At 64.4% G+C, this 57439-nt stretch carries 52 protein-coding genes and 1 riboswitch (1 of these 53 cut by a window edge); of the genes, 21 read left to right on the top strand and 31 right to left on the bottom strand.

The window, feature by feature from the left end:
• From OEZ49_RS19900 to OEZ49_RS19885, 4 genes are all read left to right on the top strand, one after another.
• On the top strand, positions 1 to 1118 hold the 3' portion of the coding sequence (locus OEZ49_RS19900) for a flavin monoamine oxidase family protein (protein ID WP_263389927.1). The gene continues 109 nt to the left of window position 1, outside the view; only the last 1118 of its 1227 coding nucleotides appear in the window; the start codon falls outside the window, past its left edge; its stop codon occupies positions 1116 to 1118.
• A gap of 152 nt (positions 1119 to 1270) precedes the next feature.
• The gene (locus OEZ49_RS19895) at positions 1271 to 2185 is read left to right on the top strand and encodes a glycosyltransferase family 2 protein (protein ID WP_263389926.1); all 915 of its coding nucleotides are present in this window, start codon (positions 1271 to 1273) and stop codon (positions 2183 to 2185) included.
• Between the two features lie 38 nt (positions 2186 to 2223).
• A complete protein-coding gene (locus OEZ49_RS19890) occupies positions 2224 to 2703 on the top strand; it encodes a DUF2244 domain-containing protein (protein WP_263389925.1) in 480 nt (159 codons plus the stop codon).
• A gap of 190 nt (positions 2704 to 2893) precedes the next feature.
• The gene (locus OEZ49_RS19885) at positions 2894 to 3646 is read left to right on the top strand and encodes a prephenate dehydrogenase (RefSeq protein WP_263389924.1); all 753 of its coding nucleotides are present in this window, start codon (positions 2894 to 2896) and stop codon (positions 3644 to 3646) included.
• Between the two features lie 48 nt (positions 3647 to 3694).
• Here the strand turns inward: OEZ49_RS19885 and OEZ49_RS19880 are convergent, their stop codons facing one another.
• Positions 3695 to 4174, bottom strand: coding sequence for a GatB/YqeY domain-containing protein (locus OEZ49_RS19880; protein ID WP_263389923.1), 480 nt, complete (start codon positions 4172 to 4174; stop codon positions 3695 to 3697).
• A gap of 188 nt (positions 4175 to 4362) precedes the next feature.
• On the opposite strand from OEZ49_RS19880, the gene carA reads away from it, so the two are divergent.
• Together carA and OEZ49_RS19870 are read left to right on the top strand one after the other, a co-directional pair.
• Positions 4363 to 5529, top strand: a complete 1167-nt coding sequence (gene carA, locus OEZ49_RS19875) for a glutamine-hydrolyzing carbamoyl-phosphate synthase small subunit (RefSeq protein ID WP_263389922.1) — start codon at positions 4363 to 4365, stop codon at positions 5527 to 5529.
• 101 nt (positions 5530 to 5630) lie between these two features.
• On the top strand, positions 5631 to 7520 hold the full coding sequence (locus tag OEZ49_RS19870; protein WP_317853189.1) for a glycosyltransferase family 2 protein: 1890 nt from the start codon (positions 5631 to 5633) through the stop codon (positions 7518 to 7520).
• A 90-nt stretch (positions 7521 to 7610) separates the two neighbouring features.
• On the opposite strand, the gene OEZ49_RS19865 is transcribed toward OEZ49_RS19870, so the two are convergent.
• A complete protein-coding gene (locus tag OEZ49_RS19865) occupies positions 7611 to 8261 on the bottom strand; it encodes a GntR family transcriptional regulator (RefSeq protein ID WP_263389920.1) in 651 nt (216 codons plus the stop codon).
• Positions 8262 to 8361: 100 nt separating this feature from the next.
• Here OEZ49_RS19865 and OEZ49_RS19860 point away from each other — a divergent pair, with 100 nt between their 5' ends.
• Entirely contained in the window at positions 8362 to 9006 is a 645-nt protein-coding gene (locus tag OEZ49_RS19860; protein ID WP_263389919.1) for a pyrimidine 5'-nucleotidase, read from the top strand.
• A gap of 6 nt (positions 9007 to 9012) precedes the next feature.
• Here the strand turns inward: OEZ49_RS19860 and OEZ49_RS19855 are convergent, their stop codons facing one another.
• A complete protein-coding gene (locus OEZ49_RS19855; RefSeq protein WP_263389918.1) occupies positions 9013 to 10581 on the bottom strand; it encodes a ComEC/Rec2 family competence protein in 1569 nt (522 codons plus the stop codon).
• Positions 10582 to 10780: 199 nt separating this feature from the next.
• Here OEZ49_RS19855 and OEZ49_RS19850 point away from each other — a divergent pair, with 199 nt between their 5' ends.
• Positions 10781 to 11029 carry a hypothetical protein gene (locus tag OEZ49_RS19850; RefSeq protein ID WP_263389917.1) on the top strand — a complete coding sequence of 83 codons (249 nt, stop codon included), beginning with the start codon at positions 10781 to 10783 and terminating at the stop codon, positions 11027 to 11029.
• Positions 11030 to 11105: 76 nt separating this feature from the next.
• Complete coding sequence (locus tag OEZ49_RS19845) at positions 11106 to 12302, top strand: UbiH/UbiF family hydroxylase (RefSeq protein ID WP_263389916.1); 1197 nt, start codon at positions 11106 to 11108, stop codon at positions 12300 to 12302.
• A 54-nt stretch (positions 12303 to 12356) separates the two neighbouring features.
• Here OEZ49_RS19845 and OEZ49_RS19840 read toward each other — a convergent pair whose 3' ends face one another.
• The 5 genes from OEZ49_RS19840 to hutI form a co-directional block, all read right to left on the bottom strand.
• Positions 12357 to 13484 carry an aminotransferase class V-fold PLP-dependent enzyme gene (locus OEZ49_RS19840; RefSeq protein WP_263389915.1) on the bottom strand — a complete coding sequence of 376 codons (1128 nt, stop codon included), beginning with the start codon at positions 13482 to 13484 and terminating at the stop codon, positions 12357 to 12359.
• Between the two features lie 136 nt (positions 13485 to 13620).
• Entirely contained in the window at positions 13621 to 15300 is a 1680-nt protein-coding gene (hutU, locus tag OEZ49_RS19835; protein WP_263389914.1) for a urocanate hydratase, read from the bottom strand.
• On the bottom strand, positions 15297 to 16076 hold the full coding sequence (hutG, locus tag OEZ49_RS19830; RefSeq protein WP_263389913.1) for an N-formylglutamate deformylase: 780 nt from the start codon (positions 16074 to 16076) through the stop codon (positions 15297 to 15299). The genes hutU and hutG overlap by 4 nt, the downstream gene beginning before the upstream one ends.
• Entirely contained in the window at positions 16073 to 17596 is a 1524-nt protein-coding gene (gene hutH / locus OEZ49_RS19825; RefSeq protein ID WP_263389912.1) for a histidine ammonia-lyase, read from the bottom strand. The genes hutG and hutH overlap by 4 nt, the downstream gene beginning before the upstream one ends.
• Positions 17597 to 18799: an imidazolonepropionase gene (gene hutI / locus OEZ49_RS19820; protein WP_263389911.1), complete on the bottom strand. Its 1203-nt coding sequence runs from the start codon at positions 18797 to 18799 to the stop codon at positions 17597 to 17599.
• A 74-nt stretch (positions 18800 to 18873) separates the two neighbouring features.
• Between hutI and OEZ49_RS19815 the strand changes: the two genes are divergently transcribed.
• The 3 genes from OEZ49_RS19815 (at position 18874) to OEZ49_RS19805 (ending at position 23014) form a co-directional block, all read left to right on the top strand.
• Positions 18874 to 20241 (top strand): formimidoylglutamate deiminase, encoded by a 1368-nt coding sequence (locus tag OEZ49_RS19815; RefSeq protein WP_263389910.1) that lies wholly within the window; start codon positions 18874 to 18876, stop codon positions 20239 to 20241.
• A 100-nt stretch (positions 20242 to 20341) separates the two neighbouring features.
• Positions 20342 to 21031 carry a GntR family transcriptional regulator gene (locus OEZ49_RS19810; RefSeq protein ID WP_263389909.1) on the top strand — a complete coding sequence of 230 codons (690 nt, stop codon included), beginning with the start codon at positions 20342 to 20344 and terminating at the stop codon, positions 21029 to 21031.
• Between the two features lie 219 nt (positions 21032 to 21250).
• Positions 21251 to 23014, top strand: a complete 1764-nt coding sequence (locus tag OEZ49_RS19805; RefSeq protein WP_263389908.1) for an adenylate/guanylate cyclase domain-containing protein — start codon at positions 21251 to 21253, stop codon at positions 23012 to 23014.
• A 2-nt stretch (positions 23015 to 23016) separates the two neighbouring features.
• Here the strand turns inward: OEZ49_RS19805 and OEZ49_RS19800 are convergent, their stop codons facing one another.
• Positions 23017 to 23475 (bottom strand): Lrp/AsnC family transcriptional regulator, encoded by a 459-nt coding sequence (locus tag OEZ49_RS19800; protein ID WP_263389907.1) that lies wholly within the window; start codon positions 23473 to 23475, stop codon positions 23017 to 23019.
• Positions 23472 to 23927 (bottom strand): Lrp/AsnC family transcriptional regulator, encoded by a 456-nt coding sequence (locus OEZ49_RS19795; protein WP_164132345.1) that lies wholly within the window; start codon positions 23925 to 23927, stop codon positions 23472 to 23474. The genes OEZ49_RS19800 and OEZ49_RS19795 overlap by 4 nt, the downstream gene beginning before the upstream one ends.
• Positions 23928 to 24058: 131 nt before the next feature.
• Here OEZ49_RS19795 and ilvC point away from each other — a divergent pair, with 131 nt between their 5' ends.
• The 3 genes from ilvC (at position 24059) to OEZ49_RS19780 (ending at position 26763) form a co-directional block, all read left to right on the top strand.
• On the top strand, positions 24059 to 25081 hold the full coding sequence (ilvC, locus tag OEZ49_RS19790) for a ketol-acid reductoisomerase (RefSeq protein WP_263389906.1): 1023 nt from the start codon (positions 24059 to 24061) through the stop codon (positions 25079 to 25081).
• Between the two features lie 117 nt (positions 25082 to 25198).
• Positions 25199 to 25765 carry a hemerythrin domain-containing protein gene (locus tag OEZ49_RS19785; protein WP_263389905.1) on the top strand — a complete coding sequence of 189 codons (567 nt, stop codon included), beginning with the start codon at positions 25199 to 25201 and terminating at the stop codon, positions 25763 to 25765.
• 83 nt (positions 25766 to 25848) lie between these two features.
• A complete protein-coding gene (locus OEZ49_RS19780; RefSeq protein WP_263389904.1) occupies positions 25849 to 26763 on the top strand; it encodes a DMT family transporter in 915 nt (304 codons plus the stop codon).
• Positions 26764 to 26830: 67 nt separating this feature from the next.
• Here the strand turns inward: OEZ49_RS19780 and glmM are convergent, their stop codons facing one another.
• The 11 genes from glmM to OEZ49_RS19725 all read right to left on the bottom strand — a co-directional run bounded on the left by glmM (position 26831) and on the right by OEZ49_RS19725 (position 40996).
• Positions 26831 to 28183: a phosphoglucosamine mutase gene (glmM, locus tag OEZ49_RS19775; RefSeq protein ID WP_263389903.1), complete on the bottom strand. Its 1353-nt coding sequence runs from the start codon at positions 28181 to 28183 to the stop codon at positions 26831 to 26833.
• Positions 28184 to 28222: 39 nt separating this feature from the next.
• On the bottom strand, positions 28223 to 29221 hold the full coding sequence (gene folP, locus OEZ49_RS19770; RefSeq protein ID WP_263389902.1) for a dihydropteroate synthase: 999 nt from the start codon (positions 29219 to 29221) through the stop codon (positions 28223 to 28225).
• A complete protein-coding gene (locus OEZ49_RS19765) occupies positions 29218 to 30138 on the bottom strand; it encodes a dihydroneopterin aldolase (RefSeq protein ID WP_263389901.1) in 921 nt (306 codons plus the stop codon). The genes folP and OEZ49_RS19765 overlap by 4 nt, the downstream gene beginning before the upstream one ends.
• A 100-nt stretch (positions 30139 to 30238) precedes the next feature.
• Positions 30239 to 31615 (bottom strand): multicopper oxidase family protein, encoded by a 1377-nt coding sequence (locus OEZ49_RS19760; protein WP_263389900.1) that lies wholly within the window; start codon positions 31613 to 31615, stop codon positions 30239 to 30241.
• Between the two features lie 94 nt (positions 31616 to 31709).
• Complete coding sequence (locus OEZ49_RS19755; RefSeq protein WP_263389899.1) at positions 31710 to 32348, bottom strand: cell wall hydrolase; 639 nt, start codon at positions 32346 to 32348, stop codon at positions 31710 to 31712.
• A gap of 186 nt (positions 32349 to 32534) precedes the next feature.
• Positions 32535 to 35075, bottom strand: a complete 2541-nt coding sequence (gene ppdK, locus OEZ49_RS19750) for a pyruvate, phosphate dikinase (RefSeq protein ID WP_263389898.1) — start codon at positions 35073 to 35075, stop codon at positions 32535 to 32537.
• Positions 35076 to 35239: 164 nt separating this feature from the next.
• Positions 35240 to 37447, bottom strand: a complete 2208-nt coding sequence (glyS, locus tag OEZ49_RS19745; protein WP_263389897.1) for a glycine--tRNA ligase subunit beta — start codon at positions 37445 to 37447, stop codon at positions 35240 to 35242.
• A 9-nt stretch (positions 37448 to 37456) separates the two neighbouring features.
• On the bottom strand, positions 37457 to 38668 hold the full coding sequence (gene gltS / locus OEZ49_RS19740) for a sodium/glutamate symporter (RefSeq protein WP_263389896.1): 1212 nt from the start codon (positions 38666 to 38668) through the stop codon (positions 37457 to 37459).
• Positions 38669 to 38686: 18 nt separating this feature from the next.
• Complete coding sequence (locus tag OEZ49_RS19735) at positions 38687 to 39211, bottom strand: DUF6446 family protein (RefSeq protein WP_263389895.1); 525 nt, start codon at positions 39209 to 39211, stop codon at positions 38687 to 38689.
• A 138-nt stretch (positions 39212 to 39349) separates the two neighbouring features.
• The gene (locus OEZ49_RS19730) at positions 39350 to 40036 is read right to left on the bottom strand and encodes an FkbM family methyltransferase (protein ID WP_263389894.1); all 687 of its coding nucleotides are present in this window, start codon (positions 40034 to 40036) and stop codon (positions 39350 to 39352) included.
• A 24-nt stretch (positions 40037 to 40060) separates the two neighbouring features.
• Entirely contained in the window at positions 40061 to 40996 is a 936-nt protein-coding gene (locus tag OEZ49_RS19725) for a glycine--tRNA ligase subunit alpha (protein ID WP_263389893.1), read from the bottom strand.
• Between the two features lie 206 nt (positions 40997 to 41202).
• On the opposite strand from OEZ49_RS19725, the gene OEZ49_RS19720 reads away from it, so the two are divergent.
• On the top strand, positions 41203 to 42948 hold the full coding sequence (locus OEZ49_RS19720; protein ID WP_263389892.1) for a serine protease: 1746 nt from the start codon (positions 41203 to 41205) through the stop codon (positions 42946 to 42948).
• 135 nt (positions 42949 to 43083) lie between these two features.
• Here OEZ49_RS19720 and OEZ49_RS19715 read toward each other — a convergent pair whose 3' ends face one another.
• The 3 genes from OEZ49_RS19715 to folE2 form a co-directional block, all read right to left on the bottom strand.
• The gene (locus tag OEZ49_RS19715) at positions 43084 to 44532 is read right to left on the bottom strand and encodes a TrkH family potassium uptake protein (protein WP_263389891.1); all 1449 of its coding nucleotides are present in this window, start codon (positions 44530 to 44532) and stop codon (positions 43084 to 43086) included.
• A gap of 52 nt (positions 44533 to 44584) precedes the next feature.
• Positions 44585 to 45097 (bottom strand): hypothetical protein, encoded by a 513-nt coding sequence (locus tag OEZ49_RS19710; protein ID WP_263389890.1) that lies wholly within the window; start codon positions 45095 to 45097, stop codon positions 44585 to 44587.
• A 283-nt stretch (positions 45098 to 45380) separates the two neighbouring features.
• Positions 45381 to 46484 (bottom strand): GTP cyclohydrolase FolE2, encoded by a 1104-nt coding sequence (gene folE2, locus OEZ49_RS19705; protein ID WP_263389889.1) that lies wholly within the window; start codon positions 46482 to 46484, stop codon positions 45381 to 45383.
• Positions 46485 to 46702: 218 nt separating this feature from the next.
• On the opposite strand from folE2, the gene OEZ49_RS19700 reads away from it, so the two are divergent.
• A complete protein-coding gene (locus OEZ49_RS19700; RefSeq protein ID WP_263389888.1) occupies positions 46703 to 47488 on the top strand; it encodes a HalD/BesD family halogenase in 786 nt (261 codons plus the stop codon).
• Positions 47489 to 47571: 83 nt separating this feature from the next.
• Here OEZ49_RS19700 and metZ read toward each other — a convergent pair whose 3' ends face one another.
• Positions 47572 to 48762 carry an O-succinylhomoserine sulfhydrylase gene (gene metZ, locus OEZ49_RS19695; RefSeq protein ID WP_263389887.1) on the bottom strand — a complete coding sequence of 397 codons (1191 nt, stop codon included), beginning with the start codon at positions 48760 to 48762 and terminating at the stop codon, positions 47572 to 47574.
• A gap of 67 nt (positions 48763 to 48829) precedes the next feature.
• Positions 48830 to 48907: riboswitch (SAM riboswitch) on the bottom strand.
• Positions 48908 to 49046: 139 nt separating this feature from the next.
• On the opposite strand from metZ, the gene OEZ49_RS19690 reads away from it, so the two are divergent.
• Both OEZ49_RS19690 and OEZ49_RS19685 read left to right on the top strand, forming a co-directional pair.
• On the top strand, positions 49047 to 49982 hold the full coding sequence (locus tag OEZ49_RS19690) for a hypothetical protein (protein WP_263389886.1): 936 nt from the start codon (positions 49047 to 49049) through the stop codon (positions 49980 to 49982).
• 28 nt (positions 49983 to 50010) lie between these two features.
• Complete coding sequence (locus OEZ49_RS19685; RefSeq protein ID WP_263389885.1) at positions 50011 to 50709, top strand: glutathione S-transferase N-terminal domain-containing protein; 699 nt, start codon at positions 50011 to 50013, stop codon at positions 50707 to 50709.
• Between the two features lie 96 nt (positions 50710 to 50805).
• On the opposite strand, the gene OEZ49_RS19680 is transcribed toward OEZ49_RS19685, so the two are convergent.
• The 4 genes from OEZ49_RS19680 to OEZ49_RS19665 form a co-directional block, all read right to left on the bottom strand.
• Positions 50806 to 51525, bottom strand: coding sequence for a DUF2726 domain-containing protein (locus OEZ49_RS19680; RefSeq protein WP_263389884.1), 720 nt, complete (start codon positions 51523 to 51525; stop codon positions 50806 to 50808).
• A 91-nt stretch (positions 51526 to 51616) separates the two neighbouring features.
• Positions 51617 to 53500 carry an adenylate/guanylate cyclase domain-containing protein gene (locus tag OEZ49_RS19675; RefSeq protein WP_263389883.1) on the bottom strand — a complete coding sequence of 628 codons (1884 nt, stop codon included), beginning with the start codon at positions 53498 to 53500 and terminating at the stop codon, positions 51617 to 51619.
• Between the two features lie 156 nt (positions 53501 to 53656).
• Positions 53657 to 54187 (bottom strand): peptidoglycan-binding domain-containing protein, encoded by a 531-nt coding sequence (locus OEZ49_RS19670; RefSeq protein ID WP_263389882.1) that lies wholly within the window; start codon positions 54185 to 54187, stop codon positions 53657 to 53659.
• 33 nt (positions 54188 to 54220) lie between these two features.
• A complete protein-coding gene (locus OEZ49_RS19665) occupies positions 54221 to 54682 on the bottom strand; it encodes an OB-fold nucleic acid binding domain-containing protein (RefSeq protein ID WP_263389881.1) in 462 nt (153 codons plus the stop codon).
• 143 nt (positions 54683 to 54825) lie between these two features.
• Between OEZ49_RS19665 and OEZ49_RS19660 the strand changes: the two genes are divergently transcribed.
• On the top strand, positions 54826 to 55149 hold the full coding sequence (locus tag OEZ49_RS19660; RefSeq protein ID WP_263389880.1) for a 2Fe-2S iron-sulfur cluster-binding protein: 324 nt from the start codon (positions 54826 to 54828) through the stop codon (positions 55147 to 55149).
• An 11-nt stretch (positions 55150 to 55160) separates the two neighbouring features.
• Positions 55161 to 56081, top strand: a complete 921-nt coding sequence (locus OEZ49_RS19655; RefSeq protein WP_263389879.1) for an FG-GAP repeat domain-containing protein — start codon at positions 55161 to 55163, stop codon at positions 56079 to 56081.
• Between the two features lie 11 nt (positions 56082 to 56092).
• Here the strand turns inward: OEZ49_RS19655 and OEZ49_RS19650 are convergent, their stop codons facing one another.
• Both OEZ49_RS19650 and OEZ49_RS19645 read right to left on the bottom strand, forming a co-directional pair.
• Positions 56093 to 56707, bottom strand: a complete 615-nt coding sequence (locus tag OEZ49_RS19650) for a LuxR C-terminal-related transcriptional regulator (protein ID WP_263389878.1) — start codon at positions 56705 to 56707, stop codon at positions 56093 to 56095.
• 350 nt (positions 56708 to 57057) lie between these two features.
• Positions 57058 to 57439 (bottom strand): hypothetical protein (locus OEZ49_RS19645; protein ID WP_263389877.1); only part of this gene is annotated, 382 nt, incomplete at its 5' end.

The raw sequence follows: 57439 nt of genomic DNA, 5'->3' as shown, positions 1-57439 counted from the left end.
GGATCGGTGGACGGTCCTGGACACGGAGCGAAGATTTCGGCGTCCCGTTTGACATCGGATGCGCGTGGCTGCACGCAGGCGACCGAAACCCCTTTATGTCAGATGCTGAGCGGCTTGGATGGACAACCCACATGCACAACATGGGTCTGGACCATCTCTACTTCGGATCACGCAAGGCCACCGCCGATGAACTGGCTTCGGTATCCGCCGCCGACGCCCGCGTAGCTCAGGCCTTGGCTGGCGGGGCGGCAGATGACAGGCTGTCTTCGCTGCTTGACCAGGGCGGCGCGATGCGGGCAAGCGCCACCTATGCCGGGCCCATGGATTTCGGCAAGGATGCCGATGAGATTTCGGTCGAGGACTTCAATGCCGCTGCCGATCTTTATCCAGACTACTTCACACGCGAGGGTTTCGGCGCCCTGATCGCGGCCTGGGCTGCCGATGTGCCGGTCAACCTGAATACGGTGGTGACCCGGATCGATTGGTCCGGCCCCGATGTCGAGGTCGAAACGTCGCGCGGAACTGTCCGCGCGCAGGCCGCGATCGTGACCGTTTCGACAGGTGTACTGGCGTTCGAGGATATCCGCTTCACGCCTGCTTTGCCGGTTCGGCATTTCGAGGCGGCGTTCGATCTGCCAATGGGGCTTTTGACCAAGATTCCGGTCGAAATCCACGGCGGCATCCCCGGGATCAACCCGTTCGATGACCTCTTGATCGAACGCCACGCCCGTCACGACCTGTACTTTCTGTGTTTTCCGTTCAACCTGCCCCTAATGGTCGGATTTGTCGGAGGTGACTTCGCATGGGAAATCGAAACTGTGGGCAAGGACGCCGCTGTGGACTTTGTGACAGACCGTTTGGTTGATATTTTCGGGTCAGTGTTCCGCAAACGTGTTGGCCGCAGCCTGATGACCAATTGGGGCGGCGAGCGGCGCACACGGGGGGCGTATGCCTCGGCGCGACCGGGACGTGCCGAAGCGCGGTCGATTCTTGCTGAACCGGTCGGAGAGCGTATCTGGTTCGCCGGCGAAGCACTGGCAGGCGCCCTGATGCAAACAGCGGGTGGCGCGCGCCTTTCGGGCGAATCCGTCGCGCGGGACGTACTGAACACAATTTAACGATACCCGACCTCGGAACTGCGCGATCAGAGCCAAGCGTTGCAAAAATCCAACGTTTTCGGGCTGGCAACTCGGTGGATGCGCCGCCGCGCTGGCCAGACACGCCAATTTATGGCGTCTTTTAATAAAACAAAAACAAACACGAGGCAGTGATGCGGCAAACATGGAGCGTTTTCTCCATGGTGTGCGAACCCGTCGAAATTCTTCGGCGGTTCGTCGAACACAATCTGGCCATGGGGGCCAGCTACGTTCACCTGTTTTTCGACAAGGGGGACGACCAGACATATGACGACTTTGCCAACCAACCCGGCGTGATTGCACAGCGGTGTGACGCTGCCTATTGGGAGGGGTTGAACCGGCGTAGACCTCCCTATGTTGAACGGCGGCAACTGGTAAACGGAAGGGTCGCTTATGAGCGCTGCCTGACCGACTGGCAGGCGCATTTCGACGCCGACGAGCTGGTGCTGACACAAGGCGCGACGCTGGGGGAACTGTTGGCCCGCGTCCCCAGCGGGTTTCAAACCGCGCATCTAGGCACGGTGGAACCGATGCTGGTTCCCCATGGCCACGATGGGCCAGTGCCCTTTCGGCGCTCGGTCCGGCATCTCAAGTTCCGGGCCCGACTACATGTCTATGGCGACGACTTGCAAGTTTTTCGCAATGGGCTGTTCGGGCATTACCAAGGCAAATCCATCCTGCGAGCGGGCCTTCCTGGCTGGAGCCATGGAATCCATTTCCCGCGCCCCTCGGCGCCCGAGATCCACAACGAGATCTTCGAACTGAACGAGGCCCATATCGCCCATATGCATTGCGAGAACCGCGATCTCTGGGTAAAGCGCACGATGGTAAAGATGTGCGACTCCGGCTATAACCTGCGGACGGGAAGCTATGATCTGTTACCTTTGGTAGCACCGGAAACCACCGGCCAAGAGTATCTGGCCGAGGAGGATCTGGTTACGATCTTGAGCGGGTTCTACGACCGGGTCAGCCTACTGTCCGACAGCCTGCGCACCCGGATGGAGGCGTTTGACCTGCTTCAGTACCACGAGGTCGAAAGGCTAGGCTGAGCACTGGACGCCATCCGCGCACGTGATAAATTTCGCCCATGCCCTATGACTGGAAGCAGCGTGCAGACAGCGCGCAGGAACTGCATCTTTGGCCGCATAATTCGCTGCCTCCGCGTGAGGCGGCCGCGTTCATCCTGACGCTCTTCGCCTTTGGTTCGATGCCCCTGATCGCGGTACTCGGGTCCAAGCTTCTGTGGGGGTTGCTGCCGTTTCTGTTGATCTCGGTCGCGGGAGTGTGGCTGGCGATCGAGATGAACTATCGCCAGCGCCGCGTTCTGGAGGTGCTGACGCTCGATCCCGAGCGGGCGCATCTGGTGCGGCACAACCCGCGTGGCCCGGCGCAGGAATGGGACTGCAACCGGTACTGGGCGCGCGCCACGATGCACCCGCAGGGTGGTCCGGTGCCGCATTACGTGACCCTCCAGGGCGCCGGGCGCGAGGTCGAGATCGGCGCCTTCCTGTCCGAGGACGAGCGGATCGCGCTCTACGACGATCTGCAACGGGCACTGGCACAGTGATTGACAGGGTCCCCCCGGACCGCTACTCAGCCCTCATGCAACAGACACGCGCCCTCATCAGCACCGTCTATTATCCGCCGCTTCCATAACGGCGGCTGCAATTCCTGTTCAACCGCCGCGATCCGGCGGTCCGAACATTCCACAGCCCAGACCCCATGACCCGGCATCGCGGCCCCCTTCGGAGCCTACCATGTCCTGTCACCTCACCTTCTCCTCAATCGGCCTTCTGGGCTTTGGTGCCTTTGGGCGGCTGATCGCCGCCCACCTTGCCCCGCATCTGCCCTGCCTGGTTCATGATCCTGCTCTGCCGCAAGGGGCCACCCTGCCGACAGGCGCATCCGCCACCAGCTTTGCGGAAGCTGCCAGTTGCGATCTGGTGATCCTGGCGATGCCGGTCACCGAAATGGCGGCGGCCTGCCGTGCCATCGCACCCCATCTGCGACCCGGCACTGTGGTGGTCGACGTAGGCTCGGTCAAGCTGGCCCCGGCCGCCATCATGCAGGCGCATCTGCCCGAGCATGTGGGACTAGTGGGCACCCATCCGCTGTTCGGCCCGCAGAGCGCGCGAGACGGCATCGTGGGCCGCAAGATCGCCATCTGCCCGATCCGGGGCAAGGTCCACTTGCCGGTGGCGGCCTTTCTGCGCGCGCGACTGGGGTTGCAGGTGATCGTCACCACACCAGAGGCGCATGACCGTGAGGCGGCGACGGTTCAGGGGCTGACGCATCTGATCGCGCAGGCGCTGACCCGGATGGGCCCCTTGCCCAGCCGTATGACCACGGCCAGTTTCGATCTGCTGATGCAGGCGACCGAGATGGTCCGCCACGATCCGCCCGGCGTGTTGGCCGCGATCGAAAGCGCCAACCCCTTTGCCGCGCCGGTGCGGGCGGAGTTCCAGGCTTTGATCGCCGGGCTGGACCGCGCCTATGCCAGACCGGATTGAAAAAGGCCCGCGCAAGCGGGCCTTTCATTTTTAACAAATAGGCGTGGATCAACAGTTGCCGCTGGCGCAGAGCTGGTCCTTGACCATCGGGCCCACCTTGCCGAAATCCATCTGGCCTGTATAGCGTGACTTCAGCTCGCCCATCACCTTGCCCATATCGCGGATCGATCCCGCACCCGTTGCGGTGATCGCCTCGCGCACCGCTTTTTCGACTTCGTTCTCGTCCAGCTGCTTGGGCAGGAATTCCTCGATCACCGAGATTTCCTCGCGCTCGCGCTCGGCCAGGTCAAGGCGGCCGCCTTCCTCGTAGGCGCGGGCGCTTTCCTGACGCTGTTTGGTCATCTTGCCAAGGATCGCCAGCACTTCGGCATCGCCGCAGCACGCCCCATCCTCGCCACCGGCACCGCGCACTGCGATATCGCGGTCCTTGATCGCAGCATTGATCAGGCGCAGCGTTGAGAGGCGGGCGGCTTCCTTGTCCTTCATCGCCTGTTTCAACGCGGTATTCACCCGGGTTCGCATGTCCATATGCTGTTCCCATCCCCATGAGATTGCTCAAGATCCGAAACATAACGAAAGAAAATGCCCGGCACAACAGGAGGTGAAACATGTTAAGTTACTGAAAAATAACAATAGCCCAAAATTTGATCGGGCTTGACCCGGCCCCACAACCCCCTTAGGTATGCGACCGTTTACCCAGACAGGAGAGTCGCGTCATGGCCCAGAACGCCACGTCCAAGCCCACCGCATGCCTGGCGCTCGCCGATGGGACGATATTCTACGGCACAGGCTTTGGCGCCACCGGTCAGACCGTGGCCGAGCTGTGTTTCAACACCGCGATGACGGGATATCAGGAGATCATGACAGACCCCTCTTATGCGGGTCAGATCGTGACATTCACCTTCCCCCATATCGGCAATGTGGGCGTCACCCCCGAGGATGACGAGACCGCCGATCCGGTCGCTGCCGGCATGGTGGTGAAATGGGATCCGACGCAGCCATCGAACTGGCGCGCGGCGGAAGAGCTGAAAGGCTGGCTGGCCCGGCGCGGCCGGATCGCCATCGGCGGCATCGACACCCGCCGCCTGACCCGCGCCATCCGCCAACAGGGCGCGCCACATGTGGCGCTGGCGCATGACCCCGAGGGCAAGTTCGACATCGCGGCGCTGGTCGCCGCCGCACGGTCCTGGCCGGGCCTCGAAGGCATGGATCTGGCCAAGGACGTGACCTGTGCGCAAAGCTATCGCTGGGACGAGATGCGCTGGGCCTGGCCCCAGGGTTACACCCGGCAAGAGACCCCCAAACACAAGGTGGTCGCGCTCGATTTCGGCGCCAAGCGCAACATCCTGCGTTGCCTTGCCTCGACCGGTTGCGACGTCACCGTGCTGCCTGCCACTTCCACCGCTGCCGAGGTGCTGGCCCACGCCCCCGACGGCGTGTTCCTGTCCAACGGTCCGGGCGATCCGGCGGCAACCGGCACCTATGCGGTGCCGATGATCCGCGAGATCCTGGACACCACGGACCTGCCGGTATTCGGCATCTGCCTGGGGCATCAGATGCTGGCCCTGGCGCTGGGCGGACGCACGGTGAAGATGAACCACGGCCATCACGGCGCCAACCACCCGGTCAAGGATCTGGAAACCGGCAAGGTCGAGATCACCTCGATGAACCACGGCTTTGCTGTGGACGCCCAGACTCTGCCCGATGGCGTTATCGAAACCCACCGCTCGCTCTTCGACGGGTCGAACTGCGGCATCCGGATGAGCGAACGGCCGGTATTCTCGGTGCAATATCACCCCGAGGCAAGCCCCGGCCCACAGGACAGTTTCTATCTGTTCGAACGGTTTTCCGACGCGATGGACATGCGCAAGGCAACCGCCTGATCACTAATATGGCGGTTCGCGCCGTTTTGAATGATCTTAACGGTCTATTAACCTGAAACGCGCAACCCTGACACTCGCTTTGGATGTCAGGGTTTTGCAGTGTGAGCGAGCTTCAACTCAGGCTGAGTTCTCCGGTCGCGGCATGGCCCGTTTTCGCCGAGTACCTGCCGCTGGGCCGCTACCTGGTGCGCAGCGGCGTCATCACCCAGGAACAACTGCTTGCGGCGCTGCAATTGCAACTTCGCCTGAACGCCCCCATTGGCGAAATCCTGGTTGCCGAAGGGTGGGCCGAGCCGACCGACATCCTACGCGCCCTGGCTCTGCAAAATGGGGTGCAATGGGCCGATCTGGCGCTGGATCCGCCGCGCCCGGGCTTGTGCGGGTCGAAATCCCATACGTTCTGGCTTCGGCACGGTGCAATTCCTTGGATGCAAATTGGACCGATGGTGATCATTGCCACATCCCGTCCCGACCGGTTCGACGAGATACGCGCCGAGTTGGCCGACCCGGGCGTCCTTTTGATGCCCGCGCTGGCTAGTCACGACCAGATCGAAGCGGCGCTGGCCGAATGTTACTCGGCGACATTGGCAAGGCTGACCGAGTCTCGTGTCGACAGGTTCTACAGTTGCCGTGACTGGCGGCTTGCTACCCGGCTGCCTGCGGTCCTAGCCCTTGCCTTGCTGATCGTGGCCTTCTGTCTGGCGCCATTGCACGGACTAGCACTTCTTTTTCTTGCCGCGGTTGTGTCGCTTCTTCTATTCACCGGTTTGAAAGCGGCGGCACTGGTCGCGCATCTGTTGAACCAGGCCCATCTCACCGCGCCGAGCCGGACAGAGCCCGGCGGGGCTGTACAGAGGGGGCTGCGACTGCCCAAGATCTCGGTGCTTGTGCCCCTCTACAAGGAGCGCGAGATCGCAGGCGCTCTGGTTGCACGGCTAAGCCGGCTGACCTACCCCAAGGCGCTGCTGGACGTGATCCTGGTGCTGGAAGAGAAGGACCAGTTAACGCGCGAAACACTGGCAAACTGCGTTCTGCCGCACTGGATGCGGGTAATCGAGGTGCCGGTCCATTCCGGCCTAACCACCAAGCCGCGTGCGATGAACTATGCGCTGGATTTCTGCCGGGGCGAGATCATCGGTGTCTGGGATGCAGAGGACGCCCCCATGCCCGATCAGCTGGAACATGTCGCCGAACGCTTTGCCAGGGCTCCCCGCGACGTGGTCTGCCTGCAAGGGATACTCGACTATTACAACCCGCGCAGCAGCTGGCGGGCGCGCTGTTTCACCATCGAATATGCCAGCTGGTTCCGCATCATCTTGCCTGGAATCGCCCGACTTGGGCTGGTGGTACCGCTAGGAGGAACCACTCTTTTCTTCCGTCGCGCGGCGCTTGAGCAATTGGGCGGTTGGGACGCGCATAACGTGACCGAGGATGCCGATCTGGGCGTGCGGCTCTGCCGCGCCGGGTACCGGACCGAGCTGATCGACACGGTCACCTATGAAGAGGCGAATTTCCGTTCCTGGCCCTGGGTCAAACAGCGCTCCCGCTGGCTCAAGGGGTTCATGGTAACCTATCTTGTGCATATGCGGTCGCCCCGACGGCTCTGGGCCGATCTGGGTCCGGCACGTTTCCTTGGGGTACAGGCGTTCTTTCTGGGCACCCTGGCGCAATTCCTGCTGGCACCGGTGCTGTGGTCGTTCTGGCTGTTGCTTCTGGGCCTGCCGCACCCGCTGACGGCGGTGCTGACACCTGCAACCCTGACCGCCTGCACCTCCGTGTTCCTGGCGACCGAGATGCTGGCCCTCGTCGCCGGTCTGATCGCCGTGTCCGGACGGGAAAGGCGGTTTCTGGTGCCCTGGGTGATCAGCATGCCGCTCTACTTCCCGCTCGGCGTGGTAGCGGCCTACAAGGCGCTGTACGAAATGATCGTGAAACCGTTCTTCTGGGACAAGACGCAGCATGGCCAGGCGGACGAAGAGGCATCTGGCTGACATGGGCGCGGTATCGCGACCAAGTCGCGACAAGGTTTTGAAAAAACCTTGTGGACAGGATTTCCGCGAAATCCTGTTCAGCACCCAGCCTCAACGTCGTTCGCGGCGACCGGCGTCCAGCTTGAGCCGCGTCATGAAGGCGATCGAGATGTGATCCTTGAGCGCCTCCGCCGCGCCTTCTTCGTTACGGGCGGCGATCGCCTCGACAATACCCTTGTGTTCGCCCTGTGCGATCTGGCCCCGCCCCTCGGCGGCCAGCGAGGTCGTCGCCATCAAGGCCATGGTCCGATGAACAAGGTCAAGCTGCTGCACCAGGTACCGGTTATGCGAGGCGAGGTGGATCTGTTCGTGAAACCGGCGGTTGGCGCGGCTCAGCGCCTGCGGGTCGCCCACCAGCTTGTCATCGGCTTCGACCATGTCGCGCAATACCTCGATCTCTTCGGCGGTGGCGTGGCGCGCAGCCAGCCGCGCGGCCAGCCCCTCCAACTCGCGCCGCACCTGATAAAGCTCGGCCATCTGGTTGTGATCCAGCGAGGCCACGATCATCGACCGCCCGTCGCGTTCCAGCAGCGACTGGGTCTCGAGCCGTTGCAGCGCCTCACGGATGGGTGTGCGTGACACTCCGAACCGCTCCGCCAACTCGCTTTCCACCAGCCGGTCGCCAGGCTTGTAGATGCCGCTATCGATGGCTTCGAGGATCAGGTGATAGGCGTCTTTCTGCGCCGGGCGGCTCTGGCTCATCTGTTTCTTGTCTCCCTGTTCCATCCTGTCTAGCCGCCGCCTGCCCCACGGATCAAGTGCGGGCGTTGAAATGAGGGAGGATCTGGCCTAAGTCCAGGCCATGGTGCGCGATGCTTTCTCTCATGTGACGACCTGGGTGTTCGATCTCGACAACACCCTCTATCCGCCCGCGATGCGGCTCTTCGACCAGATCGAAGTGCGGATGACCGCCTATGTGATGGAGGCGCTCGGCATCACCCGGGCCGAGGCCGACCGCCTGCGCGCGCAGTACTGGCGGCAATACGGCACAACGCTCGCCGGGCTGATGCGCGAACACGGGCTTGACCCCGATCCCTATCTGGTGGCGGTGCATGAGGTGGATATGAGCCACATGACACCCGACCCGGCGCTGGCCGGGCATATCCGCGCGCTTCCCGGCCGCCGCATCGTCTATACCAACGGTTCGGCCCCCTATGCCGAACGGGTGCTGGCCGCGCGCGGGCTGACTGGCCTATTCGATGCCATCTATGGTGTCGAACATGCAGGCTACCGGCCCAAGCCCGAGCGCGCGGCATTCGAAGAGGTGTTCACCCGCGATGGCGTGATCCCCGAGCGCGCCGCCATGTTCGAGGACGACCCCCGCAACCTGAGCGCCCCGCACGAGATGGGGATGCGCACCGTGCATGTGGCCCCCGATCCGCATCCGGCCGACCATATTCATCACCACACCGACGATCTGACCGGCTTTCTCTCCCGGCTGACCTGACGGCGCTCAGTGCCCGTCGCCCAGCACGGGCAGGAACCCGCCGCTTTCGGGGTCGCGTTGCATCTCGTAATAGAACCAGCGCCGGTGCGCGGGCGCTTTTTCCTTACGAAAAGCGATCACCGCGTCGCGCCCGTCGGTGCGCAGGTTGATGGCCCCATAGACGCCCACGTTGCGGCGAAACACTTCGTCCAGCAGTTTGCGCTTGGCCGCACGCATCTCGGTCAGCGCTGCTGCATCCGCCGTCGCACCCTTGGCCAGCTCGGCCTCGATCCGCCCGTTCAGCCGGTCGAGCGCCGGGCGCAGGTCATCGCGCTCGCGCTCGCGGGTCGAGCGCAGGAGTTCAGTGGACAGGATCAACGGCCGCGCCCCGGCGCCGGTCTTACCCAACAGCCCAAGAAGGTCGGGGCGCGGATGCACATGCCCCTCCTCATCGCCCGAGGACACAACATAGGCTGCCGGATGGGCGGCGAACAGAAACTCTTCGGTCACATCGGACGAGCCATGATGGCAGGTCTTCATCAGATCGACGCCGAACCGCTCGGCGGCAGCCGTGATCGCATCGGGCCTGGCGATCGCCTCCAGTTCGGTCTCGGTCGCCGTCAGCGGCGCCGAGACCGGTACGCCGCCATAATGCTGCATCAGAAAGCACTCGGCCGACGTGTTCAGATCGCCGCCGAACAGCACCCGGAACCCGTTGAAATCCAGCCGCAACAACACCGAATGGCCGTTCTTGGTCTTGCCATCATCCATCGACCGCGAGGTCGGCCTGTCGCCAAAGGCGCGCAGGCGCGGCTGTCCCGCGGCATCGGGTTCAACCACAGGCCCCAGCACCTCGATGGTCACCAGCCCGCCGTCAGCAGGGGCAAACCCCGGCAGCCAGGCGCGCCCGTCCTCCTGCACCGCATGGGCGGTGGTCAGCGCGGTGACCGGGCCGATCCGATCCGTTTCCAGCGCGGTCTGCATCAGGCGGGGGTACTGCTTGCCCCCGCGCCGCACGGGATCGGACAACAGCGCCCGCATCTGTGCGTCGGTCTCCACGATATCGGTCAGATAACCGCCTTGTTCGGGCCCCAGCAGATCGTCGCCCACCCGCTCGACCAGCCCGCTGTGATAGACATGCTCGATCCGCAGGCGGCGGTTCTCGAAGATCGGCTGGAAACCGCGATAGTGATCGGCATCCGGGTGGGTGACGATGGCGGCGTGGATCTGGCCCGAATTGTCGAAATCGCGGAACCGCCAGTTGAGAAACCCGTTGGTGTTGCGCCCGATCCCGGCATCGATCACCATCACGCGCGGCGGGTGGTGATGGCCCGGTTCGGTCACGATACAGGCATCGCCCTGGCCGATGTCGAGAAAGATCAGCTCCAGCACCCGCTCCTCCTGCAACTCGGCGCGTTTCATCAGATAGGGTTTCTTGCCATAGCGGACATGGGTCCAGGTGGCATCGAGCGGATCGCGGACATCGATCCAGTCTCCCCAAAGCACCTGTTTCACCTTGCGGCGACTGGTTTTGCCGTTCTTTTCAATATCGCGGTAAAGGTAGCTGACCGGACCGCGCGCATATTTCAGCGTCATAGGAAATCTCCGCCCTCAATACAATTCCCGGATGATAGCACAAAAGCAGAGTCGCCGCGCATCTCTGCTCCGCTCGGCGCGATCAGCGGCACCGCGCCGCAGGGGATGCGGCATCGCGTTGCACTGCGGCAAAAGGTGACCTTTGGACTCAGGTTCCAACACCTATCTGCCCCCTGACAGATATCAAAAAGGACCTAAGATGAGCGCCATCGACCTGCCCCGCGACCTGCCCCTGGGCCAGCGCCTGCTGTTTTCTGTTCCCCTGCTGGGCCGCATCGCCAAAGAAGTGACCTATGGCGACAGCGACAACATCTATTACGCCATCGCCGCCGGGCTCAGCCTGTGGGGCATCGCCATCCTGCTCTTTGGAATCCCCGGCCTCTATATCCCGGCGCTGGCGCTGGTGCCGGTGATCTGGACGCTCTTGATCCTGATTAGCCGCGGCTGAGACCACCGGACAGGATGTCGCTTGGCACCCTGACGCGATCCGGCATAGGGTGCCGCGCAACAGACGGAGCCTGCCCATGCAAGAGAGCTGCGACATCCTGATTTCCGGCGGCGGCATCGCCGGGCTGACTGCGGCGGCGGCCTTTGGCAGCGCCGGGTTCTCGGTGATCTGTGTCGACCCCGCCCCGCCGGTGACCGAACGCGACGTGGACGGATCGGACCTGCGCACCACCGCATTCCTGCAACCGGCGCAAGTGCTGCTGGAAAACTGCGGCCTTTGGACCAGACTGGCCGATCATGCCGCCCCCTTACAGATCATGCGCATCGTCGATGCGGGCGGCGAGGTGCCCGAACCGCGCGTGGTGCGCGATTTCAACGCCGCCGATCTGAGCGACAAGCCCTTTGGCTGGAACCTGCCCAACTGGCTGCTGCGGCGCGAGATGGTGGCACGGCTGGCCGAGCTGCCCAATGTGGATTTCCGCCCCGGCACCGCCACCACCAGCCTGTTCACACGCACCTCCGAGGCCCGCGTGGGGCTGAGCGACGGGTCCCGCGTGACCTGCAGGCTGGTGCTGGCCGCCGACGGGCGCAACTCGCCCATGCGCGAGGCGGCGGGGATCGGGGTGAAGACCACCCGCTACGGGCAAAAGGCGCTGGCCTTTGCCGTCACCCACCCGATTGCGCATCAGAATGTCTCGACCGAGATCCACCGCTCGGGCGGGCCCTTCACGCTGGTACCCCTGCCCGATTGGCAGGGGCAGCCCTCGTCCGCCGTGGTCTGGATGGAGCGGGGGCCGCGCGCATTGGAACTCTTCGAAATGCAACCCGAGACGTTTGAAGCGGCGATGACGGAACGGTCCTGCGGCCTCTTCGGGCCGCTGAAACTGGCCTCGCGCCGGACCATCTGGCCGATCATCAGCCAATCGGCAGAGCGGCTCTCGGGCGAGCGAATCGCGCTGATGGCCGAGGCGGCGCATGTGGTGCCGCCCATCGGCGCCCAGGGGTTGAACATGTCGCTGGGCGACCTGCGCACATTGCTGGAGCTGGCACAGGCCCGGCCCGAAGGTCTGGGCGATGACCAGATGCTGGCCGCCTATCACAAGGCCCGACGCGCCGAGATTGAGCTGCGGGTGAAGGGCATCGACCTGCTCAATCGCGCCTCGATGGTCGAGGCACGCCCCTTGCGGGACGCGCGCGCGATGGGGCTGAATGCGCTCTATTGGCTGGCGCCGATCCGCCGGACCCTGATGCAGATGGGTCTGGGCGTGCGGTGAGCCCCGGGGCGCTGCCCCGGACCCCGGAGTATTTCGACCAGAAAGAAGCCAGAGTCAGAGCATCTGGTCGAGCACGCGTTTCAGCCGGTCAATCGTACCGTCGACATCATAGAGCTTGTCGAGACCGAAGAGACCCAGCCGGAAGGTGCGGAAATCGGCCGGTTCGTCGCATTGCAACGGTACCCCGGCCGCGATCTGCATACCCAGGGCCGCGAATTTTTTGCCGTTCTGGATATCGGGGTCGCTGGTATAGCTCACCACCACGCCCGGGGCGCCGAACCCTTCGGCGGCGACCGAAACGATGCCCTTGCCCTTGAGCAGCGCACGCACCCCGTTGCCCAGCGCCCATTGCGCCTCGCGCAGTTTGTCGAATCCATAATCGCGGGTTTCGGCCATGGTGTCGCGGAAGGCGCGCAGCGCATCGGTGGGCATGGTGGCGTGATAGGCATGCCCACCACCCTCGTAGGCCTTCATGATGTCGCGCCATTTCTTCAGGTCGACGGCGAAACTGTCCGACTGCGTCTCGGCCAGCCGTGCCTCTCCGCGCTCGGACAGCATCACCAGACCGGCGCAGGGCGAGGCGCTCCAGCCCTTTTGCGGCGCCGAGATCAGTACGTCGACGCCGGTCGCCTTCATGTCGACCCAGACGCAGCCCGAGGCGATACAATCGAGCACCATCAGCGCGCCCACCTCATGCGCGGCGGCCGCCATGGCGGTGATGTAATCGTCGGGCAGGATCACCCCGGCGGCGGTTTCCACATGCGGGGCAAAGACCACATCGGGTTTCTGCTCACGGATGGCCGCCACGACATCCTCGATCGGGGCCGGAGCGAAGGGAGCGGTGCTTTCATTACCGCTGCGGCGTGCCTTCATCACCGTTGTTTCGGCGGTCAGGCCGCCGGATTCGATGATCTGGCTCCAGCGGTACGAGAACCAGCCGTTGCGCACCACCAGCACCCGCGCACCCCTGGCGAACTGGCGCGCGACCGCCTCCATCGCAAAAGTGCCACCGCCGGGAATGATAGCTGCGCCATCGGCATTGTAGACCCCGCGCAACATCTCGGAGATGTCACGCACCACCTGCTGAAAACTGGCCGACATATGATTGAGCGAGCGGTCGGTAAAAACGACGGAGAACTCTTCGAGCCCGTTGGGATCGACGGTATCAAGCAGGGCGGGCATGGGCATATCCTTTTGAGGTTTACCCAAAGACTACCCGCCCCGGTCCCAAGGTAAAGGGGCCAATTCACCTTCATTCCGCGGCAAGTACTCCGGGGTGAATTGGCCGCAGGCCAAGAGGGGCAGAGCCCCTCCCCCGTTACAGGATCGCCGGAAGGTCCAGCCCATGTTCGCGGGCACAGTCGCGGGCGATGTCATAGCCCGCATCGGCATGCCGCATGACGCCGGTTGCGGGGTCGTTCCACAACACGTTGCCGATGCGGCGGTCGGCGTCTGCGGTCCCGTCGCAGCAGATCACCATACCGGAATGCTGGGAAAAGCCCATGCCGACGCCGCCGCCATGATGCAGCGACACCCAGGTCGCGCCCGACGCGGTGTTCAACAGCGCATTCAGCAGCGGCCAATCGCTGACCGCGTCCGAGCCGTCTATCATCGCCTCGGTCTCGCGGTTCGGGCTTGCGACCGAGCCGCTGTCCAGATGGTCGCGGCCGATCACGATGGGGGCTTTCAGCTCGCCGTTGCGCACCATCTCGTTAAAGGCAAGCCCCGCCCGGTGCCGGTCGCCGAGACCAATCCAGCAGATCCGCGCCGGCAATCCCTGGAACGCAATCCGTTCCTGCGCCATGTCGAGCCAGCGATGCAGGTGCTCGTTCTCCGGGAACAGCTCCTTCATCTTGGCATCGGTCTTCAGGATATCCTCGGGGTCGCCCGACAGGGCGCACCAGCGGAACGGGCCGATGCCCTTGCAGAACAGCGGGCGGATATAGGCGGGCACAAAACCCGGGAAGGCAAAGGCGTTCTCGAACCCTTCGTCCAGCGCCACCTGGCGGATGTTGTTGCCATAGTCGAGCGTCGGCACGCCCGCGTTCCAGAAGTTCACCATCGCCTCGACATGGGTGCGCATGCTGGCCCGTGCGGCCGCTTCGACCCGTTTCGGGTCGCTCTCGCGGGCCGCGCGCCATTCCGCCATGCTCCAACCCTGCGGCAGATAGCCGTTCAGCGGGTCATGGGCGCTGGTCTGGTCAGTGACGATGTCGGGGCGCATGCCGCCCGCCTGCATCCGGGTATAGATCTCGGGGAAGATATCGGCGGCATTGCCCAAAAGGCCCACCGATTTTGCCTCGCCCGCCTTGGTCCAGCGGTCGATCATCTCAAGCGCCTCGTCCAGTGTCTCGGCCTTCTCATCCAGGTACTTGGTGCGCAGGCGGAAGTCGATCGAATCCGGGTTGCACTCCACGGCCAGACAGCACGCCCCGGCGAACACGGCAGCCAGCGGCTGCGCGCCCCCCATACCGCCAAGCCCCCCGGTCAGGATCCATTTGCCGGTCAGGTCACCGTTGTAATGCTGGCGTCCGGCCTCGGCAAAGGTCTCGTAAGTTCCCTGCACAATGCCTTGGGTTCCAATGTAAATCCACGATCCGGCGGTCATCTGACCGTACATGGCCAGGCCCTTTTTATCCAGCTCGTTGAAATGGTCCCAAGTGGCCCAATGCGGCACCAGGTTCGAGTTTGCGATCAGTACGCGGGGGGCATCCTTGTGGGTGCGAAAGATGCCTACCGGCTTGCCCGACTGCACCAACAGGGTCTGGTCCTCGTCCAATTCGCGCAGGCTGGCGACAATACGGTCGAAATCCTCCCAGGTGCGCGCGGCCCGGCCGATGCCGCCGTATACCACCAGTTCATGCGGGTTTTCGGCCACGTCGGGATGCAGGTTGTTCATCAGCATCCGCATCGGCGCCTCGGTTAGCCAGCTTTTGGCGGTGATCTCGGTACCGGTGGCGGGATAGATGTCGCGGGTATTCTTGCGGGGATCGGTCATGCCGGCCTCCATTCTGTGAGCAGGGTCAGGATCTGGGTGAGATGGGCGCGCAGGCGGTCTGCGCGATCGGGCAGATAGGTCCAGGGCGCGGCCTCGGTCATATAGGTGGATTGCGCCAGTTCCATCTGGATGACGTGTTGCCCTTCGGCCGGGCGACCATAGTGGCGGGTGGTCCAGCCACCCTTGAAGCGACCGTTGAGGATGTGCGTGTAACCCTCTGTATTGGAACAAACTTTCAACACGCCACATTCGATCTCCGCAGCGCAGGTGGTGCCCTCGTTCGTGCCGATGTTGAAGTCGGGCAAGGTGCCCTCGAACAGGAACGGGATATGGCTGCGGATTGAGTGGCAGTCGTAGAGCACCGCAAATCCGTGGATCGCTCGCACCCGCTCCATCTCGGCCGTCAACGCCGCATGATAGGGCGCGTGCCAGGCGTCGCGACGGTGCGCGATCTCGGCGGCGTCGGGTTCCTGCCCCGCGCGCCAGATCGGGTTTCCATCAAAATCGGTCAGCGGGCAGAGCGTGGTGGTGTTCTGACCGGGATAGAGGCTGACCCCGTCAGGGTCGCGGTTCACGTCGATCACATAGCGATGCACGGTAGTGCGCACCGTCGTTGCCGGGACCAGCTCCGCGTAAAGGTCGTGAATGTGCCAATCGGTATCGGCCAGCGCGCGGCCGGTGTCGTTCAGCCGTCCGGCAATTCCGTCGGGCAGATCGGTGCCGGTATGCGGCAGGCCCAGCACCAGCGGGCTGTCGGCGCGGGTAACCTCGATCATGCCGCCACCTCCATCCCAGCCACACGCGCGATATCGCCGTCACGCACCATGGCGGCGGCGGTCTCGATATCGGGCGCCAGATAGCGGTCTTCGGCCAGCGTCGGCACATGGGCGCGCAGATGGGCGATCACCGCCTGCAACCGCTCCGACGTGACCAGCGGCGCGCGGGCCTCGATCCCCTGTGCGGCACACAACAGCTCGACCCCCAGGATCACCGACAGATTGTCGGTCATCCGGCGCAGGCGCAGCGCGCCATGCGCGGCCATGCTGACATGATCTTCCTGGTTGGCCGAGGTCGGGGTCGAATCGGTCACGCAGGGGTTGGCCAGATGCTTGTTTTCGCTCATCAGCGCCGCCGTCGTCACCTCGGCGATCATGAAGCCCGAGTTCAGCCCCGGATCGGGGGTCAGGAACGGCGGCAGATCGTGGCTCAGCGTCGGGTCGACCATCAGCGCCACCCGGCGCTGCGCGATGGCGCCGATCTCGGCCACGGCCAGCGCGATCTGGTCGGCGGCAAAGCCCACGTATTCGGCGTGGAAGTTGCCGCCCGAGACGATCTCGCCCCGCTCAACCAGAACCAGCGGGTTGTCGGTGACCGCGTTGGCCTCGATCTCGAGCGTGCGCGCCGCCATGCGCAGCACATCCAGCGCCGCGCCCACGACCTGAGGCTGGCAGCGAATGCAATAGGGATCCTGTACGCGGGTATCGCCCTCGCGATGGCTCTCGCGGATTTCCGAGCCTTTCATCAGCTTGCGCATCCCGCGCGCCACGTCGATCTGGCCCGCATGGCCGCGCAGGGCGTGGATCTCGGGCACCAGCGGCGCGGTCGAACCCATAATGGCGTCAGTCGAGAGCGCGGCGATGACCATTGACGCCTCGGCCATGCGCCAGGCGTCGAACAGGCCCGCCAGCGCGTTGGCGGTGGAAAACTGGGTGCCGTTGATCAGGCCCAGCCCCTCTTTCGGGCCCAGCACGACCGGGGTCAGCCCGGCCTCGGTCAGCGCCTTTTCCGCGGCCATGCGGCGGCCCTGAAACATCGCCTCTCCGGCGCCGATCATCGCCGCCGTCATATGCGCCAGCGGGGCCAGATCTCCCGAGGCCCCGACCGAGCCCTGCTCGGGCACCACCGGGATCACGCCGCGCTCCAGCATCGCCTCGATCAGCTCGATCACCTGCCAGCGCACGCCCGAGGCGCCCCGGCCCAGCGACAAAAGCTTCAGCACCATCATCAATCGCGTGCGCGATTCGGACAGGGGCTGGCCGACACCACAGCAATGGCTGAGGATCAGGTTGCGTTGCAGGGTGGCGGTATCCTTGGCCGCGATCTTGGTCGAGGCGAGCTTTCCGAAACCGGTGTTGATACCATAGACGGCCGCTTCTCCCGCGGCGGCCTTGGCTACCATGGCGGCGGCGGCATCGACGCCCGCGCGCGCCGTGGGGTCCAGCCGGACGGCCGCGCCGGTACGATAGATGTTGCGGAGCGTGGCCAGGTCGGTGGACCCGGGGCTAAGCGAGATCATTCAGAGCTCTCCGATAAGTCGTTCGTTCAGGGGGTTGAAGCCGATGCGATAGGCCAGCTCGGCCGGTGTCTCGACATCCCAGATGGCAAGATCGGCGCGCAGGCCCGGCGCGATGCGGCCCCGGTCGTCCAGGCCCAATGCGCGGGCGGCGTGACAGGTCACGCCCGCCAGCGCCTCGGCCGGGGTCATTCGGAACAGGGTGCAGCCCATGTTCATGGTCAAGAGCAGCGAGGTCAGCGGCGACGAGCCTGGGTTGCAATCGGTCGCCAGCGCCATCGGCACGCCGTGGGCGCGGAAATGCGCGATGGGCGGCTGTTGCGTTTCCCGGATCGTGTAAAAGGCGCCGGGCAGGATCACCGCGACCGAGCCGCTCGCGGCCAGCGCTTGGGCGTCCTCTTCGGTGGCGTATTCCACGTGATCGACCGACAGCGCGCCATACCGCGCGGCCAGTTGCGTCCCACCCAGATGGCTCAGCTGTTCGGCATGCAGCTTGACCGGCAGGCCCAGTTCGGCAGCAACCCGGAACACGCGCTCGATCTGCGCAGGCGAAAAGGCGATGCCCTCGCAGAACCCGTCCACAGCATCGACCAGCCCTTCGGCATGGGCCGCGCGCAGGGCGGGAATGCAGACCTCGTCGATATAGGCGTCATCGCGCCCCTTGTATTCGGGCGGCGTCGCGTGAGCGCCTAGAAAGGTGGTGCGCACCGTGACCCGCCGCTGCTGGCCCAGCGCGCGGGCGGCGCGCAGCATGGACAGTTCGGTCTCCAGATCCAGCCCGTAGCCCGACTTGATCTCGACGGCCCCTGCCCCTTCGGCAATCAGCGCATCCAGGCGCGGCAACGCTCCGGCTACCAGCGCCTCGGCGCTGGCCGCGCGGGTGGCGCGCACGGTCGAGACGATACCGCCCCCGGCGCGCGCGACCTCTTCATAGGTGGCGCCATTCAGCCGCATCTCGAACTCGGTGGCGCGGTTGCCGCCGAACACCAGATGGGTGTGACAGTCGATCAGCGCCGGCGTCACCAGCCGCCCACCCAGGTCGCGCCGGGGCAAATCCTCGGGCAGCGTCGCGCCTTGCTCCAGCACCTCGGCGATTCGCCCTTCGCGCACCGCCAGCGCCCCGCGCCTCAGGCCGTAACCCGCTGATCCTTCGGTCATTGTCGCCAAATGGGCGTTGATCAGCAGATAATCCAACTTGTCGCCCATCCGCGTCACATCTCCTCTTGCTGGCGGGTAACGTATGTGAGTAATATCATTATGTCTAGACATTAGAGGAAGACATGCAGAGGATTCTCGCGCGCCGCGCCCGCACCGCCGAAGGCTGGCAAGCAGATGTCGCCGTCACGCTCGAAGATGGCCAGATCACCGCCGTTCAAGACGGCCAATCGCACGAGTCCGGCGACGTTCAGGTCGATGTTCTACTGCCTGCCCTGGGCAACCTGCATTCGCACACGTTCCAGCGGGCAATGGCCGGCATGACCGAGCATCGCGCCGCAGGACAGGACAGTTTCTGGACCTGGCGCAGCCTGATGTACCGCTTTGTCGACCAACTGACGCCTGAGGATTACGAGGCGATCGCGGCGCTCACCTTCATGGAGATGATGGAGGCCGGATATGCCGCCGTCGGCGAATTTCACTATGTCCACCACACGCCCGGCGGCACCCCCTACGCGCGCCTGACCGAACTCAGCGACCGGGTCTTTGCCGCGGCAGCCGAAACCGGCATCGGCCTCACCCATCTGCCGGTGCTCTACAGCTGCGGCGGCGCGGGCGAACAGCCGCTCGCAGGCGGCCAGCTCCGCTTTGGCAACGATATCGAACGGTTTGCTACCCTTGTCACCCAGGCCCGGGCGCACGCCGCCCGCGCCCTGCCCTCCGATGCCCGCGTCGGCGTGGCGCCGCACTCGCTGCGCGCGATCTGCCCCGCTGACCTGGCCGAAGCCGTGACCCTGGCCGAGGACAACCCGATCCACATCCATATCGCCGAACAACCCCGCGAGGTCGAGGAGATCAGCACCTGGCTGGGCGCGCGCCCGGTCGACTGGCTCTTGGCCAACGCAGAGGTCGACGCGCAATGGTGCCTGATCCACGCGACCCATATGACCGAGGCCGAAACCGTTGCAATGGCGCGGTCCGGCGCGGTTGCGGGCCTTTGTCCGATCACCGAGGCTAACCTGGGTGACGGCCCGTTCAACGGGCCGCTCTACCTGCAAAACGGTGGCGCCTTCGGGGTCGGATCCGATTCCAACGTCCGCATCGCCCTGGGCGAAGAGCTGCGTACGCTCGAATACTCCCAACGCCTGCATCACCTGCAACGCAACGTGATGATCGCGGGCGAGGGCTCGGTCGGCGCCGCGCTCTACCTTGGCGCGGCCTCAGGTGGGGCGCGGGCACTTGGCCGGAATTCAGGCCGCATCGTGCCCGGTGCGCTGGCCGATCTGGTGGCGATCGACGCCAGCGGCCCGGCGCTCTGCACGCTCGACGGCGACGCGGTGCTTGACGGGCTTTGCTTTTCGGCACCCGACAGGATCGTCACCGACATGTGGTCCGCCGGACGGCACCGGGTCAGGTCTGGCAGACATGTTGAACACGACCAGATCGTCCAGACCTATCAAACCCGGTTACAGGCTCTCCTGTCACGAATATGACACTAGTTAGCGTCAATTCCGCTTTACTCTCGGGCCGAAATCTGGGCAATAACCAACGGAGCTTTTTTCCAGCGAAAGGCTATTGCTGTTGAAGAAACAGATGCGCACCAGTTTTCACGCCGTACGGGACGAGGTGAAACGCCGGATCGAAAGCCGCGTTTGGCCGCAGGGTACCTTGCTGCCGACAGAGGCGGAATTGGCCGAAGAGTTCTGTTGTGCCCGGGCCACGGTCAACCGTGCCCTGCGCGAACTGGCGGATCAGGGTTTTGTCGAGCGTCGCCGCAAAAGCGGCACACGCGTCATGACCGCCCCGATCAAACAGGCGCGGTTCGAGATCGCAATCGTGCGCCACATTGTCGAGGAACAGAATGCCGAATACCGCTATGCTCTGGTCGAGCGCAATGTGACCGAGGCCCCCGCCTGGCTTGCCTCGCAGCTTGGGCTCGAAACCGGCACGCGGGTGCTGCACCTGACGTGCATGCATTACGCCAACAACCGCCCCTTCCAGTTCGAGGAGCGCTGGGTCAACCTCCGCGTCGTGCCTGCCATCGAACAGGCCGACCTGACGAAAATCGGCCCCAACGAATGGCTGCTGAACGCGATCCCCTTCACCGATGCAGAGATTGCCTTTTCCGCAGTGGCCGCCGACAGCAGGCTGGCCGATTTCCTGGCCACCACGCCGGGCACCCCGGTCATGCTGCTGGAACGGACCACCTGGCTCAAGGGCCAGCCGGTGACCTTTGTCCGGATGACCCATCATCCGGGTTACCGGGTTCGCTCGGAGTACTGACCTCTCCTCCCTGCCGTCGCCTGTTTCCGTCGGGGAACAGTGCCGAGCGACACGAGCAACGCCCGCTTGCAGTCGGCAAGTCGCTGCTGGCACGCGTCGCAGAACCGGAGCGTCCGAAACCTTGCCGTTCTCCCCTGTCCGGTATTAACATTTGATGTTTTTCAGGCTTTGCATGACAATAATCGCCAGGGTTTCCAGCCTGCGGTTCGAGGGGAAATTTTGAAAAGACGCCTGTCCACAATCATGGCAGCGGATATCGTCGGCTATTCTGCCCAGATGCAGCGCGACGAGACCGGTACGCTCGACCGGACGACACGGCTGACCACGCTGCTCCAAAGCACAGCGGCCCGACATAATGGGCGCATCTTCAACCGCGCCGGAGACGGCTTTTTCCTGGAATTCTCCAGCCCGGTAGCGGCTGTTCGCTGCGCTTACGAAACTCAGCTCCATCTGGCGGAACCCGTATCGCGCCAGTCCATCGGCCTAGAACTCAGGATCGGGCTGCACCTGGCGGATGTCATCGTCGAAGGTGACGACCTGCTGGGTGACGGCGTGAACATTGCCAGCCGGATCGAAGGGCTGGCAGAACCCGGCACGGTCCTACTCAGCGGCGCGGTGTTCGACTACGCAAAGCGGGGCGCGCAGCTCAAGTTTCAGAAACTTGGTGAAAGGCCTCTCAAGAACATTGAACACACCGTCACGCTCTATACCGTCATTGGCGAGCTCGGCATGCAGAGCCTTGGCACGGCGATGATCGAGGAGCCCCGACTGCCGGAACCTGCACGGAGCGAGCGTTTGGTCAATTCGATTGCAGTCGTTCCTTTCCGAAACCTCAGTAGCGACCCCGACCAGGAATATTTCGCCGAAGGTCTGACCGACGACCTGATCACCGAGTTGGCACGCTTTCCAGATGTGACCGTGATCTCGCGAAATGCCAGCTTTGGTCTAAAGGGCATAGATGCGAATGCACCCGACATCGGACGGAGTCTGGCGGCGCGGTTCTGTCTCGAAGGCGGGGTACGCAAACTTGGGTCACGCGTCCGGATCAGCGCGCATCTGACCGACACGGAATCGAACGAACAGGTCTGGGCGGAACGCGCCGATTGCAGCATGGACGAATTGTTCGATATCCAGGACGACCTTGTGGCCAAGATCGTCTCTTGCGTCGCCGGTCAGATAGAACGGCAGGCCGAGGCACTGGCCCGCCGCAAGCGCCCCAAGGATCTGGAGGCATACGAATGCCTCATTCGCGGCCTGTCTTATCATCGCCTCGGCGGAGTGACCCGGGAAAACGCGGAACAGGCGCTGCGCTGGTTCGACGAGGCGTTGGATCGCGACCCTGGGTTCGGTCGGGCATATGCCTGGCGGGCCTGTGCGCTGGCCACGGTCTCTGAATGGACGGGGGAAGACGTCTGGGACGAGTTGATGCGTGCCGGCAAGCGCGCTATAGAATTGGATGAAACCGACGCCGACAGCCATCGCATCGTCGGATCGCTGGCCTTCTATCAATCAGATTTCGCACTTGCGAAATACCATTTCGACCGCGCGCTGACCCTCAACCCCAGCCATGCCTATGTGGTGGGGCGCACCGGAGAGCTATACAATTTCCTGGGCGATGGAAAAACGGCGCTCACCTATCTTGAACGGGCCAAGATGCTCGATCCGTTCCTGCCGGAATACTGCCGCGAGCTCGAAGCGGTAGCCCACTACGTTCAGGGCGATTTCGAAACCTGCTACCGGGTGGTGGGCGAATTCTCGCGTCTGACCCGGCGGTCCGCAGCTTATCGTGCCGCCGCCGCGACACAATTGAACCAGCCAGAGCGAACACAGACGGCGGCACGCGACCTGTTGATGCTGGATCCGCAGTTCGACGCCGAACAGTTCATCCAGACAGAGTATTACAAGGACCGTGACTTCGCGCACCTTTTGCGCGACCGGATCCGCGATGCGCTGTCAACGGTTTCGGTCCGACTTGCAGGCTAGGTTCAGCCGATCGGCCCAGGCAAGCGCTCCTCGCTCAGCAGAACGTTGGCCTCGACCTCGCCCGCGCCGGGCAAGGTCATGATGCGCCGCCGCAGGATACGTTCAAAATCGCTTAGATCCCGCGCCACCACGCGCAGGCGATAGTCATAAAGGCCCAGCACATGCTCGACCGTCTGCACCTCGGGGATGGCGCTGACGGCGCGTTCGAAATCCTCAAGGCTGACGCGCCCCTTGCGCGCCAGCTTGACACCCAGAAACACGGTCACTCCAAACCCCAGCGCCTCGGCGTTCAGGCGCAGGCGGCGCCCCTTAATCACCCCTGCCTCCTCCAGCCGCCGGATCCGCCGCCAGGTGGCCGGTTGCGACAGACCAAAACGCCGACCCAGCGCGCCCGCGCTTTGGGTCGCGTCCTGAGCCAGCGCGCGCAGCAACTTGTGGTCGAGCTCATCCAGCTCAATCATACCGGCAGCACCTCGTCGCGTTTGAGCCGCGCGATATGCATCAGCGCCTCGATATCGGCGATATGCGGCAGTGTCAGGATGCGGTCGCGATAAAGCTGCTGGTAATGGGCCATGTCGCGGGCAATCACCGACAGGCGCACATCGACCCGGCCCAGAAAGGTCTGGATCTCGATCACCTCGGGCACCTTGCGCGCGGCCTCGATGAAATCGTCAAAGGCGCGCGGCTGGGTCTTGTCGAGCGTAACGCGCAAACTGACCTCGACCGCAAAGCCCAGCGCCGCCCAGTCGATCACCGCCTCCTGCCCCTGGATTATGCCCGCCGCCTGCATCTTCTCGATCCGCCGCCAGCAGACGCCCGAGCTGATCCGGCACCGCTCGGCCAGTTCGGCGGCGCCGAGACTGGGGTCGGCCTGATAATGGCGCAGGATGCGGCGGTCGATATCGTCAAGCATGAATTTTCCACAATCTGCACATCTGACGAATTATCTTTCACCAAATAGGAAAAATCTCAACCCCGATCCTCTCGCAACCTACCGCCGCAACCGCTAGAAACGCGGCAATCGAAACAGAAAGGACCGGCATCATGCGCGTCTATTACGATCGTGACTGCGATATCAACCTGATCAAGGACAAGAAAGTGGCCATCCTGGGCTACGGCTCCCAGGGCCACGCCCACGCGCTGAACCTGCGCGACTCGGGCGCAAAGAACCTCGTCGTCGCCCTGCGCGACGGTTCGGCCTCGGCCAAGAAGGCCGAAGGCGAAGGGCTCAAAGTCATGGGAATCGCCGAAGCGGCTGCCTGGTGCGACGTGATCATGTTCACCATGCCGGACGAACTTCAGGCCGAGACCTACAAGAAATACGTGCATGACAACATCCGTCCCGGCGCGGCCATCGCATTTGCCCACGGGCTGAACGTGCATTTCGGCCTGATCGAGCCGAAAGAAGGCGTCGACGTCATCATGATGGCGCCCAAGGGCCCCGGCCACACCGTGCGCGGCGAATACACCAAGGGCGGCGGCGTGCCCTGCCTGGTCGCGGTTCACACCGACGCCACCGGCAAGGCGCTGGAAATCGGCCTGTCCTATTGCTCCGCCATCGGCGGCGGCCGCTCGGGCATCATCGAGACCAACTTCCGCGAGGAATGCGAAACCGACCTGTTCGGCGAGCAGGCCGTTCTCTGCGGCGGTCTGGTCGAGCTGATCCGTTGCGGGTTTGAGACTCTGGTCGAGGCCGGCTACGCCCCGGAAATGGCCTATTTCGAGTGTCTGCACGAAGTGAAGCTTATCGTCGACCTGATCTACGAAGGCGGCATCGCCAACATGGATTACTCGATTTCGAACACCGCCGAATACGGCCAGTATGTCACTGGCCCGCGCATCCTGCCCTATGAGCAGACCAAGAAAGCCATGAAGGACGTCCTCACCGACATCCAGCAGGGCAAGTTCGTGCGCGACTTCATGCTTGAAAACGCTGTTGGCCAGCCGACGATCAAGGCGTCGCGCCGCGCCAATGACGAACACCAGATCGAGCAGGTCGGCGAGAAACTTCGCGGCATGATGCCCTGGATTTCGGCCGGCAAGATGGTCGACAAGTCCAAGAACTGATCGCCGCATCAGCGGCAGCCGAGGGGCGCGCCACAGGCGCGCCCTTTTGCATTTGTGCACCCCGTCTGTGCAATCGGGGGCCATTGAGCGGCTGTTATGCACACACATATTGCCGCCATGACCCAAAATATCACTGTCACCAGAGAGGGCCTGCCGACCGAGATGCAGGCTCTCCTTCGGGATTACCCACGCGACACATGGCCGGGGCACCCGAATTTCGCCGCCTCCATCGAAAACTGGATGGGTGCACATCATATGTTCCGCGACCTGGCCTGGCTCGTCCGCCGGGACATGGAACGCTTGCTGGACAAGGAGTTGGATGAAGATGTTCACGCAGAACGCTTGGGCCGATTCGGCAATCTGCTGATCGGCAACCTGCATGGCCACCACACGTGGGAAGACCGAAAGTTCTTTCCTGAGCTGCGCGCCGCCGACCGTCGCTTTGCCGAGGGGTTGGACGTGCTGGAATCCGACCATGTCTTGCTGGACGCCCAGCTGGAGAGGTTAAAAACAGCCTCCAACCGACTGATCCAGCTGCAATACCTGGATCCGGCCCAGGCCGATGGCGAAGCCCCCGAAGTGCTGGCCGCCGCCACCGCGATCGAGCACCTGCTCGACCGGCACCTGGCCGATGAAGAGGATCTTGCGGTGCCGATCCTCCTGCATCACAAGCTGCGAGGCTAAACTTCGGCCCGCATCGAACCCTTGCCCATTGACCCCGGTCGCCTGCCGGGGTCATCTGGCGCCGCCTGTCCGAGAGAGACCCAGTGACCCTGACCCCCGACATTACCCGCAAAAGCTGGGCCATGATCGCCACGCTCGGCTTTGTCTGGGGCGGCACCTTTCTGGTCCAGGCAATGGCGTTGGAGACCGCGCCGCCCTTCTGGGTGGCCGCCGGGCGCATCGGCTTTGCCGCGCTGCTCACCGCGCTGGTCTGGCTGGCGCGCGGCGGGCGCATGTTCACCACCGAGGATACCGACTGGCCGACGCTGACCCTGGTTGCGGTCCTCTCCGCCGCCGCGCCATTCATGCTGATCGCCTGGGGCCAGCAATACGTAACCTCCTCCTTTACCGGCGTGTCAATGGCGGCGGTCGCGCTGATCGTGCTGCCAATGGCGCATTTCCTGCTGCCGGGCGAGCGGATGACATGGCGCAAGACCCTGGGCTTTGTCATCGGCTTTGCCGGGATCGTGCTGCTGATCGGCCCGGGCGCCTTCGCCAGCAGCGGCGCGGGCATGGAACCTCTGGGACGTCTCGCCTGCTTGTCGGCGGCGGGTTGCTATGCAACCAGCTCGGTGCTGATGCGGCGGTTACCACCGCTCGACCCGGTGGGCCTTTCTGCGGCGACGCTGCTGATCGGCTCGGCCGTCGTGATCCCGCTGGCGCTGGTCAGCCACGGGCTGCCGCCGAACCCGGGCGGCAAGGGGCTGATGCTGATCGCACTCCTGGGATTGGTGCCGACAGCGGCGGCGAACCTGCTCCGGATCATCGTGGCGCGTACCGCCGGTCCGGTCTTCATGAGCCTGACCAACTACCAGGTCCCGGTCTGGTCGGTACTCTTGGGCGCCCTGGTGCTGGGCGAGCCGTTGCCGCCCACCCTGCTCTGGGCGCTTTTGATGATCCTGACCGGCGTCGCGCTCAGCCAATATGGCGCGCTGCGGCGGTTGTTCACCGGCCGTTAACGCCACCCTCGATTCATTTCGCGAATAATACTCCGGGGGGCGCACCCGCGCGGCTGGGCAGCGCCTCCTAGGCCGGCGCGGACACCGCGTCGGCCACCGCTTCGACCACGCTATCGACGGTGCGGACAAGCAGCGACTCATCCTCGCATTCGGCCATCACCCGGATCAGCGGTTCGGTCCCCGATTTGCGGATGAGCAACCGGCCCGAGCCTTTGAGCGCCACCTCGGCCTCGGCAATCGCCCGTTGCACCGGCGCCATCTCCAGCGGCGCCTGCCCGGCGGCATAGCGCACGTTTTTCAAAAGTTGCGGCACCGGCGCGAATTGCCGCGCCAACGCGCTGGCAGGCTGGCCCGAGCGCACCATCTCGGCCAGGAAATGCAACCCTGCCATCAGCCCGTCGCCGGTGGTGGCAAAGTCGCTCATCACGATATGACCCGATTGCTCGCCGCCCAGGTTGAACCCGCCCTCTCGCATCCGCTCGACCACGTAGCGGTCGCCAACGGCGGTGCGCTCCAGCCCGATCCCCTGCCCGGCCAGAAACCGTTCCAGCCCCAGGTTCGACATTACCGTCGCCACCAGCGCGCCGCCTTTCAGCTGCCCATCAGCCGCCCAGCGCGCAGCCAGCAGCGCCATCAACTGGTCGCCATCGGCGGGGGTGCCGGTCTCGTCAATCACGATCACCCGGTCCGCATCGCCATCCAGCGCGATGCCGACATGGGCGCCGTGCGCCACAACCTGTTCGGCCGCCGTCTGCGGATGGGTCGAGCCGCAGCCGCGATTGATATTCAGACCATCCGGCGCGACGCCCACCGAGATCACATCGGCGCCCAGCTCCCACAGGACCTCGGGCGCGGCGCGGTGGGCCGCGCCATTGGCGCAATCGACCACCACCTTGAGCCCATCAAGTCGCAGATCGCGCGGCAGCGAGGATTTCACCCGCTCGCCATAGCGGAACCGCGCGTCATCCACCCGCTTGGCGCGGCCGATATTCTGCGCCTGCGCCGGGAGCACGCCCTCTTCGATCAGCGCCTCGATCTCAATCTCGGCCTGGTCGGACAGCTTGAACCCGTCAGGACCAAAGAACTTGATGCCGTTGTCCTCGGCCGGGTTGTGGCTGGCCGAGATCATCACTCCCAGATCGGCCCGCATCGAGCGGGTCATCAACCCCACGGCGGGAGTCGGCACTGGCCCCAGCAGCAGCACGTTCATTCCGGTCGATGTCAACCCGGCGGTCAGCGCGCTTTCCAACATATAACCCGACAGGCGGGTGTCCTTGCCAATCACCACTCGGTGCACACCGCTTGCGTCGCGGCGGAAATAGCGACCCACTGCAGCCCCGATCCTCAGCGCCATCTCGGCGGTCATCGGGTGGGTATTGGCGGTGCCCCGCACCCCGTCGGTTCCGAAAAGCTTGCGCATCGCTGCCTCGCTGTCGTTCTGATTCTGTAGTCAGCAGCTTTAGCGGACCGCAGCCCAAAGACGCAAGGCCTGCGCGGTTTCGGCCACATCATGGACCCGCAAAATCTGGACGCCCTGCGCAAGTCCGGACAATCCAACAGAAATCGAGCCCGGCGCACGCGCCTCGGCCAGCGGTTCCCTGCCGATGGTGCCGATGAACCGCTTGCGCGAGACCCCCAGCAGGATCGCACAGCCGATACCGTGGAACAGCGACAGGTTCCGCAAAAGCGCCAGGTTATGCGCCTGTGTCTTGCCAAACCCGATGCCCGGGTCGATCACGATCTGACCGCGCGCCAGACCCGCCGCCGCCAGCCTGTCCACCTGCGCCGACAGGAAATCGTAGACGTCGAGCAATACGTTGTCGTAGTGCGGATCTTGCTGCATGGTCGCCGGATCGCCCTGCGCATGCATGATGCAGACCGGTGTGCCGGTGTCGGCGCAGAGCGGCGCCAGCCCGGCGTCAAAGGTAAAACCCGACACGTCGTTGACCAGGCTCGCACCGGCGGCCAGCGCCGCCTCGGCCACCGCTGCCTTGCGGGTGTCGATGGAAATCGCGGTGCCGGTCTCGGCCCGGATTGCCTCGATCACCGGCTCGATACGGCGGATTTCCTCGTCGACCGGCACTTCGATGGCGCCGGGGCGGGTGGACTCTCCGCCAATATCCAGCAGCGAGACGCCCTGCTCCACCATCGACAGCGCGGCTTGCACGGCGTCGGCCACACCATAGTGCCGCCCGCCATCCGAGAAACTGTCGGGCGTGACGTTCAGGATACCCATCAGATGCGGGCGGGCCATGTCGAGCCCGGCAATGGCGTCGCGCGCCCCGGTCAACCGCTCCAGCCACGGCGCAGGAATCCCCGCGACCGGAACAACTTCGGTTGCTCCGTCACGGGACAGGTGTTCGGCATGGGTGAACCACAACTCGCCACCACCCAGCGGCACTGCATCCTTGGGCCGTGCCGCGCCCTGGTGCACCAGCGGTCGGAAATAGTCGCTCACAGGTCGGCTTGCTCCACCGGCACCGCGCGCAGCGGCACGCCGGCTTGGGCAGGCAGCGCCGCGCCGATCACCAGCATTTCGCCCGCCTCGAATGTGGCGGCGAACCAGGCGGCCAACGCCACTGCGTCCGAGGGCTTGGCCGAGGGGCCATCGACCGCGTCCAGCACGATCTTGGACGGCGCCCAGACGCAGATCTGGCCGTTCTTCATCGCCCAGTCCAGCTCGGTCCGGGTCGACACCACCTTGCAACGGTGATCCTTCGCCGCCAGCCGCCAGGCATTCTGTTCGATCGCCAGCAGGTCGATCCGACGCTGGGTCATCGCGTGCCCGGTCTGCGGCACCGCCAGAGCCGAGGCTCCGACACAGATGATCAGCGGCCGGTCGCGATGTTCCAGCTGGTCGATCCAGCCCTTGAGGTGCCCCGAGTCTATCGCCGCGTTCGACAGATAGACCAGGCGCGGATGCGGGCGCAGATCCTCGGTCTGGTCCACGTGCAGCTTGTCGCGGCCGCGCACGATTTCGACCCCCAGCGCACCGGGGCCGCGATCCAGCTTCTCGATGCGGACAAAGGCCCGCACTGCCTGCGGCTCGTGCAGGATCAGTTCCGCTACCCGCTCGGCCAGGGTTTCGAGCAGGTTTAGCCGCTCTTCGGCCAGGGCGCGGGCAATCGCCTCGGTCACACGGTCATAGGACAGGATCCGGTCCACGTCGTCGTCGATGGGACCGGTCAGCGGCATCACCTCGACCACCACGTTGAAACAGATGCGCTGGGTGGTGCCACGTTCGGCCTGAAAGGCACCAATCTCGACCGCGACCACATGGTCGCGCAATGAGATCCGGTCAAGCGGACCGCGTGTCGCCGTCGCCTCGGACCGCTCCGAGGGATGGGCAAAGGCGAGGCGGATTTCGGAACTCATCTGGCGGGCCTTTCCGGGGTCATGTCAATTTGGCCCTCAATAGGCGCTTTCGCCGTCCATAATATGACGACATACGCCATGCCGGCAACCGAATGCGGCATCAGGTGACGCGAAACCAGCTTGTCATGCCCGACATGGCGTGGCCCAGCATGTGACAATGCAAAAGCCACTTGCCCGGATTGTCCGCCGCCAGCGCGATCTGCCGGGTTTCGCCCGGCGGCACCAGCACAGTATCGCGCCAGGGGCCCGGTTCGCCATTTGCCCCGATCAGGCGGAAATGGTGGCCATGCAGATGCATGCCATGGTCGAAACCCGTATCGTTGACAAAGGCGATGCGATGCAGGCTGCCGCGCGCGGCGTCGAGGAACGGGGCCTCGGGCCGGTCGGCCCGGCCATTGAGCGCCCAGAACTTGCCCAGTTGCGCCAGTTCCCGCCCGCCCATCTCGGTTTCGCCCAGCAGGGCGCGGTCGAGCCAGCGCATCGCCCCGCCCTGAAGGCGCATCTCATGCAGCGGCGCCGCCGCAAGATCGCCAATCTCGGGCAGCGGATTGGGCGGCAGCGCTTCGGGCGCGCCCCGGCGCACCCGCGCCGCCTGCCCGCTCACGTCGAACCGGCACAGACCATAGCCGCCATCACGCTCGACACTCAGCAGGCTGGCCGCCGCACTGTTCTCGGCAGTGACGTCCACGAACAGGTCGGCCCGCTGCGCCGGGGCCAGCGGAAAGGCACCGCTAACAGGCAGCGGTGCCTCCAACGGCATCCCGTCCAGCGCCACGATCCAGCCCTCCAGCCCGTCCAGCCCGACCTCAAGCACCCGCGCATTGGCAGCATTGACCAGTCGCAGACGCAACCGCTCGCCCTGTCCCGCCTCGAAGGCCGGATCAAACTGGCCATTCACAGTGAGCAGGTTGCCAAACCGCCCGGCATGGCTCAGGTCATGGCCGTTGTCGAAATTCCCGTCGATAGCGGCGGTTTCCGGGTCAAGCCGCCAGTCATCCAGCATCAGCACTATATCGCGGTCGATATCGGGGGCCTGCGGCTCCTCCACGATCAGCGGCCCATATAGGCCGCGCGCCACCTGCTCCATCGAGCGGTTGTGCGAGTGGTACCAATAGGTACCGGCATCCGGCACGTGGAAATCATAGTCGAAACTGTCACCCTGCGGCACCGCCTCCTGCGTCAGGCCGGGCACACCATCCATCGCGTTGTCGATGCGGATGCCATGCCAGTGCACTGCCGTCGGTTGCGGTAATTTATTGACCAGTCGGCGGGAAACCCTGCCGCCCTGCGCGACCCGGATTTCGGGGCCGGGGGCGCCGCCGCCATAGCTCCAGATCGCGGTGTCCGGATATCCCTCGGGCGCGATCTGCTGGCGGCTCTCAGTCGCAACCAACTCGGGCATGGCGGCAAAGGCGCGGAGCGGCGACAATGCCAGTGCTGCGCCAGCTGTCAGAACCTGTCTACGGGTGAATGTCATCGCGGGCCTCCCTGACCCGCAATATAGACGCGCTTTGCGCCTCTGCCAGCAGGCTTCCCGCGCGGGTGCGTCAATCGGTTCCGAACCGACCCGATCAGTTGCTGGCGGTGCGCTGACCCGGGCTGTAGAACACGTGAACGCCGATCTTGGCAGTCTGGGTGAACCGCCGCGACCAACTGGGGCGCACGGCAGTGGTGTGATAATACGTGGCGCCGCCGGTCAACTCCTCGGACACCCCGTCCAGCGCCAGCCGGGCCACCTTGGCCACCCGCTCATAGGCGGCTTTCTCGGCGATCACATCCTTGCGCCCATCGCAGGTATAGGTGAACTGGCATTGGTACTTGCGACCCGTCCCCTGCTTGATCACTCCACAGGGGGTGTCTGGAAAACGCTCGCTCTGGACCCGGTTCAGGATCACTTCGGCAACCGCGAACTGCCCTTTGACCGTCTCGCCACGTGCCTCGAAATACAGCGCCTCGGCCAGACAGGCCCATTGCTCGCCGCCTTGCGCCTTGGGTTGCTCGTCGATCCAGGTCCGCGAGAACGATACTTCGACCGGACCCGCGTCGGGTTGTGGCCGGAAGGCGTTCAGATAGTCGCGAAACCGCTTGCCCTTCGGTGCAGAATCAGCGGATTTATCCACAACCTGACGCTCTGGCCCCCGATCCGCCAGGGAAACATTCGGCACCGTGATGGCAGCCGACAGCAAGGCTGTCAGTAGAAATCGTTTCATATCCAAAACCCCCACACAAGGCGACCGTGCCGGTTCCTCCCCAGTCGACACAGAGGTGCCCATACCTCAGACTCTCGCAAAGGTCCAGTTTTAGAGAATTTGCAAGGGTCAATCGCCCGAAAACGCAGAGATTTTTCGAGCGCTGAATCGCTACATCACCACTATATCTAGGGGATAGACCGCGAATTACACACCAAGTTTATCCGAGATGGCCAATTGTGCCGCAGCCAGGCGCGCGACCGGAACACGGAAGGGGGAACACGACACATAGTCAAATCCAGCAGCCCGGCAAAAAGCGATTGATTCGGGGTTGCCACCATGCTCGCCACAGACTGAAACGGTTACTTCAGGTTTGGCTCGCCGACCACGTTCCACCCCCAGTTTCAACAGTTCGCCCACACCATCCTGGTCCAGCACGTGGAACGGATCTTCGGTGAACACCCCTTGCCGGACATAGGCCGACATGAACCGGCCGGCGTCGTCCCGCGACAGGCCATAGGTCATCTGCGTCAGGTCGTTGGTGCCAAAACTCAGGAACGAGGCGCAATGCGCAATCTCGTCGGCGCGCAGGCAGGCGCGCGGCGTCTCGACCATCACGCCAAGACGATAGTCGAACTCCTGCCCCCGCTCCGAGGCCACCGCCGCCGCCACCGCATCGATGCGCGCCTTGACCAGTTCCACCTCCCGCTTGGCCGACACCAGCGGGATCATCACCTCGGGCACCACCGGTTCGCCCTTGCGGCTGGCCTCCAGCGTCGCCTCGAAGATGGCGCGCGCCTGCATGTCGTAGATTTCAGGCACGGTCACGCCCAGACGCACGCCGCGCAGCCCCAGCATGGGGTTGTACTCGCTCATCGCCTCAACCCGGCGGGTCACGTCGCTGACCGGAATATCCAGCGCCTCGGCCAGCTCGCGCTGACCGGCGCGCGTGGTGGGAAGGAACTCGTGCAGCGGCGGATCGAACAGACGGATACAGACCGGCTTGCCCTCCATGATGCGGAAGAGCTGCACAAAATCCTTGCGCTGCATCGGCAACAGCCGCTCCAGCACGGCCTTGCGCCCCGCAGGCGTGGCGGCAAAGATCATCTCGCGCATCACCGTCAGCCTGCCCGGTTCAAAGAACATGTGCTCGGTCCGGCACAGCCCGATCCCCTGCGCATCGAAGTTGCGCGCAGTCTGCGCATCGGCGGGCGTGTCGGCATTGGCGCGGATGCCGATATCGCGCTCGGCATCGGCCCAGGCCATCAGCGTCTGGAAACTGTCGTCCAGCGCCGCTTCCATCATCGCGGGCTCGCCCGCCAGCACCTGGCCGGTGCTGCCGTCGATGGTCAGGATGTCGCCGGTACGAAACACCCGCCCGTCGGGCGCCTTGATCATCCGCGTCTTGGTCTGGAATTCCATGTCCGAGGCGCCAACGATACACGGCAGGCCCAGACCGCGCCCGATCACCGCCGCATGGCTGGTCATGCCGCCCCGCTCGGTCAGTACCGCCACGGCGGCATGCATGCCGCGCACATCCTCGGGCGAGGTCTCGCGCCGCACCAGTACGCAGGGTTCCCCCCGCGCGGCGCTGGCCTGCGCCTCGGCCGCGGTGAACACGATCTTGCCCGTGGCAGCCCCCGGGCTGGCTGCGATGCCAGTGGTCAGCACATCGCGCTTGGCCTGCGGGTGCACCTGCCGGTGCAACAGCTCGTTGATCGAATGCGGGTCGATCCGCATCACCGCCTCTTGCGGTGGAATGATGCCGTCCTCGGCCAGCCGCACCGCGATCCGCAGGGCCGCACGCGCACTGCGCGGCACCCGGACGCCGTCGAGAATATGCACATGGCCGTTCTCGATCACAAATTCGACCTGCATTTCCTCGCGCAGTTTTTCACGCATCAGCGCCGCATGCGTCTTGAGCGCGGCAAAGGCCTCGGGCGCCACATCCTCAAGCGAGACACCGCGCGGATCCTTCTCGAGATAAAGCGCCTCGGCCCCTGCCCCCAGGGCGTCGCGCCCCTGGCTCTGGCTCAGGTAACGGCCGGTTATCTGCGGCAGCCCGGTGGCGGGCTCCACCAGTTGCAGCACGCCCGAGCCGCATTCGCCCTGGCCGACGCCCGGGATCATCTCCTGCACAACAAGGCCCAGCCCTGCATCGGCGGGCGCGCCCTTGGCCTGACGCAACAGCCGGGCCGAGGTGCCATCCCAGGCGCGCGCCATCGAGCGCAGCACAGCGGCCAGCTGTTCACCCGGATCCTGCGGGAAACTCTCGTCGGTCTCGTCCTCATAGGCGCGCAAGCTTTGGCGCAGCCCCTCGCGGCCATCGGCCTCGATCTCGTCAAACACATCCGGATCCAGCCGCGCCACGTGAATGGCAAAGGTCTGGACAAAGCGCAGATAAAGCGCCGCTGCCGCCTCGGCCCCCATCTTGTCGCTGAGTTCAACAAAACGGGCATCGTTCATGCCGATGTTCAGCACCGCGCCGGGCCCACCCCAATCGGGATCCTCGGAACTGGGCCGCACGCAAAGCAACGCGGTCGGTTCGAACTGGCTGACAATGGCGGCGATATCGGGCAATTGCCCCCGCGCGATGTCATGCACCGCCGAAAAGGAGAGCGCCACGGTGCGTGGCACCGGCAGGTCGAGCCGCACCAGCCGTTGCAGGCATTTCGCCCGCCCGCCATGGGTGGCGGTTGCCACCGGTGCGATGGCGGTGATCAACGTCGTGTTCGGATTATTCTGCACTGCGGCACCTTTTGGTTTGGGTGCAGAATAAGGGCGTTTGGGGCTGGCGCAAGCGCCATGTGCGCACAGGCGGCACCTGCGGCAACCGGGGAAATGAGTATTTGTGACCAGAAAGAAGCAGCAGGGGGTGCCCGCCCGGCCCCCGTCCGCCTAGTTCAAGTCGCTCAGCCCTCGATACGGGTCAGGTCGGCGGTGCTGGAACAGACCTTGCGGATCTGGCTGAGCAGGTTCAGGCGGTTGCGGCGCACCACCTGATTGTCGGAATTGACCTGCACCTGATCAAAGAAGGCATCGACCGGCGCGCGCAGGGCCGCCATGGCCGTCATGGCGGCGGCAAAATCCTCGGCCTTGAGCGCCGCGTCGATGGTGGACTCTGCCTGCTCCAGCGCGGCAAACAGCGCCTTTTCGCTGTCGGCCTCGGCGAATTTGATATCGGCTCCAAAGGAGTATTCGACCCCGTCCTTCTCCTCGGCCTGGGTCAGGATGTTGTTGGCGCGCTTGAAACCCTGCACCAGGTTCTCGCCATCCTCGGTCGCGATCACCGTGTTGAGCGCACGGGCACGCTTGACCAGCAGGTTGAGGTCGTCGTTGCCCTCCATCGCGATACAGGCGTCGATCACGTCGTGGCGGATGCCCTCGTCGCGCAGGAAGACCTTGAGCCGGTCATGGATGAAGGAAAGCAGGTCGGCGGAAAGATCCGGCACGTCCCCGGCCAGCGCCTCCAATGCGCCCGGATCGCCCAGCTTTTCCTTGATGGTCTCGAATGCAGCGCCAAACACGCCATGATCGGCGATCTCGTCGAGCAGATCCGACAGCGCGGCCGCACCATTGCTGGCGTGGTATTTGTGCCGCACCAGCTGCGCGTCGATGGGTAGATCGAGCGGCAGGCGCAGATCGTTCGTCAGCACCAGCCGGATCACCCCCAGCGCCGCCCGGCGCAGGGCAAACGGGTCTTTCGACCCGGTGGGTTTCTCGTCGATGGCCCAGAAGCCGGTCAGCGTATCCAGCTTGTCGGCCAGCGCCACCGTGACCGAGAGCGGCGCGGTCGGCACGTCGTCCGACGGGCCAAGCGGCGCGTAATGCTCTTGCGCCACCGCGGCGATGGCGGCGTCATGGCCAGCGGCCGCGATGTAATAGCGGCCCATTAACCCCTGAAGTTCGGGGAACTCGAATACCATCTCGGAACTCAGGTCGGCCTTGGCCAGTGTTGCCGCCTGTTCGGCCTGCCCGGCATCCGCGCCGACAACCGGGGCCAGTTCGCGCGCCAGCGCGGCGATGCGGCGGATACGGTCGCCTTGGCTTCCCAGCTTGTTGTGGAAGGTCACGTTTTCCAGCGCGTCCGTCCAGTCGGACATACCCGCATGCGCCACGCGCAAATCGTTGTCCCAGAAGAACTTGGCATCGGCCAGACGCGCCGACAGCACCTTCTGGTTGCCCGCCAGGATGGTGGCGCCGTTATCAGCAGTCTCGCGGTTGGCCACGGTGACAAACCGTTCGATCCGGCCCGTCTTGGGATTGCGGACCGAGAAGAACTTCTGATGCTCGCGCATCGAAGTTTGCAGCACCTCAGCCGGCAGGTCCAGGAACTCTGCCCCGATCTGCCCCATCAGCACCACGGGCCATTCGACCAGGCCCGCGACCTCGGCCAGCAACCCCTTGTCCTCGACCAGCTCCAGCCCGGCGGCAAAGGCCAGGTTCTGGGCGTCGTTCCAGATATGCTCGGCCCGCTCGGCCGGATCCAGCACCACAAAGGCGCGCTTCAGCTTGACCTGATAATCCTCGAACGAGGTGACGGAGAACCGCGCGGGCGCCATGAAACGGTGACCGATGGTGCTGTCGCCCGCCGTGATCCCGTCAATATCGAGCGGTACCACCTCGGCCCCGGCCTCGGTCGTAAGGATGCACAGGATCGACTGCACCGGCCGCACCCAGCGCAAAGACCCCGCGCCCCAGCGCATCGACTTGGGCCAGGGGAAATTGCGGATAGTGTCTTCCAGCACCTCGGCCACGATCGCGGCCGCCGGGCGGCCCGGCTTTTCGATGGTGGCAAAATAGATCGCGCCCTTGGGCGTCTCGCGCTCTTCCAGCTGGTCGCGGGTGATCCCGGCGCCGCGCAGGAACCCCTCGACCGCCTGCTCGGGCGCGCCGACCTTGGGGCCCTTGCGTTCTTCACGCAGGGTCGGGCTTGCGTCCAACAGCCCCTCAACCGCCAATGTCAGACGGCGCGGCGTCGTTAGCGCGGCGGCATGGGCATAGGTCAGACCGCTCTCGACCAGACCGTCGGTGATCCGCTTTTTTAGGTCCTCACCGGCACGCGCCTGCATGCGGGCGGGGATTTCCTCGGAAAACAGTTCGATCAGCAGGTCGGGCATAGTCGGTCCTTAGAAATTGACGATCATCTGTATGACGACCGCATTGGCGATATCCACAAAGAAGGCGGATACAAGGGGGAGCACGATAAAGGCAAGAGGCGACGGACCATAGCGCTTGGTCACGGCGGTCATATTTGCAATCGCGGTCGGTGTGGCACCCAACGCAAAGCCGCCGAACCCCGCCGCCAGCACCGCTGCGCGATAACCACCGCCCATTGCACGGAACAACACCAACAGGATGAACCCCATGGCAAACAGCGTCTGAAGCGCGATGATCACCGCCAGCGCCAGGCCGGTCTCGGCAATGGTCCAGAGTTGCAGGCTCATAAGGGACATCGCCAGGAACGCCCCCAGCGCAAATTCCGAGATCAGCGCCAGCGTCGGCGTGCGCGACACGCGCGGGGCGCGCGGAAACAGCGCCGTGCGCAGGTTGCCCACCACGATGGCGGTCAGCAGGCAAGGCACGAAAAGCGGTAGTTTCAGGCCCATCTGGTCGATAGTTTCATGAAGCGCAAAGCCCAGCAGGATCGCCACGTTCAGCGTCAGCAGAACCCGCATCAGCGACTTGTGATCGATCCGGGGCGGCTCCTCGTCCATCTCGTTGGGTAGACCAACGGTCAGTTCCTCATCCGGGCGGTTCGGGGTCAGCTTGCGGCTGTCCACCAGATAAGTGGCGATCGGCCCACCGATCAGCGCCGCGATCACTAGGCCCAGCGTCGCCACCGCGACCCCCAGCTCGGTGGCCGCAGGCAGGCCGGTCACCCGCGCCACCTCGGGCGCCCAGGCGATGGCGGTGCCGTGTCCCCCGATCAGCGCGGCCGAACCGAACAACACCCCCGCCTGTGCCGGAAACCCGAAGATCACTGCGCCCAGCACCCCGATGAGATTCTGCGCCACGATGGTCAGCAGGGTCAGCACCAACAGGATCGCCAGCGGCTTGCCGCCCGCGATCAGATCGCCGAGCCGCGCGTTCAGCCCGATCCCGGTAAAGAACAGCACCAGCAGGAAATCGCGCCCGGTCAGGTCAAAGGCCAGCTCGATACCGAAGCCGGAGTAAAGCCCCAGTACCACCAGCGAGGCCAGCAATCCCCCCGTCACCGGTTCAGGGATGCTGAAACGCTCCAGAAACGGCAGACGGTCGTTGATCCGCACGCCGATCAGATAGACGGCAAGCCCCAAGGTCACGGTCATGAAGGCGGATATGTGCAGCGTCTCTGTCACCTGTCCCGGCCTGTTGCCTCAGTTCTCCGGACGCGGCGGGCATTCTTCGCCGATCACCGTGCCATCATAGGCCTTTTGCCCACAATTGTTCAGCACATGCCATGCATAGCCCCGCCCATCCTCGGTCACGGCGACAATCCGGTCGACGCCATAATGCACGTTCTTGGCCCCCAGATAGGCCCGCGCGCGGCCGCTTTTCAGCGCCTCGTCGATCTGACCTGTATCATAGCAGTCGAACCAGGCCGGCGCGGTCAGCGGCTCGGGGTTCTCGACCGGGGTATAGGCCGCGCTCAGCGCATCGAGATCAAGCGGGGTGGTGAAACAGGCACGATAACGAATGGGGGAACTGTCGGCGTCGATGGCCTGAAACCCCTCATAGGCGATGACCTCCGCCCGGTCGCCGCCCTGTGGCACCAGCGTCACATCCTGCCCCGGGCGCGGCTCGACCTCGAAATAATAGCCGTAGACCTGAAGGTAATACATCGACAGGCCCGCGCTTATGGCGCAGAGCGCCAGCAGAATGACAAGAACTTTGCCGGTCATGTCTCTCTCCTTTTCCCGCTCCGCCGGTACTCACACCGGCAGAATCGGGTCGATTGCCGTCTGCGCCTTGATGTAGGACAGCGCCCCGGGATACCAGCTTTGCCGCGGCTTTTTTGGTGCCTATTCACCGCAACCCGCTCAGATCCAGTCGAGATTGACCTTCGATGGCGAAAACCGAGCGGCCATGCGCGCCTTCAGCGCCCGGAACCTGTCGCGCAGATCGGGAAACTTGCGCTCATGGGTCTCGACCAGCGTCACCCGGATCGGCGCAAAGAGATCCCGCGCGTCCATCTCTTCCAGGATATCCAGCTCCGCCCCCTCGATATCCATTTTCAGCATCGCGATATCGCCGTGTTCGGCGATCAGCCCTTCCAAAAAGGCGGGAAAGTCGACCATCTCGACCTCGATCACGGCGCCCGCATCCGCGCTGATGCCGCGCCCGCCGGGCAGCGTGGTGCTCATCACCGTGTTCTTTTTGGGGTCCTCGCCAAAACTCTCGGACCGCATCAGGCCGATATGGCCCGCCGCGATGCCCGCCGCCTTGTTGTGCAGGATGACGTTGAGCGCGGTCCCGAACCGGCGCTCCAGCAGTGAAAAGGCATAAGGATCGGGTTCGAAACAATGCACGGTGGCGCCGGTCGCCGACAGTACTTCGGTCACGTCGCCCACATTGGCGCCACAGTCGATAACCACGTCGCCCGGCCGCAGCATGGCCGCCGCCCCGGTCATGAACCCCTCACTTTGCGCGGTGCGCACCTGTCGCTTCAGCTGCCGCCGCGCCTTGCGCAGCTTTTCCTCATAGCGCTCGCGCGTCGCCTCTTCCATGGCCCTGCCCCTGCCCTGATGTCCTCAGGCGGCAGCATAGCCCCCGGCGGTCGTCTGCACAAACGCATCCGCGCATTGCTTGGCCAGAGCCCGCACCCGACCGATATAGGCCTGCCGTTCGGTCACCGAGATCACGCCGCGCGCATCCAGCAGGTTGAAGATATGGCTCGCCTTGATGCACTGGTCATAAGCCGGATGCGCCATCACGATGCGCTTGCCGGTCTTGGGGTCGTCATGGGTCTGCGCCAGGATCGCGGCGCATTCGGCCTCGGCCTCTTCGAAATGCCTCAGCAGCACCTCGGTATTGGCCACGTCGAAGTTCCAGCGCGCATACTCCTCTTCGGTCTGCTTGAAGATATCGCCATAGCTCAGCGGAATGGGCGATTGCGGATCGTTGAACGGCATGTCCATCACGTGGTCGATGCCCAGAATATACATCGCCAGACGTTCCAGCCCATAGGTCAGCTCGCCCGAGACCGGCGCGCAGTCATGCCCGCCCACCTGCTGGAAATAGGTGAACTGGCTCACCTCCATCCCGTCGCACCACACCTCCCAGCCAAGCCCCCAGGCACCCAGCGTCGGGCTTTCCCAGTCATCCTCGACAAACCGGATGTCATGCAGCGCCATATCGACGCCGATCGCCTCCAGCGAGCCGAGATACAGCTCTTGCAGGTCGGGCGGGCTCGGTTTGATCAGCACCTGGTACTGGTAATAGTGCTGCAACCGGTTCGGGTTCTCGCCATAGCGCCCGTCGGTCGGACGGCGCGAGGGCTGCACATAGGCGGCGGCCCAGGGCGCGCTGCCCAGCGCGCGCAGCGTCGTGGCCGGGTGAAACGTGCCCGCGCCCACCTCCATGTCATAGGGTTGCAGGATGGCGCAGCCCTTCGAGGCCCAATAGCTTTGCAGCCGCAGGATGATTTCCTGGAAAGAGCGCGGTGCGGTGCGGGTCGTGTCGGTCATCGGGCGGCCTCGGGCGCTGGAAAACGGGTCGCGCCTTTCCTATGCAAGCGGGGGGGCAGCGTCAACGGCGCTTGTGGCGGCACGCCCGCCGCCGCTGCGATGATTGCGCCACACCCGATTTTCCCCTGTAACCGGGCATGGCATTTGCGCCAAATACCTGCATAACCTGCTTCAACGATACGTATTTGAAGGTACGGAACCAAAGAATGACCAGACTGTTTGCTGCAATCCTTTCCCTTGTTTCGCTGTTTTCCTCGCCAGTCTTTGCCCAATCGGACACCGATATCGTCTGGGTCCAGATCGAGGCCCAGCCCAATCTGAGCACCGCCCAGGCGCGGGCACAGTTTTATGCCGGCAGCCTGGGCGATGTGGCCGGGTTCTCGCTGGGCGGTGGCTGGTACGGCATCGTGCTGGGCCCCTATCTGCGCCCCGATGCCGAACAGGTGCTGCGCGTCTACCGCGCCGAGGGCCGTATCCCCTCGGATAGTTTCATCGCCCTCAACGCCGGACTGGGACAGCAATTCTGGCCGGTAGGAACCAATGTCCTGGGTCAGGGCGCGGTCGCCGCCCCGGTTGAGCAGACGGCGGAACCTGCCGCCCCCGCCGCCCCGAGTGCGCAACCGAAACCGGCCGACGAAACCCCGGCCGAGGCGCGCCGCAGCGAACAGGCGCTGAGCCGCGAGGAGCGCCAGGCGCTGCAAACCGCGCTTCAGGCGGCGGGGTTCTACAACGCTGCCATCGACGGTGCCTTTGGCGCCGGCACCCGCCGGTCGATGGCCGACTGGCAGAGCTTCAACGGCTATGAGGCCACCGGCGTGCTCACCACGCTCCAGCGCAGGGCGCTGATGGACCAGTACAACGCGCCGCTGATCTCGGTCGGCATGGCGCGGCGCTATGACTCGCAGGCCGGGATCGAGATGGACATGCCTCTTGGCGCGGTGCGCTTCAGCCGCTACGAGCCGCCCTTTGCCCATTACGAGGCCAGCGGCGACGAAGGCATCCGGGTCCTGCTGATCAGCCAGCCGGGCGACAAGGCGACGCTGTTCGGCCTCTATGACATCATGCAGACGCTGGAAATCGTACCGCTCGACGGCCCCCGCGAACGCGGCAGCGACAGTTTCACGCTCGAAGGCCGCGGTAACGGCATCGTCTCCTATACAGAGGCGGCGCTCGCCAATGGCGAGATCAAGGGCTTTACCCTGATCTGGCCGCAGGGCGACGAGGACCGGCGCGCCCGCGTTCTGGCGGCGATGAAAGAGAGCTTTACCCGCACCGAGGGCGTGCTGGACCCTGCCGCAGGCGGCGATGCCGAACAGCGCGTCGACCTGGTGTCGGGCCTCCAGATCCGCAAACCGCGCCTGTCGCGCTCGGGCTTCTATGTCGACGGCAAGGGCACGGTGATGACCGTGGCCGAGGCGGTGACCGGCTGCACAAGGGTGACGCTGGATCATGATTACGAGGCGCAGGTGATCGACACCGACGCCGGACTGGGCGTCGCCGTGTTGCGCCCGGTTGAGCCGCTGGCGCCGTTGCAGGTGGCTGATCTGGCCACCGACGCGCCGCGCATCAACGCCGAGGTGGTGCTGTCGGGCTTTTCCTACGAAGGTGTGCTGGGCGCACCGACGCTGAGCTTTGGCACGGTGGCGGATGTCTCCGGCCTGCGCGGCGAGACCGAGCTGGCGCGACTGAGCCTGAAGGCTCAGACTGGCGATGCCGGCGGGCCGGTCCTGGATTCCAGCGGCGCGGTGATCGGCATGCTGCTGGCGGAACCGGCGGGCAGCCAGCAACTGCCCCGCGACGTCAGCTTCGCCGCCAAGGCGCAGGCGCTGCGCGACGTGCTGACCGTGGCGCAGGTTCCGGCACGGGACGCTGTCGGCACAGGCGCCGTCACGCCCGACGAGATGAGCCGCCGTGCAGACGGGATGACGGTTCTGGTCAGCTGCTGGAACTGAGGTCTGCCCGAGCTTCAAGGCTGGGGGCGCTGCCCCCAGACCCCCGGAGTATTTCAGACCAGAAAGAAGCAGAACTGGTGCGGTGATCGGGTTTCGGGCCGGGTTGGAAAATACAGGTCCTGCGGTGGCCTGTCCTCAAGCGCGCCAGAATTGCAAGGTAAACAGGACATAGACCGACAGCACCTCGAGCCGACCGATCAGCATGCCCACACTCAGCAGCCATTTGGCGGTATCGTTCAGGCCGCTGAAATTGCCCGCCGGGCCGATCTGGTCGCCCAGACCCGGACCGACATTGGCAATCGCTGTGGCCGCCCCCGACAGCGAGGTGATGAAATCGAGCCCGGTCAGCGACAGCGCCCAGGACAGGACACCCAGCGACACGATGAAGAAGACGAAAAAACTCATCACCGAGCTCAGAACATCAGGCCCGACCGCCCGCCCTTGATATCGCGGCAGGAATACGCCATGCGGCGAGCGGATGCGCTGAAGCTGCGCCTTGATCGACGCAAACAGCAATTGGTAGCGGAAGATCTTCACCGAACAGGCGGTTGACCCGGCGCAGCCGCCGATCAGCCCGATCACAAAGAACATCGTGATCAGAAGCGGCCCCCAGTTCATGTAGTCGACACTGGCATACCCGGTGCCCGAGATGATCGAGGTGATGTTGAACAGCGCCTCGCGGAACGCCTGTTCGATATGGTGCGGAAAGATCGAGGTGAGCACGAAAGTGGTCGCCACTACCAGCACGCCGATGACGATCAGGAAGGTTTGGATCTGGCTGTCCCTCAGGATCGGGGTAGAGTGGCCGTTCAACAGCTGCACATAGCGCACAAACGGCAGCGCCGCGAGGATCATGAAAAACGAGGCCGCATATTCCGCCGGGCCCGAAAAGGTACCGAAGGAGGCGTCGTAATTCGAGAAGCCCCCGGTCGACACCGTGGTCAGCGCATGGACCAGCGCGTCGAAAAAGCTCATCCCCAGTGCGGCATAGACCGTCAAGCAGGCAACGGTCAGCGCCACATAGATGACGGTGATCTGCCCCGCGATCTCCTGCGCGCGTGGCAGGATCTTGCCCATCGTGTCGAACCCTTCGGAGCGGAAGATCTGCATCCCGCCCACCCGCAGCTCGGGCAGAAACACCATCGCCACGACGATGATGCCGATGCCGCCCAGCCATTGCAGGATTCCGCGCCACAACAAGAGCCCGCGCGGCAGGGCGTCGAGCCCCGAGATCACCGTCGATCCGGTGGTGGTCAGCCCAGACATCGCCTCGAAAAACGCATCGACAAATCGCAGCTCGGTCGCCCCGAACACAAAGGGGATCGCGCCAAAGATCGGCAGCGCCACCCAGACCAGGGTGGTCAGCAGAAAGGTCTGCTGGATCGTCAGCCCTTCGCGCACCCCGTTGGCGCAGCTCAGCGCCATCAGCCCGCCGGTCAGCACGCTGATGATCCCGCTTTGCAGAAAGACATGCCATTCGCCGCGCCCGTCGATCACGTCGACAAACATCGGGAACACCATCGTCGCGCCCAAAATGGCGACGAGCAGACCGATCACATATCCGACGGGGCGAATGTCCAACATGGGGCGCAGGGTTGGCGCGCCCCACGGTCGGAGTCAAGCGGGCGCGGCCCTGTCATCCGTCGGTTTTCACTGTTGCCTTGGGCATCGGAGCCGGGGCCGAGGGCGCCTTGCGGCGCCGCGACGGCGCGGGCACCGGTTTTGCCTCAGCCTTGGCAGGCTGGCTGACCACGGTCTCCGGGGCTTCCGGCGCGGATGCCTTGACCTCGGCGACAACCGGCGCCGCCGCTTCGTCGGTCGTGACGATGGTTTCAACCGTGGGCGCGGGGGCCATCGGTGCCGATTCCACGGTCGCAACGGCCGTCTCTTCAACCTTGGGCGCAACGGGCGCCTTGGGCAGGGCCGCCACCATGGCCGGACGGCTCTCTGCCCGCACAGCGGTAAAGGCCCGCGTCACCTCCGAGGGCAACGACGCAGCCGCCTGTATCGCCCGAACCTGCGCCATCGGCGCGTTGATGGCCGAGCACGCGAAGATCTGGGCCACACGCAACTGGCTGCTGACAGCATAGCCAAAGGCGCGGATCGCGGCAGCCTGGGCATGCAACGGGGAGAGGATCGAAAGCATCATGATATCACTCCGGTAGACACGGGGGGAAAAGCGGTGAACGAAAACATACTGCGGCACAGGCGACGCCCCTGCCCGGGTGGTTCAGTGATGGTAGGCCCTGTGCCAAACTGACGGTCCCTTTCAGCCCGGACCACGGACAAAGCCGCCGGATGCCGAATCTTCGCTCAGACCCAATATAGGACGGTTCTGTTTGCAAGTGCAGAGAAATGCCGCGATGCGGCAAAAACATGCCACAACCGGCCCGTTTACCGGGTCAAGCTGCCTGCGAATTGAGCCGTCCGGCTCAGCCGACGTGGAACAGGGTGGTGAACAGGCGCGGGTCCAGGCTGGCCGAGGCAAAGGTCGGCCCTTCGGTCAACACCGACACCGCATCATGGCTGTGCAGGCTCTCCTGATGGCTCGCGATCACCCGGAAATCGCCGATATGGTGATCGGCCAACAGTTCGGCGCAAAACAGCCGCGCCGCATCCTCGACAAAGATCGGGTTGGCCGCGTTCAGCTCGGCAAAGGCCTGTTCGTCCTCGCGCTTGACCATGACCTGGGTCTCGGTCGGCACCGCCCGACGGCAAAGCGCGATCAGATCTTCGAACCACAGGCAGTCCGCGTTGCAATCGACCACCACCGAAATCCGCGCCACCGAGCGCTGCGAATGCGGCGTGGCCAGTTGGCCACGCGCCGACCGCGCATGTTCGCTCAATTCCAGCGAACAGGGGCAGGTCGAGGAATAGACATAGTCGAGATGCATGATCTTCAGCCGCTCGCCGTCCTTTTCGACCAGCTCCAGCGCGATGTCGTAATACTGGTACCCCTCCAGCCCCGAGCGAAGGCTGCGCACCTTGTCGGGATAAGAGAACCGCATCTGGATGCGCGCGTCGAACGTATCGAGGTCGGTCATGTAATCGTCCAGCGCCGCTTCCATCACCTCAAAGCTGAAGGTGCGCTCGGCATGCTTGTAGAACGACCGCATGATACGGGACATGTTGATGCCCTTCTTCTCGGCATCCAGGCTCACCGTGCCGGTCACCGAGGTTTCCAGCGTCAGGTCGTCGCCGCTCTTGCGGTGAAACCGGATCGGCAGGCGAAAATTCGAGATGCCCACATGCTGGATCTGCTGTTTTGCCCCCCGTATAAGGCTGGCCGGGCCGTTCTGCAAATCGGGCAGCGTGTCGCGATAGGCCTCGTCTGCCACGAAATCCGCCGGATAACGGCGTGACAGGTCGGGATAGTTCGACGGCACGGACCCCGGCAGCAACCGGGCCACCGCCGGATCAAGCAGGCTGATCTCGGTCGCGCTCGCCTTGGCCGCCCAGCGCCGCAGCACATCCAGCGCCGCCTCGGCCTCGTCCCGGTCCGGGTTGGTATTCACATCGCGAGGGTGAATGTTCATGCCGTGCTTCCTCGATTGATCGCGGACATATATATGATGCCGCTCAGGGTTCCAATCCACCCTGTTACGCGCAACATAGCAGGGTGGATCTGATTTTCCCCCCGAAATCCACCGCGTTGGCGTCCGAAACCGGCGTCGGGCGTAGCCGTCTCTGTAATATCCCTTGGCCCGAACTGAAACTATCTGCACTCTTGGGCTAACACCGCAGGAGGTCGCCAATGCACGACAGTCTTGATCTCGACCGCTATCCGCAGGATCGCCCCGGCAGCGCCGAATGGCAGGCGCTGGTCAACCGCTGCCGGGACGATCTGACGCGGACCGGCATGTTCAACCTCGAAGGGCTGATGCGGGCCGAAACGGCAGCTTCCGAGACCGCCGCCCTGCTGCCGCGGTTCGCCAGCGATGCCTTCCTGCACGAGCGGATGCACAACATCTATTTCAAACCGGTCGCCGACCTGCCGCCGGATCACCCCGCGTTGCGCCGGTTCCACACCTCCAACCGCACGCTCTGCGCCGATCAGCTTGGCGGTTCGGCCCTGATGCGCCTCTATGACTGGCCCGAATTCGCCCGTTTCCTGGCCGCGACCATGGATAAGCCCGTGCTTTACCCGATGGACGATCCGCTCGCGCGGGTGAACGTGATGTCTTATCAACAGGGCCAGGCGCTAAACTGGCATTTCGACCGGTCCGAGTTCACCACGACGCTCCTGTTGCAGGCGCCCGAGGCCGGGGGCGGCTTCGAATACCGCACCGATCTGCGCAGCGATGCCGATCCCAATTACGACGGCGTCGCCCGCCTGCTGGCCGGAGGCGACCCCGAGGCCCGCACCATCACCCTCAGCCCCGGCACCCTGAACGTGTTCAAGGGCAAGAACACCGCCCACCGCGTCACACCCGTCGAGGGCGCCCGCGCCCGCGTCATCGCGGTGTTTTCCTATTTCGAACAGCCCGGCGTAACCTTTACCGAGGCCGAGCGGACGGGCTTCTACGGGCGGGCAGGCTAAAGCGGCCCGCCTTTCGTCTTTTCAACACGACCCCAGGGGAGGCCCCAAAGGGCGGCGGGGGCAGCGCCCCCACTCCCCCGGCATCAGCCCTGAGATACCGCCAGCGCCTGCCGCAGATCCGCCAGCAGATCGCCCGCATCCTCCAGCCCGACCGAGAACCGGATCAGCCCCGGCGTGATCCCCAGCGCCGCGCGCTGCTCCTCGCTCAGCCGCTGGTGGGTGGTGGTCGCCGGATGGGTGGCGATGGATTTCGCATCGCCCAGATTGTTCGAGATCACCGGAATCGTCAGCGCGTTCAAAAAGCGGAACGCCGCCGCCTTGCCACCCTTGAGGTCGAGCGACAGAACCGTGCCCCCCTTGCCACCTAGCTGCGTCTGCACCAGCGCGTTCTGCGCATGGGTCTTCAGCCCGGGATAGAGCGTGCGCGCCAGCGCCGGATGCCCCTCCAGCGCCTCGGCCAGCTTCTGCGCGGTCTCGGCCTGCGCATTGACGCGCAAGGCCATGGTCTCGATGCCCTTGAGCATGATCCAGGCGTTGAACGGGCTCAGCGCGCCGCCGGTATGTTTCAGATAGGGCTCCACCGTGCCCCGGATGAACTCGCGGCTGCCGATGATCACCCCGCCCAGCGCGCGGCCCTGCCCGTCGATATGCTTGGTCGCGGAATAGACAACCACATCGGCGCCCTGTTCGATGGCGCGCGAGAAGACGGGTGTCGAGAACACGTTGTCCACCACCACCTTGGCGCCCACCGAATGGGCGATCTCGGCCACGGCGGTAATGTCGATCACCTCGAGCGTCGGGTTCGACATGCTCTCGAAGAACACCGCCTTGGTGCCGGGCCGCACCGCCGCCCGCCATTGCTCCAGATCGGTACCGTCGACGAATGTCACCTCGACCCCATATCGGGTCAGGATATTCTCAAGGATATAAAGGCACGAGCCAAACAGCGCCTTGGCCGACACCACATGGTCGCCCGCCTTCAGCATCGACACCAGCGCGCCATTGACCGCCGCCATGCCCGAGGCGGTGGCAAAGGCATCCTCGCCCCCCTCTAGCGCCGCGATACGCTCCTCGAACATCGCCACCGTCGGGTTGCCATAGCGGGCATAGATGAACTCGTCCGGCCCGCATTCGATAAACCGCGCCTCGGCCTGTTCGGCGGTCTCGTAAACAAAACCCTGCGTCAGAAAGATCGCCTCGCTCACCTCGCCCCATTGGCTGCGGCGTGTGCCGCCATGGACCGCCTGCGTGCGCTTGCTCCAATCCGTACTCATATCCGTTCCTTTCGGCCCCGGAACCAGAAGGGCAAAGAAAAACCCCAATCGCGGGTCAAGCGAAAGGGGGTCTTTCATCCTGACCTTTTAGCGGTGATGTTTAGCGTGGCCCGCAATCCGGTAACAAATCGCCACGTGGTTCCTGAGCATGGCGTTTACGCCCGCCGCCCGGTTCCGTCAAGCCCCGCAACGGCACCGTCACACAGATGTAATCGCCGCTTCATCCGCGCTTCATAGGCTTTTGCCAAGGCATATCCACAATATCTTGGGTGGGGGTCGGGCCGATGCCGATGATCAAGATCAATCTGACGCAGAGCGGTGCGCATCTGCACGACAGCCCCCGGCCCCTGGCCCCGGTGCTCCGGTCCGCAGGCCGGGTCGACGGGCCGGTGATCGTGATGACGCACGGGTACCGGTACCAACCCGGCAACCCCAGGATCTGCCCGCACCGCCATATCCTGTCGCTCGACCCGGAACCACAGCCCCACCCGGCACCCAGCTGGCCCGGCGGTCTGGGCTTCGGCCCGGCCGAGAACACCCCCGGTCTCGCCATCGCGCTGGGATGGGACGGGTCCGGCACGCTCTGGCAGGCGCGCCGCCGCGCGCTCCTTGCCGGTCAGGCGCTGGCCGGGCTGCTGAACCAACTCCACCAGGAACGGCCCGACCGCCCGATCCATTTCATCGGACACTCCATGGGCGTCGAACTGGCGCTCGCCGCCATGCCCCTGCTGCCCCCCGGCGCGCTGACCCGGATCATCTCGATTTCCGGCGCGGTCTATGCGGGACAGGCGCAACAGGCCCTGCGCAGCCCCGCCGGACAGGTGGCGGAATTCATCAACGTAACCAGCCGCGAGAACGACCTCTTCGACTGGCTCTTCGAGCGCGCGATCGCGCCGCCCCATCGCCGCGACCGTGCTATCGGCGCCGGGCTCGACCTGCCCAACGCGGTGACCCTGCAACTCGACTGCGCCCATACGCTCGACCACCTGGCGCGGCTGGGCCTTGCGGTCGCCGCCCCCCAAAGCCGGGTATGCCACCGTTCGGGCTACCTGCGGCCCGGCGCCCTGACCCTCTATTGCCACCTGCTGCGCCAGCCGCACTGGCTTACCCTCGATCTGCTGCGCCACGGCCTTCCCGCGCACCCCGCGCCGCGCTGGTCACGCATCCTTGCGCCCGTCCCGGCCCGCCCGGGCTTGCCCTTTGCGCCGAATGCCTCATGATCCCCGGCGCAGACCGCGCGGAGGATCCATGACCCAGCCCATCGAACTCTACTACTGGCCCACGCCGAACGGCTGGAAGATCGCCATAGCGCTGGCCGAAATGGGCCTGCCCTACAATCTCCACCTGGTGAATATCGGCAAGGGCGACCAATTCGCCCCCGCATTCCTGAAAATCGCCCCCAACAACCGCATGCCCGCCATCATCGACCCCGATGGACCGGACGGCGCGCCCATCTCGGTGTTCGAAAGCGGTGCCATCCTGATGTATCTCGCCCGCAAGACCGGGCGCTTCTATGGCAAGACCGAACGCGACCGGATCGCGGTCGAGGAATGGCTGATGTGGCAGATGGGCGGCGTCGGCCCGATGGCGGGGCAGGCGCATCACTTCCTGAAATACGCCCCCCAGCTCGATCCGCCCCAGGACCTGCCCTATGCCAAGGACCGCTATCGCGCCGAGGTGGCGCGCCTCTACGGCGTGCTCGACCGGCGGCTCGCCGCAACCGAATACGTGGCGGGCGATTTCTACTCCATCGCCGACATGGCGATCTGGCCCTGGGCCTCGCTGTGGAAAGGCCAGCAGCAAACCCTTGACGACAAGCCGCATTTCGCCCGCTGGCTCGACTCCGTTGGGGCCCGCCCCGCGGTTCAAGAGGGCCGCAGCCTCAAGATCGAGTTGCGCGCCGACCACCGCGACAAACAGGCCCAGGACCTGCTGTTCCGGCGCTGACGGACCCGCAAACCCGCCCCACATCCTTCACTTTGCTGAAAATACTCCGGGGGTGAATTGGCCGCAGGCCAAGAGGGGGCAGCGCCCCCTGCCCCGTCAGCGCATCCCGGCGCGCCTCCTGCCGCTGTCCTGCACCGGCAGCCCCAGCAGGGTGGACACCCGCGCCTCGATCTCCTCATCGGTCCAGGACGGCTGGATCTCCAAAAGTTCCACCCCGGCCCGCCGCAGCGCCTCGCGCTTGACCGCATCGCGCATGAAGGTCTTGTGATGATAATGCCCGCTGCCCTGCACCTCCACCGCCACGGCAAGCATCCCAAAGGTGTCGACAATGGCGAAATCCAGCCGTTTCGAGTTGATCGAGGCAAAGGCATCCTGCCGGTCCCGGGCCGTCCCGGAACTGGAGACAGGCCGGATCAACTCGCCCATATTGGTCTGCGCCATCACCCGATGACCGCTGTTCGCCCCATCGACGATCCGCTCCAGCAGCAGCAGCACCCGGTACTCGGTCTTGTTGAGCAGCCGGGTCTTTTCGAACCGGACCTTGGCAATTGCCGCCACCTGATTCTCCGGTTCGGCCATCGACGGCTTTTCAAAGCGCGGCTTGTCGGCGGGCGGTTTTTCAGCAGTGGGCTTGCTGACACGCGCGTTTGGAGACGGGGTGAACCTGACGCCAAACCTGCGCGATCCGCGCCAGCGTTTCCATCTTTGCCGACGTAGGGTCTCAATCAGCACAATGGCCAGCACCACCGCGATCAGAATCAAGGTGGTCATGTGGTCCGAAGAAACACCCGTCTTTTCAGCCAATACATGTTTCATGAAAAAGGATTACCTGCGCAACGACAACAACTTCGCCCACAAGAACCTATGTTTGCGGCATTTTTTCGACACCCGAAAACATCTGACACACCTATTCCGGTAGCCCCCCATCTTTCATTGCGTCGGAATAGCGGTCTTCGTCCGCCGGGTTCATGAACGGCGTGTTCCTATGTGTAGAAATCCTGAACTCAGGCCTGATTTCCAACAGCTTGCGGGCCTCTTCCCGCGCCTCGTCCAGACGTCCCATTTCGGCAAGGGTCGCCACCAGAATACGACGAGGTGGCAGCGATTTCGGATAGGTTGAAATTCCGGCTTTCGCCAGCAGGATCGCCTGATCGTAGTCCCTGAGAAAGAAATGCGCCAGCGCTGCGTTAAAGTTGTACCAGCCGGGATATCTCGGATTGACCCGTTTTGCTCTGTTGTTCCACTCCAACGCTTCCGCGGGCTCTCCCATCAGGAACCGCAGAAACCCCATGTCATACAGAACCTCCGGGTCATTCGGGTTGCCCTCTATCGCGCGCCGATAGGCAATATAGGCCAGCTCGTGATCGTGGTCGGCAAAAAGCTGAACCTGACCCAACCGGTGCTGAACGCGGTAATCCGTCTGGTCCAGCTCCAAGGCCCGCGACAGGTGATCGCGCGCCTTGGCCAGGGCGGCGTCCGGGTCTTCGGCCCCGCCAAACCGCCACAGGCTCAGGTACCGGCCCGACAGTTCCACATGCGCGGCCAGATACCCGGGGTCCAGGGCAACCGCCTGTTTCAGAAAATCGATCGCCTCCTGACGGCTTGCCGTGTTCAACAGCTTGCTTTTTGCGACCGCCCTCAGAAACAGCGCATAAGCCACTGAATCCCGCGTCGGCCGCTTGTCGAGGGCAGCGATCTCCTCCTTCTCGATCTCGATCTCCAGGGTCGCGGCGATCTCTCTCACGAAATCCGCCTGCGCGTCGAACACATCCGCGATGGAAAACTGGTACTGGTCCGACCAGGCGGTATGCTCGGTTTCCGCCTCGACCAGTGCCGCTGTCACTGACAGCATTTCGCCCCGTTTCAGGATGTTGCCGGACAGCACGTATCGCACACCCAGCGCGCGCGCGATGTCGCGCGGCCGTGTCGCGGTGTCCGCGAATGTGATCGCCGTCGATCCGGCGATCACGAAAAGCTGCGGAAACTTCGACAGCTGGGTTGTGATCGCGGTGCCAAAGCCCTCGGCCAGATATCCGATCTCGGGATCGTCGGATGTGGTGGCAAACGGCAGGACAACGATCGACGGCCCGGACACCACCGGTTGCACCGTGTTGTCCGGTCCGGTTGTATCCGCCTCCGGGGCCCACAAGCGCCAGAACAGGACGGCGATCACCGCCAGAACCGCGCAACCGCCCGCGATCAGCACCGGCCACCGCCGGGGCTTCGGGCGGCTGGCCGGGCGCGTGGGCGTGTCCGCCGCCAGCCGCTGCGCCCTTTCGTCCAGAACCACCTGAAAGACCGGTACCGGCCGGACGATGTTCTTGACCTGTATCTCTCCCAGATCCTTAAACCGCAGGTCCAGCTTGTCACGCACCTGATCCCGCACGCTGCGGTGAATGCAGATGCCGCCGGGCTCGGCCAGCCCTTCGATTCGCGCGGCGATGTTGACACCATCGCCATGGATGTCGTCTTCCTCGGCGATCACATCGCCGATGTTGATGCCGATGCGAAAGGCGATGCGGTTCTCTTCCGGCACCTCGGCCATCTGCGCAGGCATCGTCTGTTGCACCGTTACGGCAAAACGGACCGCTTCGACGGCGCTGCCGAACTCCATCAGCGCGCCATCCCCCATCAGCTTGATCGTCTTGCCGCCATATGCGGCGGCCGCAGGATCGATGACATGGGACCGTATGGCCTTCAACGCCGACAGCGTCCCCGCCTCGTGCCGCTCCATCAGGCGGGAATAGCCGACGACATCAATGCTCAATATGGTGGTAAGCCTGCGTCCCAAGACCGATCTCCCATAACTAGAGAGTAACGATCACCGCGTTCCAAATCTACAGCGCGAAGGTTGGCGGTTGCCCAGGTACAGGTCCAATGCCGGGCGGACCCGCAGACCACAAGCCCCCGGGGCTGGCCGGAACCGTGTTTGATAAGGGTCGAGGCTCTAGCCTTCGACCTGCACCGCGACCAACCCCAGATTGCGCGCGGCGGCCAGCGACAGGATCCCGCTATCGAGCCCCTGCGGCTTTTGAAAGCGGCGGATGGCGGCACGGGTGCGGTTATCCATCTCGCCGGTGACCGCGCCGCGATACATGCCGCGCGCGGCCAGCGCCCGCTGCACCGATGCCACGAATTCCGGCGTCATGTCCTGCTGGCAGGGGGTCTCAAACCAGGTCTCCTTGCGCTCGCGCACGATTTGCTGCCGGGTCTCGGTCTTGTAGATCGCCGGGCGCAGCACGGTGCCATCGGTCTGCACCTCGGCTGGCTGCATCAGCACCTGATGGGTGACCGTCTCGATGATTGCGGGCGTCACATGCTTGCCCCAGCAGGTGCCGGGCGCCGCCCCGGGCGGCGCCCCCGCGGGGGACCGGCTGACCTCGGGCGCGGCCCCTGCCTCGATATACCGCAACGCCCCCCCACACGCGGACAGCCCGGCAAGCGCTAGCGCGCAGACGGCAGGAAATACTCGGATCATGCTCGGGCCTCTGAGGGGCGTTTTGCCGGCACTCTAGCGCATTTTCCCCTCCGGCGCAAAGCCCGCCGGTTCCTCGGGCCGGACAAGCAGATCCAGCAGAGCCGAGATATCTTCGATCTCTTCGGCGATCACATGGGTGACCGAATGCGCCCGCTGCATCCGCCCCGTGACCCGCAGCATCCGACCCGCGATCACCGCCCGGCGGAACCGCTCGTAGATCTTGCGCCAGACGATCACGTTGACCACCCCGGTCTCGTCCTCGAGCGTGACAAAGATCACCCCCTTGGCGGTGCCCGGCCGCTGCCGCAAGATCACCAGCCCGGCCACCGCCACCCGCGCGCCCTCGGGCGGCAAACCCAGATCGCAGGCGCGCAGACAGGCCGGCGGCCGCGGCCAGGCGGGCCCCGAGCGCCGCGGCGCGGATCCGGCCCGGCGGCCCGGCAGCGGATCTGGCCGCTGATCTGATTTGGGAACTGATTGGGGATTCGTCAGCATCATCCTCACCCGGAAACAAGAACAAAGATAGAACATATACGCAGAAAGTCCAGACACGCCGCCCGAGGTCGCAAATGAGGCTGGCGCACCCTAAATGGCTTGTCTAAGGAGTTTGCGGAACGTCACAGAGGAAAACCCGAGCGATGGCAAAGATCACCTATACCGAGCACAACGGCACCGAGCATACCGTCGACGTGGCCAATGGCCTGACCGTGATGGAAGGCGCGCGCGACAACAACATTCCCGGCATCGAGGCCGATTGCGGCGGCGCCTGCGCCTGTTCGACCTGCCATGTCTATGTCCACCCCGACTGGGTCGAGAAGCTGCCCGCCAAGGACGACATGGAAGAGGACATGCTCGATTTCGCCTACGAGCCCGACCCGGCCCGCTCGCGCCTGACCTGCCAGTTGAAGGTCACCGACGCGCTCGATGGCCTAGTGGTGCAGATGCCCGAAAAGCAGATCTGATGCGCGGCGCGATGCCCGGACCGGCGCTCGCGTGCGTCCCCTCCGGCATCGCACGCCTGTCAGGCAAGGCGCCGCGCCCACCGTCGCGCCCATGGCCCGCGCGGGCCCGCGGCGCGGGGCTGGCGCTCAGCCTGTGGCTGGCCGGACAGGCGGCCACCGCCTGCGAGGCCCGGTATCCCGAACGCGGCCTGCAAGGTCGCGCGACCGAGGTCGCCTTCTCCAACCGCACCGCCACCGGCCGGCACGAGGCCTGGGCGCCCCGCGACACCGGGCTGCACCTCTTTGCCGCCTATGCGGTGGAGACCGACGAATATGGCCACGGCGTGCTGGGCGGGCTGCGCGACGCCAAGGCGCTGACCATCCACGTCTCCCGCCCCGGCGACCCCCGCATCACCTGCCCGACCGAGGTCACCCTGCCCCCCGGCCATGTCTTCGAGGATATCGCGCCGCATCTCGCCGATCTCGACGGCGACGGCCTGCCCGAGGTGATCGCGGTGCGCAGCACCGTCATCGATGGCGCCCGGCTCGAAATCTACGACCGCCGCGCCCGCCTTTTGGCCGCAACGCCTCCCATCGGCACCCGCAACCGCTGGCTGGCGGTGCTGGGTGCTGCCGATCTGGACGGCGACGGATACATGGAAATCGCCTATGTCGACCGCCCACATCTCGCCAAGACCCTGCGCCTCTGGCGCTACCGCGACGGCAGGTTGACCGAGGTCGCTGCCCTGCCCGGTCTCAGCAACCACCGCATCGGCGAGGAATTCATCAGCGGCGGCATTCGCAACTGCGGCACGGGTCCCGAACTGGTGCTGGCCAGCGGCGACTGGCGGCAGGTTGTCAGCGTCCGCTACGCAGGCGGCTGGCAGGTCCAACCGCTGGCGCCCTTCAGCGCAGATGCCATGGCCGCCGCGCTGGCCTGCCAGATCCCCTGACCGCCCGGCCCTTACGGCCCTGACTGCACGATATGCTGCCCCTCGATATCGCCCAGCGACTGGAACAGCGCCGCGGTATTGCTGACCCCGAATTTCTTGAGCAGCCGCGCCCGATGCACCTCAACCGTGCGATAGCTCAGCTCCAGCTCGCGTGCGATCTCCTTGCTGGTCTTGCCCTCACCCAAGAGAGAATAGACCTCGCGCTCGCGCCGGGTTAGCGGCTGATACCGCCGGATCTCCGACAGGTCGGCAAAGGTCCAGACCGCGCGGCCAAGCGGATCTTCCGGGGTAAAGGTCTGGCCCCGCACCCGGCACCAAAACAGATCGCCATCGCGCCGCCGCATAACCCGCTCGTCCCAGTAAAGATTGCCCTCACCCAGTTCCTTGTCGCCCCGGTGCAGGACATTCTGGAACTCCTCGTCCGAGGGGTAGAGAAACACGAAAAGCCGATCCAGCAGCTCCGCGCGACCATAACCGAACATCGAGCAGAACCGGTGGTTCACCTCGCGGATCACCCGTGCTTCGGTCACCACGATGCCGACAGGCACCCAGTCAAAGGCCAGCCCGCGCAGATCGCGCGTGGCATAGGCCTCGTCCAATACCTGCTTGTCTATCGGTCCCGGCATCTTTGCTCTCCTCGCCCGGAACCATACGTCGCAACCGCGGCAAATGAAAACCTTTCACCGCAGCCGAAACGCACAGGTGCAAAGCGCAACCTGCCCCATCCTCTTGCCAGAAATATCCCGTGTGAGGCGCCCGGAACGGGCGGCGGGGGCTGACCGCGAACAGTTGATTTTGACACCCTGCCCTTTTCGATGTCAATAAAAACAATGGGTTATAAGAGTGTCAGTTACAGGGGTTTTGACAGTTTGGGCTAAATTATGCCGCCAAACCTCAATTTCTCTCAGATGGCATCATTGAAAACAAAGGGTTTTTTGGGCCACGTGTGCGGTGAAAACCGCACACCGCACACTTTCTAACCGTGCATCATTTGGAGCATCTCATCCAAAATCCTGAAGGTGTCATAATCTCCACTCGGGAAGAGGTTCTCCGTTGCCATAAAATGCAACATCACTCGGACGGCATAGTCGCCGATCTCCCTATTCCCAATCTTTCCGCCCGCAACAATAGGCTCTTCTGTGCTATCTTGGGCGCGATCTATGTCCTTCAAGATATCAACTACGAGCTTGTACATAGCCATGCCAATTTGGCGGCGCTCTGCTTCTCCAATCTCTTTACTGTCAGAACGGCCTACTAGCCAATCAATGGATACATTCATCGGGCTCTGTTGCACAAATCCTGAGAGGGATTCATCTTGTGAATCCAGCGTGGTAGCTGTGCTGCATGAGCAGACCCAC

Origin of the sequence: Ruegeria marisflavi, from assembly GCF_025673445.1 — a bacterium.
GTDB classification, from domain to species: Bacteria; Pseudomonadota; Alphaproteobacteria; order Rhodobacterales; family Rhodobacteraceae; genus Ruegeria_B; species Ruegeria_B marisflavi.
Note: the sequence above shows the minus strand (reverse complement) of the source record. Positions and strands in the feature narration are given on the sequence as shown.

Coding starts and splice junctions, on each gene's coding strand:
- OEZ49_RS19845 (WP_263389916.1), top strand. CDS start 11,106: ATGCAAGAGAGCTGCGACATCCTGATTTCCGGCGGCGGCATCGCCGGG.
- OEZ49_RS19865 (WP_263389920.1), bottom strand. CDS start 8,261: ATGAGCCAGAGCCGCCCGGCGCAGAAAGACGCCTATCACCTGATCCTC.
- OEZ49_RS19650 (WP_263389878.1), bottom strand. CDS start 56,707: ATGCCGGGACCGATAGACAAGCAGGTATTGGACGAGGCCTATGCCACG.
- OEZ49_RS19655 (WP_263389879.1), top strand. CDS start 55,161: ATGCCCGGACCGGCGCTCGCGTGCGTCCCCTCCGGCATCGCACGCCTG.
- hutG (WP_263389913.1), bottom strand. CDS start 16,076: ATGATCGAGGTTACCCGCGCCGACAGCCCGCTGGTGCTGGGCCTGCCG.
- OEZ49_RS19700 (WP_263389888.1), top strand. CDS start 46,703: ATGCACGACAGTCTTGATCTCGACCGCTATCCGCAGGATCGCCCCGGC.
- OEZ49_RS19785 (WP_263389905.1), top strand. CDS start 25,199: ATGACCCAAAATATCACTGTCACCAGAGAGGGCCTGCCGACCGAGATG.
- OEZ49_RS19725 (WP_263389893.1), bottom strand. CDS start 40,996: ATGACCGACACGACCCGCACCGCACCGCGCTCTTTCCAGGAAATCATC.
- glmM (WP_263389903.1), bottom strand. CDS start 28,183: ATGCGCAAGCTTTTCGGAACCGACGGGGTGCGGGGCACCGCCAATACC.
- OEZ49_RS19855 (WP_263389918.1), bottom strand. CDS start 10,581: ATGACGCTGAAATATGCGCGCGGTCCGGTCAGCTACCTTTACCGCGAT.
- hutU (WP_263389914.1), bottom strand. CDS start 15,300: ATGACCGATCCCCGCAAGAATACCCGCGACATCTATCCCGCCACCGGT.
- OEZ49_RS19680 (WP_263389884.1), bottom strand. CDS start 51,525: ATGAAACATGTATTGGCTGAAAAGACGGGTGTTTCTTCGGACCACATG.
- OEZ49_RS19795 (WP_164132345.1), bottom strand. CDS start 23,927: ATGCTTGACGATATCGACCGCCGCATCCTGCGCCATTATCAGGCCGAC.
- OEZ49_RS19690 (WP_263389886.1), top strand. CDS start 49,047: ATGCCGATGATCAAGATCAATCTGACGCAGAGCGGTGCGCATCTGCAC.
- OEZ49_RS19810 (WP_263389909.1), top strand. CDS start 20,342: ATGCGCACCAGTTTTCACGCCGTACGGGACGAGGTGAAACGCCGGATC.
- OEZ49_RS19760 (WP_263389900.1), bottom strand. CDS start 31,615: ATGACATTCACCCGTAGACAGGTTCTGACAGCTGGCGCAGCACTGGCA.
- OEZ49_RS19710 (WP_263389890.1), bottom strand. CDS start 45,097: ATGATGCTTTCGATCCTCTCCCCGTTGCATGCCCAGGCTGCCGCGATC.
- OEZ49_RS19665 (WP_263389881.1), bottom strand. CDS start 54,682: ATGCTGACGAATCCCCAATCAGTTCCCAAATCAGATCAGCGGCCAGAT.
- OEZ49_RS19765 (WP_263389901.1), bottom strand. CDS start 30,138: ATGAGTTCCGAAATCCGCCTCGCCTTTGCCCATCCCTCGGAGCGGTCC.
- OEZ49_RS19735 (WP_263389895.1), bottom strand. CDS start 39,211: ATGACCGGCAAAGTTCTTGTCATTCTGCTGGCGCTCTGCGCCATAAGC.
- OEZ49_RS19850 (WP_263389917.1), top strand. CDS start 10,781: ATGAGCGCCATCGACCTGCCCCGCGACCTGCCCCTGGGCCAGCGCCTG.
- hutH (WP_263389912.1), bottom strand. CDS start 17,596: ATGATCTCGCTTAGCCCCGGGTCCACCGACCTGGCCACGCTCCGCAAC.
- OEZ49_RS19720 (WP_263389892.1), top strand. CDS start 41,203: ATGACCAGACTGTTTGCTGCAATCCTTTCCCTTGTTTCGCTGTTTTCC.
- OEZ49_RS19715 (WP_263389891.1), bottom strand. CDS start 44,532: ATGTTGGACATTCGCCCCGTCGGATATGTGATCGGTCTGCTCGTCGCC.
- carA (WP_263389922.1), top strand. CDS start 4,363: ATGGCCCAGAACGCCACGTCCAAGCCCACCGCATGCCTGGCGCTCGCC.
- OEZ49_RS19660 (WP_263389880.1), top strand. CDS start 54,826: ATGGCAAAGATCACCTATACCGAGCACAACGGCACCGAGCATACCGTC.
- OEZ49_RS19670 (WP_263389882.1), bottom strand. CDS start 54,187: ATGATCCGAGTATTTCCTGCCGTCTGCGCGCTAGCGCTTGCCGGGCTG.
- OEZ49_RS19755 (WP_263389899.1), bottom strand. CDS start 32,348: ATGAAACGATTTCTACTGACAGCCTTGCTGTCGGCTGCCATCACGGTG.
- OEZ49_RS19880 (WP_263389923.1), bottom strand. CDS start 4,174: ATGGACATGCGAACCCGGGTGAATACCGCGTTGAAACAGGCGATGAAG.
- OEZ49_RS19685 (WP_263389885.1), top strand. CDS start 50,011: ATGACCCAGCCCATCGAACTCTACTACTGGCCCACGCCGAACGGCTGG.
- OEZ49_RS19800 (WP_263389907.1), bottom strand. CDS start 23,475: ATGATTGAGCTGGATGAGCTCGACCACAAGTTGCTGCGCGCGCTGGCT.
- glyS (WP_263389897.1), bottom strand. CDS start 37,447: ATGCCCGACCTGCTGATCGAACTGTTTTCCGAGGAAATCCCCGCCCGC.
- folE2 (WP_263389889.1), bottom strand. CDS start 46,484: ATGAACATTCACCCTCGCGATGTGAATACCAACCCGGACCGGGACGAG.
- OEZ49_RS19730 (WP_263389894.1), bottom strand. CDS start 40,036: ATGGAAGAGGCGACGCGCGAGCGCTATGAGGAAAAGCTGCGCAAGGCG.
- OEZ49_RS19885 (WP_263389924.1), top strand. CDS start 2,894: ATGTCCTGTCACCTCACCTTCTCCTCAATCGGCCTTCTGGGCTTTGGT.
- OEZ49_RS19815 (WP_263389910.1), top strand. CDS start 18,874: ATGCAGAGGATTCTCGCGCGCCGCGCCCGCACCGCCGAAGGCTGGCAA.
- OEZ49_RS19860 (WP_263389919.1), top strand. CDS start 8,362: ATGGTGCGCGATGCTTTCTCTCATGTGACGACCTGGGTGTTCGATCTC.
- hutI (WP_263389911.1), bottom strand. CDS start 18,799: ATGGGCGACAAGTTGGATTATCTGCTGATCAACGCCCATTTGGCGACA.
- ilvC (WP_263389906.1), top strand. CDS start 24,059: ATGCGCGTCTATTACGATCGTGACTGCGATATCAACCTGATCAAGGAC.
- OEZ49_RS19890 (WP_263389925.1), top strand. CDS start 2,224: ATGCCCTATGACTGGAAGCAGCGTGCAGACAGCGCGCAGGAACTGCAT.
- OEZ49_RS19895 (WP_263389926.1), top strand. CDS start 1,271: ATGCGGCAAACATGGAGCGTTTTCTCCATGGTGTGCGAACCCGTCGAA.
- metZ (WP_263389887.1), bottom strand. CDS start 48,762: ATGAGTACGGATTGGAGCAAGCGCACGCAGGCGGTCCATGGCGGCACA.
- OEZ49_RS19840 (WP_263389915.1), bottom strand. CDS start 13,484: ATGCCCGCCCTGCTTGATACCGTCGATCCCAACGGGCTCGAAGAGTTC.